The 52854-nt window shown below is 61.0% G+C and carries 46 protein-coding genes; 28 read left to right on the top strand and 18 right to left on the bottom strand.

Features of this window, described 5'->3' with window-relative positions; translation table 11 throughout:
* Window positions 1-239: 239 nt before the first annotated feature.
* The gene (locus tag ACODSV_RS23965; RefSeq protein ID WP_024073921.1) at window positions 240-872 is read right to left on the bottom strand and encodes a TetR family transcriptional regulator; all 633 of its coding nucleotides are present in this window, start codon (window positions 870-872) and stop codon (window positions 240-242) included.
* Between the two features lie 287 nt (window positions 873-1159).
* Between ACODSV_RS23965 and ACODSV_RS23960 the strand changes: the two genes are divergently transcribed.
* The 7 genes from ACODSV_RS23960 (at window position 1160) to ACODSV_RS23930 (ending at window position 12860) form a co-directional block, all read left to right on the top strand.
* Window positions 1160-2305 (top strand): efflux RND transporter periplasmic adaptor subunit, encoded by a 1146-nt coding sequence (locus ACODSV_RS23960; protein ID WP_024073920.1) that lies wholly within the window; start codon window positions 1160-1162, stop codon window positions 2303-2305.
* Window positions 2306-2308: 3 nt separating this feature from the next.
* Entirely contained in the window at window positions 2309-5470 is a 3162-nt protein-coding gene (locus ACODSV_RS23955) for an efflux RND transporter permease subunit (RefSeq protein ID WP_024073919.1), read from the top strand.
* Window positions 5467-6924 carry an AdeC/AdeK/OprM family multidrug efflux complex outer membrane factor gene (adeC, locus tag ACODSV_RS23950; RefSeq protein WP_024073918.1) on the top strand — a complete coding sequence of 486 codons (1458 nt, stop codon included), beginning with the start codon at window positions 5467-5469 and terminating at the stop codon, window positions 6922-6924. Before ACODSV_RS23955 ends, adeC begins: the two co-directional genes overlap by 4 nt.
* Before the next feature lie 236 nt (window positions 6925-7160).
* Window positions 7161-8858: a molecular chaperone HscC gene (locus ACODSV_RS23945; protein ID WP_024073917.1), complete on the top strand. Its 1698-nt coding sequence runs from the start codon at window positions 7161-7163 to the stop codon at window positions 8856-8858.
* Between the two features lie 10 nt (window positions 8859-8868).
* The gene (locus tag ACODSV_RS23940) at window positions 8869-10482 is read left to right on the top strand and encodes a J domain-containing protein (RefSeq protein WP_150095274.1); all 1614 of its coding nucleotides are present in this window, start codon (window positions 8869-8871) and stop codon (window positions 10480-10482) included.
* A 143-nt stretch (window positions 10483-10625) separates the two neighbouring features.
* On the top strand, window positions 10626-11876 hold the full coding sequence (locus ACODSV_RS23935) for an OprD family porin (RefSeq protein WP_454843881.1): 1251 nt from the start codon (window positions 10626-10628) through the stop codon (window positions 11874-11876).
* Between the two features lie 84 nt (window positions 11877-11960).
* Entirely contained in the window at window positions 11961-12860 is a 900-nt protein-coding gene (locus ACODSV_RS23930; RefSeq protein WP_024073914.1) for a polysaccharide deacetylase family protein, read from the top strand.
* Here the strand turns inward: ACODSV_RS23930 and pcaC are convergent, their stop codons facing one another.
* The 11 genes from pcaC to pcaR form a co-directional block, all read right to left on the bottom strand.
* Window positions 12861-13253 (bottom strand): 4-carboxymuconolactone decarboxylase, encoded by a 393-nt coding sequence (pcaC, locus tag ACODSV_RS23925; RefSeq protein WP_024073913.1) that lies wholly within the window; start codon window positions 13251-13253, stop codon window positions 12861-12863. It abuts the gene before it with no gap.
* A gap of 216 nt (window positions 13254-13469) precedes the next feature.
* Window positions 13470-14261 (bottom strand): 3-oxoadipate enol-lactonase, encoded by a 792-nt coding sequence (gene pcaD, locus ACODSV_RS23920; RefSeq protein ID WP_024073912.1) that lies wholly within the window; start codon window positions 14259-14261, stop codon window positions 13470-13472.
* A 10-nt stretch (window positions 14262-14271) separates the two neighbouring features.
* Complete coding sequence (locus ACODSV_RS23915) at window positions 14272-15636, bottom strand: 3-carboxy-cis,cis-muconate cycloisomerase (RefSeq protein WP_150056407.1); 1365 nt, start codon at window positions 15634-15636, stop codon at window positions 14272-14274.
* Between the two features lie 10 nt (window positions 15637-15646).
* Window positions 15647-16942 carry an MFS family transporter gene (locus ACODSV_RS23910; protein ID WP_069075419.1) on the bottom strand — a complete coding sequence of 432 codons (1296 nt, stop codon included), beginning with the start codon at window positions 16940-16942 and terminating at the stop codon, window positions 15647-15649.
* A gap of 188 nt (window positions 16943-17130) precedes the next feature.
* Window positions 17131-17697 carry a protocatechuate 3,4-dioxygenase subunit alpha gene (pcaG, locus tag ACODSV_RS23905; RefSeq protein WP_024073909.1) on the bottom strand — a complete coding sequence of 189 codons (567 nt, stop codon included), beginning with the start codon at window positions 17695-17697 and terminating at the stop codon, window positions 17131-17133.
* A 1-nt stretch (window position 17698) separates the two neighbouring features.
* Complete coding sequence (gene pcaH / locus ACODSV_RS23900) at window positions 17699-18403, bottom strand: protocatechuate 3,4-dioxygenase subunit beta (RefSeq protein ID WP_069075418.1); 705 nt, start codon at window positions 18401-18403, stop codon at window positions 17699-17701.
* Between the two features lie 17 nt (window positions 18404-18420).
* Window positions 18421-19626 (bottom strand): 3-oxoadipyl-CoA thiolase, encoded by a 1206-nt coding sequence (pcaF, locus tag ACODSV_RS23895; RefSeq protein WP_172831375.1) that lies wholly within the window; start codon window positions 19624-19626, stop codon window positions 18421-18423.
* Window positions 19623-20402 carry a CoA-transferase subunit beta gene (locus ACODSV_RS23890; RefSeq protein WP_024073906.1) on the bottom strand — a complete coding sequence of 260 codons (780 nt, stop codon included), beginning with the start codon at window positions 20400-20402 and terminating at the stop codon, window positions 19623-19625. The genes pcaF and ACODSV_RS23890 overlap by 4 nt, the downstream gene beginning before the upstream one ends.
* Window positions 20402-21259 carry a CoA transferase subunit A gene (locus ACODSV_RS23885; RefSeq protein WP_024073905.1) on the bottom strand — a complete coding sequence of 286 codons (858 nt, stop codon included), beginning with the start codon at window positions 21257-21259 and terminating at the stop codon, window positions 20402-20404. Before ACODSV_RS23885 ends, ACODSV_RS23890 begins: the two co-directional genes overlap by 1 nt.
* A gap of 266 nt (window positions 21260-21525) precedes the next feature.
* Window positions 21526-22866 (bottom strand): 4-hydroxybenzoate transporter PcaK, encoded by a 1341-nt coding sequence (gene pcaK / locus ACODSV_RS23880; protein WP_489046572.1) that lies wholly within the window; start codon window positions 22864-22866, stop codon window positions 21526-21528.
* Between the two features lie 141 nt (window positions 22867-23007).
* Window positions 23008-23850 carry a pca regulon transcriptional regulator PcaR gene (gene pcaR, locus ACODSV_RS23875; RefSeq protein ID WP_024073903.1) on the bottom strand — a complete coding sequence of 281 codons (843 nt, stop codon included), beginning with the start codon at window positions 23848-23850 and terminating at the stop codon, window positions 23008-23010.
* A gap of 525 nt (window positions 23851-24375) precedes the next feature.
* Between pcaR and ACODSV_RS23870 the strand changes: the two genes are divergently transcribed.
* Window positions 24376-24576: a hypothetical protein gene (locus tag ACODSV_RS23870; protein WP_003172389.1), complete on the top strand. Its 201-nt coding sequence runs from the start codon at window positions 24376-24378 to the stop codon at window positions 24574-24576.
* Between the two features lie 332 nt (window positions 24577-24908).
* The gene (locus tag ACODSV_RS23865) at window positions 24909-26384 is read left to right on the top strand and encodes an inorganic phosphate transporter (protein ID WP_024073901.1); all 1476 of its coding nucleotides are present in this window, start codon (window positions 24909-24911) and stop codon (window positions 26382-26384) included.
* Window positions 26385-26571: 187 nt separating this feature from the next.
* Here the strand turns inward: ACODSV_RS23865 and ccoM are convergent, their stop codons facing one another.
* Together ccoM and ACODSV_RS23855 are read right to left on the bottom strand one after the other, a co-directional pair.
* Window positions 26572-26688, bottom strand: a complete 117-nt coding sequence (gene ccoM / locus ACODSV_RS23860) for a cytochrome c oxidase subunit CcoM (RefSeq protein ID WP_024073900.1) — start codon at window positions 26686-26688, stop codon at window positions 26572-26574.
* A gap of 143 nt (window positions 26689-26831) precedes the next feature.
* On the bottom strand, window positions 26832-26993 hold the full coding sequence (locus tag ACODSV_RS23855; protein ID WP_017844811.1) for a hypothetical protein: 162 nt from the start codon (window positions 26991-26993) through the stop codon (window positions 26832-26834).
* Window positions 26994-27124: 131 nt separating this feature from the next.
* Between ACODSV_RS23855 and ACODSV_RS23850 the strand changes: the two genes are divergently transcribed.
* From ACODSV_RS23850 to ACODSV_RS23840, 3 genes are all read left to right on the top strand, one after another.
* Window positions 27125-27997, top strand: a complete 873-nt coding sequence (locus tag ACODSV_RS23850) for a LysR substrate-binding domain-containing protein (RefSeq protein WP_150055335.1) — start codon at window positions 27125-27127, stop codon at window positions 27995-27997.
* A gap of 90 nt (window positions 27998-28087) precedes the next feature.
* A complete protein-coding gene (locus ACODSV_RS23845) occupies window positions 28088-28558 on the top strand; it encodes a RidA family protein (protein WP_150055336.1) in 471 nt (156 codons plus the stop codon).
* The gene (locus ACODSV_RS23840; protein ID WP_024073897.1) at window positions 28555-29736 is read left to right on the top strand and encodes an aminotransferase class V-fold PLP-dependent enzyme; all 1182 of its coding nucleotides are present in this window, start codon (window positions 28555-28557) and stop codon (window positions 29734-29736) included. Before ACODSV_RS23845 ends, ACODSV_RS23840 begins: the two co-directional genes overlap by 4 nt.
* Here ACODSV_RS23840 and ACODSV_RS23835 read toward each other — a convergent pair.
* Complete coding sequence (locus ACODSV_RS23835) at window positions 29733-30074, bottom strand: hypothetical protein (protein WP_024073896.1); 342 nt, start codon at window positions 30072-30074, stop codon at window positions 29733-29735. The two genes, ACODSV_RS23840 and ACODSV_RS23835, sit on opposite strands and share 4 nt — an antisense overlap.
* 218 nt (window positions 30075-30292) lie before the next feature.
* Here ACODSV_RS23835 and rapA point away from each other — a divergent pair, with 218 nt between their 5' ends.
* Entirely contained in the window at window positions 30293-33139 is a 2847-nt protein-coding gene (rapA, locus tag ACODSV_RS23830; RefSeq protein ID WP_150055337.1) for an RNA polymerase-associated protein RapA, read from the top strand.
* 171 nt (window positions 33140-33310) lie between these two features.
* Here rapA and ACODSV_RS23825 read toward each other — a convergent pair whose 3' ends face one another.
* The gene (locus ACODSV_RS23825) at window positions 33311-34657 is read right to left on the bottom strand and encodes a spinster family MFS transporter (protein ID WP_069075410.1); all 1347 of its coding nucleotides are present in this window, start codon (window positions 34655-34657) and stop codon (window positions 33311-33313) included.
* Between the two features lie 253 nt (window positions 34658-34910).
* Here ACODSV_RS23825 and ACODSV_RS23820 point away from each other — a divergent pair, with 253 nt between their 5' ends.
* The 3 genes from ACODSV_RS23820 to ACODSV_RS23810 all read left to right on the top strand — a co-directional run bounded on the left by ACODSV_RS23820 (window position 34911) and on the right by ACODSV_RS23810 (window position 40064).
* The gene (locus ACODSV_RS23820; RefSeq protein ID WP_024073893.1) at window positions 34911-35279 is read left to right on the top strand and encodes a YkgJ family cysteine cluster protein; all 369 of its coding nucleotides are present in this window, start codon (window positions 34911-34913) and stop codon (window positions 35277-35279) included.
* 138 nt (window positions 35280-35417) lie between these two features.
* On the top strand, window positions 35418-37682 hold the full coding sequence (locus tag ACODSV_RS23815) for a putative bifunctional diguanylate cyclase/phosphodiesterase (protein ID WP_150054617.1): 2265 nt from the start codon (window positions 35418-35420) through the stop codon (window positions 37680-37682).
* A gap of 204 nt (window positions 37683-37886) precedes the next feature.
* Window positions 37887-40064: a hypothetical protein gene (locus tag ACODSV_RS23810; protein WP_150054618.1), complete on the top strand. Its 2178-nt coding sequence runs from the start codon at window positions 37887-37889 to the stop codon at window positions 40062-40064.
* Between the two features lie 221 nt (window positions 40065-40285).
* Here ACODSV_RS23810 and ACODSV_RS23805 read toward each other — a convergent pair whose 3' ends face one another.
* A complete protein-coding gene (locus ACODSV_RS23805; RefSeq protein WP_024073889.1) occupies window positions 40286-40588 on the bottom strand; it encodes a DUF2288 domain-containing protein in 303 nt (100 codons plus the stop codon).
* Between the two features lie 340 nt (window positions 40589-40928).
* Between ACODSV_RS23805 and ACODSV_RS23800 the strand changes: the two genes are divergently transcribed.
* From ACODSV_RS23800 to ACODSV_RS23760, 9 genes are all read left to right on the top strand, one after another.
* The gene (locus tag ACODSV_RS23800; protein ID WP_024073888.1) at window positions 40929-42056 is read left to right on the top strand and encodes a branched-chain amino acid ABC transporter substrate-binding protein; all 1128 of its coding nucleotides are present in this window, start codon (window positions 40929-40931) and stop codon (window positions 42054-42056) included.
* 228 nt (window positions 42057-42284) lie between these two features.
* Window positions 42285-43208 carry a high-affinity branched-chain amino acid ABC transporter permease LivH gene (livH, locus tag ACODSV_RS23795; protein ID WP_003172375.1) on the top strand — a complete coding sequence of 308 codons (924 nt, stop codon included), beginning with the start codon at window positions 42285-42287 and terminating at the stop codon, window positions 43206-43208.
* The gene (locus tag ACODSV_RS23790) at window positions 43205-44458 is read left to right on the top strand and encodes a high-affinity branched-chain amino acid ABC transporter permease LivM (RefSeq protein ID WP_024073887.1); all 1254 of its coding nucleotides are present in this window, start codon (window positions 43205-43207) and stop codon (window positions 44456-44458) included. Before livH ends, ACODSV_RS23790 begins: the two co-directional genes overlap by 4 nt.
* On the top strand, window positions 44455-45222 hold the full coding sequence (livG, locus tag ACODSV_RS23785) for a high-affinity branched-chain amino acid ABC transporter ATP-binding protein LivG (protein WP_016975067.1): 768 nt from the start codon (window positions 44455-44457) through the stop codon (window positions 45220-45222). Before ACODSV_RS23790 ends, livG begins: the two co-directional genes overlap by 4 nt.
* Window position 45223: 1 nt before the next feature.
* The gene (locus ACODSV_RS23780; RefSeq protein ID WP_017844798.1) at window positions 45224-45925 is read left to right on the top strand and encodes an ABC transporter ATP-binding protein; all 702 of its coding nucleotides are present in this window, start codon (window positions 45224-45226) and stop codon (window positions 45923-45925) included.
* 234 nt (window positions 45926-46159) lie between these two features.
* Window positions 46160-46456: a BufA1 family periplasmic bufferin-type metallophore gene (locus tag ACODSV_RS23775; protein WP_024073886.1), complete on the top strand. Its 297-nt coding sequence runs from the start codon at window positions 46160-46162 to the stop codon at window positions 46454-46456.
* A 22-nt stretch (window positions 46457-46478) separates the two neighbouring features.
* On the top strand, window positions 46479-47357 hold the full coding sequence (gene bufB, locus ACODSV_RS23770; RefSeq protein ID WP_150055221.1) for an MNIO family bufferin maturase: 879 nt from the start codon (window positions 46479-46481) through the stop codon (window positions 47355-47357).
* The gene (locus ACODSV_RS23765; protein WP_150095531.1) at window positions 47354-48130 is read left to right on the top strand and encodes an HvfC/BufC N-terminal domain-containing protein; all 777 of its coding nucleotides are present in this window, start codon (window positions 47354-47356) and stop codon (window positions 48128-48130) included. Before bufB ends, ACODSV_RS23765 begins: the two co-directional genes overlap by 4 nt.
* Window positions 48127-48612, top strand: coding sequence for a DoxX family protein (locus ACODSV_RS23760; protein WP_069075405.1), 486 nt, complete (start codon window positions 48127-48129; stop codon window positions 48610-48612). Before ACODSV_RS23765 ends, ACODSV_RS23760 begins: the two co-directional genes overlap by 4 nt.
* Here ACODSV_RS23760 and ACODSV_RS23755 read toward each other — a convergent pair.
* The gene (locus ACODSV_RS23755) at window positions 48609-49517 is read right to left on the bottom strand and encodes a LysR family transcriptional regulator (protein ID WP_150095530.1); all 909 of its coding nucleotides are present in this window, start codon (window positions 49515-49517) and stop codon (window positions 48609-48611) included. The two genes, ACODSV_RS23760 and ACODSV_RS23755, sit on opposite strands and share 4 nt — an antisense overlap.
* A 104-nt stretch (window positions 49518-49621) precedes the next feature.
* Between ACODSV_RS23755 and ACODSV_RS23750 the strand changes: the two genes are divergently transcribed.
* The 3 genes from ACODSV_RS23750 (at window position 49622) to ACODSV_RS23740 (ending at window position 52709) form a co-directional block, all read left to right on the top strand.
* The gene (locus ACODSV_RS23750; RefSeq protein ID WP_150055219.1) at window positions 49622-50221 is read left to right on the top strand and encodes a short chain dehydrogenase; all 600 of its coding nucleotides are present in this window, start codon (window positions 49622-49624) and stop codon (window positions 50219-50221) included.
* 96 nt (window positions 50222-50317) lie between these two features.
* Window positions 50318-50989 carry a COG3650 family protein gene (locus ACODSV_RS23745; RefSeq protein WP_024073880.1) on the top strand — a complete coding sequence of 224 codons (672 nt, stop codon included), beginning with the start codon at window positions 50318-50320 and terminating at the stop codon, window positions 50987-50989.
* A 106-nt stretch (window positions 50990-51095) separates the two neighbouring features.
* Window positions 51096-52709 (top strand): NAD(P)/FAD-dependent oxidoreductase, encoded by a 1614-nt coding sequence (locus ACODSV_RS23740; protein WP_024073879.1) that lies wholly within the window; start codon window positions 51096-51098, stop codon window positions 52707-52709.
* Window positions 52710-52854: the final 145 nt, after the last annotated feature.

Here is a 52854-nt window from a genome sequence, read left to right as displayed (position 1 = left end):
TGTGTTGACTGAACCACTGCCATCGGGGGCAAGCCCCCTCCCTCATTGTTGGCTGCGTGCAGGTTCTGGCTACATTGCTTCACAGAACCGAAACAAAATCGCTACAAAATACTTAGGCGGCTACCTATCAACCGCCCGCCAGCCCGTATATAAAGTCACTCCATCAATCAGGCAGAAGGACGATTGACTGTCCTTAGGCTTTACTGTTGACACAATCTGACGCAATTACACATTTTGTCTTAATTGCGCAGGTTAGGGCTCAGGCGCAGCATATCCAACCCTATGTCGGCCCAACGCTCTGCCTCCTGATGCAACGCGTAGCTGTCAGGCACCAGCAGCCATTGCCAGAGCAGCCCGTCGATGTAGGCATGCAGGCACACTGCCCCTCGGACAGTGTCGAGGTTTTCCGGAAGTTGCCCGCGGTTCACCGCGTTACGCAGTGTCAGGCCGATGCGCAGGTTGCATTCGAGGGTGTGGGTCTGGCGTTGGCGGCGCATGTCACACATTTCATCGGTGAATTCGCACTTATGAAACAAAATCTCATTGATGCGTCGGGTTTTCGGGTCCAGAACCACTTGATGAAACAGATGAATCAGCAACTTGCGCATGCACCCCAACGGGTCAACCTCATCCTCGCTTTCACTGGCGCGCGCCAATTCATCCAGGGGCTCGTGCAGGGTTTCCAGCATCGCCTGCAACAAATCGGCCTTATTGCTGAAATGCCAATAGATGGCGCCCCGCGTCACCCCGGCCAACGCCGCGATATCCGCCAGCGTGGTCCGCGCAACACCGCGCTCGTAAAAGGCATGCTCGGCGGCTTGGAGAATCTGGTTGCGCGTTTCCTGAGCTTCCTCTTTGGTGCGACGAACCATGGCAGTAAAACCTCAATCGGGATACTTGAGACTATCGGTAACGCGGCTTTAATAGGCGGTAACGATCATCTGAATAAATTGTGGGACGACACCGTCATGGGCGCCGAACGTACTAGAATCGAGGCTTTGGGCGTTGCTTTGTCAACATTGCGCGAAACCTGTCAAGAGTTTACAAACAACCATGAACGTAAGTATATTGCGTAGCAAGCTACTTATCTACTCACAACCTGTTTTTTACCCTTCCACACTTCTTGTGCGCACCCTGCGCGCCTGACCCGAGGATCTTCATGCAACTTAAGCCAGCTGTTACCGCTCTGGTCACTGCCGTCGCCCTGGCATCGCTGCTCAGCGGATGTAAAAAGGAAGAGGCGGCTCCGCCCGCTCAAATTCCTCAGGTCGGCGTGGTCACCCTTCAACCGCAAGCCTTCACCCTGACGTCCGAGCTGCCAGGCCGCACCACCGCCTACCGCATCGCGGAAGTTCGCCCTCAGGTCAGTGGCATCATCCTCAAGCGCCTGTTCAAGGAAGGCGGGGATGTGAAAGAAGGCCAGCAGCTTTATCAGATCGATCCGTCGGTCTATGAGGCCACCCTTAAAAGCGCACAAGCCAGCCTGACGCAGACCAAGTCGATCTCGGATCGCTACAAGCAATTGGTCGACGAACAAGCCGTCAGCCGTCAGGAATACGACACCGCTGTCGCCAACCGCATGACCGCAGAAGCAAACGTTCAAACCGCCCAGATCAACGTGCGCTACACCAAGGTGTTCGCGCCGATTTCCGGGCGTATTGGCCGTTCCTCGGTGACCGAGGGCGCGCTGGTCAGCAATGGCCAGGCCGATGCCATGGCCGTGATCCAGCAACTGGACCCGATCTATGTCGACGTCACACAGTCCTCGGCTGAAATGCTGAAACTGCGCCGCGACCTGGAAAGCGGCCAGTTGGAGAAAGCCGGCGCCAACGCCGCCAAGGTCAAACTGACCCTGGAAGACGGCAGCAGCTACGGCCTGGACGGTAAATTGGAGTTCTCCGAAGTGTCGGTCGACCAGACCACCGGCTCGGTGACCCTGCGCGCGGTGTTCCCCAACCCTGACCACACCCTGCTGCCGGGCATGTTCGTACATGCCCAGTTGCAAGCCGGCGTGAACAGCAAGGCCATCCTGGCGCCGCAGCAAGGCGTGACCCGCGACCTCAAGGGCACCCCGACAGCGCTGATCGTCAATGCCGACAACAAGGTCGAGCAACGTGAACTGGTGGCCAACCGTACGACGGGTGCCTACTGGCTGGTGGAAAAAGGCTTGAACGCCGGTGACCGTGTGATCACCGAAGGCCTGCAATTCATCAAGCCGGGCATCGAAGTCAAGGTCAAGGACGCCGGCAACGCCCAGCCCGCTGGCACCGCTGCTCCTGCTGCCGCTGCTGGCAAAGGGGAGTAATCCATGTCGAAATTTTTTATCGACCGTCCCATTTTCGCCTGGGTAATTGCCCTGGTGATCATGCTGGTCGGGGCACTTTCGATCCTGAAGCTGCCCATCAACCAGTACCCGGCCATTGCGCCAACCGCCATCGACATCCAGGTGACCTACCCAGGCGCGTCTGCACAAACCGTGCAGGACACCGTGGTGCAGGTCATCGAACAACAGCTCAACGGTATCGACAACCTGCGTTATGTCGCCTCGGACAGTAACTCCGACGGCAGCATGACCATCACTGCGACGTTCAACCAGGGTACCAACCCGGACATCGCCCAGGTCCAGGTGCAGAACAAGCTGAACCTGGCGACCCCACTGCTGCCGCAAGAAGTGCAGCAGCAGGGTATCCGCGTAACCAAGTCAGTGAAGAACTTCCTGATGGTGATCGGCCTGGTGTCGGAAGACGGCAGCATGACCAAGGACGACCTGTCCAACTACATCGTGTCCAACATCCAGGACCCGATTTCCCGGACTGCGGGTGTAGGTGACTTCCAGGTCTTCGGTTCGCAGTACGCCATGCGTATCTGGCTCGACCCGGCCAAGCTGAACAACTACCAGCTCACGCCGGTGGATGTCAGCAACGCCATCCAGGCCCAGAACGTCCAGGTTGCCACTGGCCAATTGGGTGGCCTGCCCGCCCTGCCCGGCACCCAGCTGAACGCCACCATCATTGGCAAGACACGCCTGCAAAGTGCAGATGAGTTCGCCAAGATCCTGATGAAGGTGAACGCCGACGGCTCTCAGGTTCGCCTGGGCGACGTTGCCCGTATCGAACTGGGCGGCCAGAACTACAGCATCAGTGCGCAGTTCAACGGCAAACCGGCATCCGGCATGGCAATCAAGCTGGCGGCGGGTGCTAACGCCCTGGACACTGGCAAGGCCATCCGCGCCACCGTGGCATCGCTGGAACCGTTCTTCCCGCCTGGCATGAAGGCCGTGGTGCCTTATGACACCACGCCGGTCGTAACCGAATCGATCTCCGGTGTGGTTGACACCTTGGTCGAAGCGATCGTGCTGGTGTTCCTGGTGATGTTCCTGTTCCTGCAGAACTTCCGCGCCACCATCATCACCACCATGACCGTACCGGTGGTATTGCTGGGTACCTTCGGGATCCTCGCGGCATTCGGTTTCACCATCAACACCCTGACCATGTTCGGCATGATCCTGGCCATCGGCCTGCTGGTGGACGATGCCATCGTCGTGGTCGAAAACGTCGAGCGGGTCATGGCCGAGGAGCACCTGTCGCCGAAGGAGGCGACGGTCAAATCCATGGGCCAGATCCAGGGCGCCCTGGTGGGTATTGCCCTGGTACTGTCGGCGGTCCTGTTGCCGATGGCGTTCTTCGGCGGCTCCACCGGTGTGATCTACAAACAGTTCTCCATCACCATCGTTTCGGCCATGGCGTTGTCGGTACTGGTTGCCCTGATCTTCACCCCGGCCTTGTGCGCCACCATGCTCAAGCCGATCGATCCGGAAAAGCACGGCCAACCCAAGCGCGGCTTTTTTGGCTGGTTCAACCGCACCTTCGATAGCGGCGTACAGAAGTACGAGCGCGGCGTCGGTTCCATGATCAAGCACAAGGTTCCAGCGTTCCTGGTGTATGCGCTGATCCTGCTGGGCATGATCTGGATGTTCACCCGTATCCCAAGTGCGTTCCTGCCCGATGAAGACCAGGGTGTGATCTTCGCCCAGGTGCAGACCCCCGTCGGCTCTTCGGCTGAACGCACACAAAAAGTCATCGACGATATGCGTGCCTTCCTGCTGAACGACAAGGAAGGCGAGCCAGGCGAAGGCAAGGCCGTGAAGTCGGTATTTACCGTAAACGGCTTCAACTTCGCCGGCCGTGGCCAGAGTTCGGGCCTCGCCTTCGTGATGCTCAAGCCGTGGGACGAGCGTGACGCGACCCAGTCGGTGTTTGAAGTGGCCAAACGTGCCCAGGGCTATTTCTTCGGTGCCTTCAAGGACGCCATGGTATTTGCCATCGTGCCGCCTTCGGTTCTGGAATTGGGTAACGCCACCGGTTTCGACGTGTTCCTGCAAGACCAGGGTGGCGTCGGCCACGACAAGCTGATGGCAGCGCGTAACCAGTTCCTCGGTGCGGCCGCCCAAAGCAAGATCCTCGCAGGCGTGCGTCCCAACGGCGTGAACGATGAGCCGCAGTACGAGCTGAGCGTCGATGACGAGAAAGCCAGTGCCCAGGGCATCAGCCTGGCAGACATCCAGCAGACCTTGGCAATTGCCTTGGGTGGCAGCTACATCAACGACTTCATCGACCGTGGTCGTGTGAAGAAGGTGTATGTACAAGGCGATGCCGCCAGCCGTATGTCCCCGGAAGACCTGGACAAATGGTACGTGCGCAGCACCTCCGGGAAGATGGTGCCGCTGTCGTCCATCTCGTCGGGCAAGTGGATCTTCGGTTCGCCGAAGCTCTCGCGATACAACGGTGTAGCGGCGATGGAAATCCTCGGTACTCCGGCACCTGGCTACAGTACCGGTGACGCGATGGCGGAAGTCGAGCGTATCGCCAAGGACCTGCCAGCGGGTGTTGGTTATTCGTGGACCGGTTTGTCGTATGAAGAACGTTTGTCCGGCTCCCAGGCACCTGCGTTGTACGCGCTGTCGCTGCTGGTGGTATTCCTGTGCCTCGCGGCACTGTACGAAAGCTGGTCGATCCCGATCGCGGTGATTCTGGTGGTACCGCTGGGTGTCATCGGTGCTCTGATCGCCACCAGCCTGCGCGGCCTGTCCAACGACGTGTTCTTCCAGGTGGGCTTGCTGGTAACGGTGGGCCTGGCGGCGAAAAACGCCATCCTGATCGTGGAGTTCGCCAAGGAGCTTCATGAGCAGGGCAAAGGTATCGTCGAGGCTGCCATCGAAGCGTCCCGCATGCGTCTGCGCCCGATTATCATGACGTCCATGGCGTTCATGCTCGGCGTACTGCCGCTGGCCGTGTCCACGGGCGCGGGTTCGGGCAGCCAGCATGCAATCGGTACCGGCGTAATTGGCGGTATGATCACCGCAACTGTGCTCGCGATCTTCTGGGTGCCACTGTTCTTCGCAACCGTGTCCGCTGCTGGCGAGCGTAAAAAGACTGTTACTACTGAAACCCCTAAAGAGGCTGGCCAATGAGCAAGTCGCTACTTTCCCTGGCGGTCACGGCATTCGTGCTCAGTGGCTGCTCGCTGATCCCTGACTACCAGCGCCCCGAAGCGCCGGTGGCAGCTCAGTTCCCACAAGGGCCGGCGTATTCGTCGGCCCAGGCGCCGGGCCAGGCCGCTGCCGAGCAGGGCTGGAAGCAGTTTTTCCATGACCCTGCCCTGCAACAGCTGATCCAGACCGCGCTGGTGAACAACCGTGACCTGCGTGTCGCGGCCCTGAACATCGACGCCTATGCCGCGCAGTACCAGATCCAGCGTGCTGATCTGTTCCCCGCTGTGTCGGCTACAGGCAGCGGCAGCCGTTCGCGCACCCCGGCCAAGCTGTCGCAGAGCGGCGAAGCGACTATCGCCAGCCAGTACTCGGCCGGCCTCGGGATCAGTTCCTATGAGCTGGACCTGTTCGGTCGCGTACGCAGCCTGAGCGAAGAAGCCCTGCAAAAGTACTTCGCCACCGAAGAGGCCCGGCGCAGTACCCAGATCAGCCTGGTGGCCAGCGTGGCCAACGCCTACCTGACCTGGCAGGCCGACAAGGAACTGCTCAAGCTCACCCAGGACACCCTGGGCGCATACGAGCAGAGCTTCAAGCTCACCTCGCGCAGCAACGAAGTTGGCGTGGCCTCGGCTCTCGACCTGAGCCAGGCGCGGACCTCGGTGGAAAACGCCCGGGTGGCACTGGCACGCTACACCCGCCAGGTGGCCCAGGACGAAAACAGCCTGACCCTGCTGCTGGGCACCGGGCTGCCAGCGAATCTCGCCAGCAAGCCGCTGTCGGATGACCTGCTCAGCGAAGTGCCGGCTGGTTTGCCTTCGGACCTGTTGCAACGTCGTCCCGACATTGTGCAGGCCGAGTACAACCTCAAGGCGGCTAACGCCAATATCGGCGCGGCCCGTGCAGCGTTCTTCCCAAGCATCAGCCTGACCGCCAGCGCCGGTACCGCAAGCCCGACCCTGGGCGGCCTGTTCAAGGGCGGTTCGGGTACCTGGTCGTTTGCTCCGCAGATCAACATCCCGATCTTCAACGCCGGTAGCCTGCGCGCAAGCCTGGACTACTCGAAGATCCAGAAAGAGATCAACGTGGCCAACTACGAGAAGGCGATCCAGACCGGCTTCCAGGAAGTCTCCGACGGCCTCGCCGCACGTGAGACCTACAAGCAGCAACTGGATGCCCAACGTGGCTTCGTCGCGGCCAACCAGGATTACTACCGCCTGGCCGAGCGTCGCTACCGCATCGGTGTCGACAGCAACCTGACGTTCCTCGACGCTCAGCGCCAACTGTTCAGCGCCGAACAATCGCTGATCACCGATCGCCTTGCGCAACTGACCAGCGAGGTCAACCTGTACAAGGCCCTCGGCGGTGGTTGGAACGAGCAGACGGCGAAGAACGAGCCGTTGAAAGAAGAAGCGCCGAAGCTGAAGTTGTTCTGATAGCAGCGCTGTAAAACAAAACCGCTTCCCTCGCAGGAAGCGGTTTTTTTATGCCTGGTCATCGGTGCTTGCGTGCTATGACCGGACTGTTTTTGTGGCGAGCGGGCTCGCCACAACAAGCCCGCCCAGCACAATAATCGCGTTCGTCCCCACGCTCTCCCGCCTTGCTTTCCGCTCAACCTTTCAGGGTAAAATCTGTCACAGATTCTTACAGACCACAGAGGGAGCTTGTCGTAATGATCGTAGGAATCGACCTGGGGACCACTAACAGTCTCGCTGCAGTCTGGCGCGGTGATGCCGCCGAAATGGTGCCCAATGCCCTGGGCCAGTTGCTGACCCCAAGCGTGGTCGGGCTGGATGACCAAGGCCGTGTCCTGGTAGGCCAGGCCGCCAAAGAGCGCCTGCACACCCACCCGCACCTGACGACCTCGTTGTTCAAGCGCTACATGGGCAGCGCCACCGAAGTGCGCCTGGGCGACCGCTCGTTCCGCCCCGAAGAACTCTCGGCGCTGGTGCTCAAAAGCCTCAAGGAAGACATCGAGCGCACCTACGGCCAAACCGTCACCGACGCGGTGATCAGCGTGCCCGCCTACTTCAGCGACGGCCAACGCAAGGCCACGCGCATCGCCGGTGAACTGGCGGGGCTCAACGTTGAAAAACTGATCAACGAACCGACCGCCGCGGCCTTGGCCTACGGCCTGCATCAACGTGATAAAGAAACCTCGTTCCTGGTCTTCGACCTGGGCGGAGGCACTTTCGACGTGTCGATCATCGAGCTGTTCGACGGGGTGATGGAAGTACGCGCCAGCGCCGGCGACAACTTCCTCGGTGGCGAAGACTTCGACACCCTGTTGCTCGAACACTTTGTCGACAGCCAACGTAACGCCACGGGTTTCCCGCCCACCAGCACTGTGCTGCAAGCCCTGCGCCGCGAAGCCGAGCGCGTGCGCAAAGCCCTGGGCCAGGATGACAGCGCCGAATTCGCCCTGCGCGTCGACGGCCAGCAATGGGTGAAGACCATCACCCAGCAGGAACTGGCCAAGCTCTACACGCCACTGCTGGAACGCCTGCGCGCACCGATCGAACGCGCCCTGCGCGACGCGCGGATCCGGGTCGGCGACCTGGATGAAATCCTGCTGGTGGGCGGTACCACGCGCATGCCCCTGGTACGTAAGCTCGCCGCTGGCCTGTTCGGGCGCTTCCCTTCCATCAGCCTCGATCCCGACCAGGTGGTGGCCCACGGCGCGGCGATCCAGGCCGCGCTCAAGGCGCGCTCCGCCGCCCTCGAAGAAGTGGTGCTGACCGACGTGTGCCCCTACACCCTGGGCATCGAAATCTCGAACCAGTACGGCGGCTATATCGAAAGCGGCCATTACCTGCCATTGATCGAACGCAACAGCAGCGTGCCGGTCAGCCGGGTCAAAAACGTGGTCACCCTGCGCGATGACCAGACCCACGTGCTGCTGAAGATCTACCAGGGCGAAAGCCGCCTGGTCAAAGACAACATCGAGCTGGGCCAACTGGATATTCCTGTGCCCAAGCGCAAGGCCGGCGAGGTCTCCCTGGACGTGCGCTTCACCTACGACAACAACGGCCTGCTGGAAGCCCAGGTGAATATCCCGCTGACCGGCGAGCAGCATTCGCTGGTGATCGAGAACAACCCCGGCGTGCTCAGCCCGCAGGAGATCCAGCAACGCCTGCAAGCCCTGGCGCAATTGAAGGTTCACCCACGCGACCAGCAAGTCAACACCGTGCTCGTCGCCCGCCTCGAACGGCTCTACCAGGAAAACCTCGGCGAACTGCGCGAACAGCTCGGGCATTGGGCGGCGCAGTTCCAGCAGGTACTCGACACCCAGGACGAACGCCGCATCCGCGATGCCCGCAGCGAACTGACCCGTCAACTTGAGCAACTCGACAACGGGTTCTGGCGCTGAGGGAATACCGATGGATTGCTGGAACGTACTGCAACTGCCGGATGACGCCGACGAGCGCAGCATCAAGCGCAGTTATGCGCGGCTGCTCAAAAGCTGCCGCCCGGACGACGATGCCCAAGGCTTCCAGCGCCTGCGCGAAGCCTATGAACACGCGCTGAGTGAAGCACGCTGGCGGGCGGATAACGAAGGGGAAGAACGCGTCCAGGCGCCCGTGGCCGAAGCGGTCTACGGAAACCTGAACGACCTGGCCGAACTGATGGACGTCAGCCCCGTCAACCCCGCGCCCCTCGAAGCCCCCACACCGGACGCGGCGCAGGCATTGCTTGGCGGCCTTAACGCGCACAACCTCGATGAACGCTGGGCGCAGGCTCGGCAACAGGGCTGCACCGATGCATTCCAGGCCGGGCTGTTGCGCCATTGTTTCGAAGCACCGGGCGAACGCAGTGCCATCGTCGGTTGGGCCGTGCAACACCTGGAATGGCTGACCCCCTGGCAGCAGGTGGCCATGACCCCGTGGCAATACGAAGCGCTGACCGGCGAGCTGCTGCAAGACTACCGCCGCACCCTGCAGGAACTGCTGGAGCAAAAGGCCGAGCGCGAGTTCATCACCCAGCTCACTCAATACACCAACCAGCCCTGGCTACGGGTGTTCGACCTGCAACAGCAGTGGCAGCGCATCGTCCTGCACCTGCTGCATGACACCCAATGGAGCGTGCCGCTGTTCGAGCGCGTGTGCCAGGCATTCGGTTGGGACGACGAGAAAGGCGTGTACCCGGAACCGGCGTGGATGTGGCGCGAATTGGTGTCGCGTTGCGAGCAGGAAAGTTTCTTTGCCAACCTGCAGGACAAGGCTCAGGATCTGCGGCGCACATCCCCGGATGCGTTGGCGGCGCGTCTACTGCTGACGCCCATGTCGGCCACGCAACACAAACGCATGATCGACGGCTTTGGCGAAAACGAATGGAACGCCTGCCAGCACCTGGCGCAAGTATTGACCTGGCGTTACCCGCAGTTGGCTGAACGACTGCCCCACAGCGATCTGTTCTTCTGGCGTAAATTCGTGCCCCGGCCGATCTACACCCAGGTGTTTATCCGGCTGTGGGCCATCTTCGCCCTGGGGCTTGGCCTGAGCATCGCCCACGCTAAGCCAGACAGAATGGACGGGATGTCGCTGGTCATTTTCATGCTGATGGCGTTCGTGCCGGCGGCCGTTGGCTTTCGCGTCACCCAAATGTGGGCCGGGATGAGTTCAACCTATCGGGTTCTGGATGTGTGGCTGAGCCAGTACCTGATCCCCAAGCGAATCAACCCCAATGGCTACTGGCTGGTCATTCGCCACGGGGTACCGCAGGCGATCATGCTGGTGGCCTGCGGCTTGATGCTCGGCGTGCTGGGCATGTTCACCTACGCGGGCATGGTCCTGATCAACCTGTTGCACAAGACGCGTATCGGTCAGATGAGCCAGAAATTCAGCGAAGGCTACCCGTGGCTGAACGGTTTGCACTGGGCCTTCTGGAGCCCCCTGCAAGTGGTGTTCCTGGTGGTGATGGTGGCGCTGATCGTCGCGGCGCAACACTACCTGCCGGCGGTGCCCTGGACCCACTTCGACCTGCCCAAACGATAACCCGCAAATGCCGGGCCCCAGCGCCCGGCAACTTGCGTTCGATCATCGCCCAAAACCCGCCCAGCCCCACTTTCATCGCCCCCACAACGCCCCGCACCATGGCCGCCACCTGCATAACCCCCAATAACAACAGGTCCAACGCCATGAGCACTTTTCACCCTCGCCAGCTGTTGCTGGCTACCGCTGTCGCCAGCCTTGCCCTTCCCGTCGCCGCCGAAGAACACGGTTTCCTGGAAGACGCCAGTGCCAACCTCAACCTGCGCAACTTCTTCTTCAACCGCAATTACACCAACCCTACAAAGGCCCAGGGCGGTGCACAGGAGTGGACGCAGAGTTTCATTCTCGACGCCAAATCCGGGTTCACCCAGGGCACCGTAGGGTTTGGCGTGGATGTGCTGGGCTTGTACTCGCTCAAGCTCGATGGCGGACGCGGTACGGGTGGCACCCAGCTGTTGCCGCTGGACCACGATGGCCGCCCTGCGGATGAATTCGGGCGTCTGGGCGTGGCGTTCAAGGCGCGTATGTCCAAGACCGAACTGAAGGTCGGCGAGTGGATGCCGGTGCTGCCGATCCTGCGCGCCGACGACGGCCGCTCGCTGCCGCAAACCCTGCGTGGCGGGCAGATCACCTCCAAAGAGATCGACGGCCTGACCCTCTACGGCGGCCAGTTCCGCGCCAACAGCCCGCGTGACGACAGCAGCATGAGCGACATGTCGATGTTCGGCAAAGCCGCGTTCACCTCGGACCGCTTCAACTTCCAGGGCGGCGAATACCTGTTCAATGACAAACGCACCCAGATCGGCCTGTGGAACGCCCAGCTCAAGGACATCTACCGCCAGCAGTTCGTCAACCTGATCCACAGCCAGCCCATTGGCGACTGGACCCTCGGCGCCAACCTCGGGTTCTTCTATGGCAAGGACGACGGCAGCGCTCGCGCAGGCGACCTGGACAACAAAACCTGGTCCGGTCTGTTCTCCGCCAAGTACGGCGGCAACACCTTCTACGTCGGCCTACAAAAACTCACCGGCAACAGCGCGTGGATGCGCGTCAACGGCACCAGCGGCGGCACCCTGGCCAACGACAGCTACAACTCCAGCTACGACAACGCCCAAGAGAAGTCCTGGCAAGTACGTCACGACTACAACTTCGCCGCCCTCGGCGTGCCCGGCCTGACCCTGATGAACCGCTATATCAGCGGCAGCAACGTACACACCGGCACGATCACCGACGGCAAGGAATGGGGCCGCGAGACCGAACTGGGCTATACCGTGCAGAGCGGCGCGTTGAAAAACCTCAATATGCGCTTGCGCAATTCCAGCATGCGCCGCGACTACAGCAACAACGAATTCGATGAAAACCGGTTGATCGTCAGCTACCCGATAAGTCTGCTGTAAACCGGCGCCGTACTTACGGTATGGTGCGCGCCTGCCGCCACTGAGTTCACTCAATGGCGGCCTCCAGACGAGCCAGCCCACACCATGAAATCCTTCGTCCTCGCTTCCCTCCTACTGAGCCTGGCCTTGAGCCTCGGCGGCTGCATCAGTGCGCCCATCGCCCTGACACCGCAGACCGAACAGCGCCTGCAAGCCCAGGCGCCGATCCGCTTCCTGCTGACCTTCGATGACGGGCCCAGCGCCTCGGGCTACAACAACCCGAGCCGCTCAGTGTTGGCTGACCTGGCAAACAACCCGGTGTTACCGGGCATCAAGGCGGTGTTCTTCCTACAGACCGAAGCGGCCCGCTCCGGTGGCAGTGCGCGGGGCCGCAAGACCATGGAGCGTGAATACGCGGGTGGCCATGTCCTGGCGTTCCACACGGCCACGGCTTTTCACACCAACCATCGCTGGCTGAGCGATGCAGAGCTGGAACGCACCCTCAGCCAGGGCGCAGCCGACATCGCCGCGATCACCGGCACGCCGCCGACCCTGGTCCGCCCACCATTCTGGAACTACGACCGACGCACCTATGCCGCCTACCAGCGCCATGGCATGCAGGTGCTGTTGACCGACTTGAGCGCCAACGACGGCAAGATCTGGGGCTTCAACGCCAGCCCACGGCGCCGCGCCAACCTGTACCGGCAACTGTCAGTGGTGCGCGAACGTATTGCCCTGGGCGAACTGCCAACGGTGGACGGCGTGATACCGGTGGTCGTGACCTTCCACGACATCAACCGCTACACCGCGCGGCATCTGCAGGAGTACCTGCAGATCCTGATGGACAGCGCGCGGATCAACGGTATCAAGACCGCCGCCGAACCGTTCTACACCGACCATGCCGTGCTGGAACGCGCGGCGCTGGCGCGTACGGTCAAGGATGTGAACGAACCGGTGCATCTGCCGGGCGTATGGAATTGGGTATGGGATGCCGACGCCCACTGATCACTCCCGCGACTCGACACCCAGCTCATCCCATACAGACTCCGCCAGGTGAAACGTGGCATTCGCTGCCGGAATCCCGCAGTAGATCGCGCTCTGCATCAGCACTTCCTTGATCTCGGCACGGGTTACCCCGTTGCTGGCGGCGGCGCGCAGGTGCAGCTTGAGTTCTTCACTGCGGTTCATGCCGATCAGCATGGCAATGGTGATCAGGCTGCGGGTATGCCGTGGCAGGCCGGGGCGGGTCCAGATATCACCCCAGGCGTGGCGGGTGATCATTTCCTGGAACTCGCTGTTGAACTCAGTCAGGGCGTTGAGGCTGCGGTCGACATGCGCATCGCCCAACACTTCGCGGCGCACTTGCAGGCCATCGGCATAACGTTGTTTCTCGTCCACAAAAAACTCCTGGTTCAATTAGATTTCAACTCGATCACCTGTGGCGAGCGGGCTTGCCCCGCGTTGGGGCGCGAAGCGGCCCCAAATCAGGTGCCACGGTCTGTCTGAAATAATTCGGCGTCCGTATTGGGGCTGCTTCGCAGCCCAACGCGGGGCAAGCCCGCTCGCCACAGGAAGCCCGCTCGCCACAACAAGCCGCTCGCCACAACAGCGGCCTCAGCGGGCCAGCAGGAATTTGATCACCCGGTCACTGAATGCAGCGCCGGCCTGCACATTGGACAGGTGCGCGGCGTAGAACTCGGCGTACTCGGCGCCCTGCACATGGTGCTGGATAAAGTGACCACCGGCCGGTGGGGTGACGGCATCTTCGGTACCGGCAATCACCAGGGTGGGCGCCTTGATCTTCGACAACTGCTCACGGAAATCCGCATCACGCACGGCGGCACAGTTGGCCGCGTAACCTTGGGGCGAAGTCGCGGCAAGCATATCGGTGATCTGCTTGGCCTGGTGCGGGTTGGCCGTCGCAAAATCGGCGGTGAACCAGCGTGCAATCGATGCATCGCGCAAGGCCACCATGGCGGCCGCGCCGTCGCGCAGGACCATCTCGATCCGTGGGTTCCAGATCTCCGGCGTGCCGATGCTGGCAGCGGTGTTGCACACCACCAGGCGCTGCAAACGCTCGCCTGCGTTAATCCCCAGCCATTGGCCGATCAGGCCCCCCATGGATAGCCCGCAAAAATGAGCGCGCTGAATATCCAGCGCATCCAGCAGCGCGATCACATCGTGGCCAAGCTGCTCGATGCTGTAGGGCCCCTCGGTGACCAGCGATTTGCCATGCCCGCGGGTGTCAAAACGCAGTACGCGAAAATGCTGGGTAAAGGCCGGGATCTGGATGTCCCACATGTGCAGGTCGGTGCCCAGTGAGTTGGACAGCACCAGTACCGGTGCGTCGATAGGCCCGTCCAGTTGGTAATGCAGTTCGCCTTCGGCGAGTTGTACAAATGCCACAGTGGCCTCCTCAGGCAGTCAATGCAAAGTGTTCGGTGACAGCGCGGCTGACCCAGGTATGGGCCTGGCCCAGGTAATGCGCCGGGTCGAGCAGGCGGTCCAGTTCAGCCGCCGAGAGTTCGGCAGTGACCTGCGCTTCGTCCGCCAGTACCGCACGCAGGTGGCGACCTTCTGCAACGGCGCGCTTGCAGCATTGCTCCAACAGATGGTGCGCGGTATCGCGGCCCAGGCGTTGGGCCAATACGATGCTGACGGCTTCGGCCAGCACCAGGCCCTGGGTCAGGTCGAGGTTGTGCGTCATGCGCTCGGGGTCGACTTCCAAGCCTTCGCTCACCAGTAACGCCTGTTGCAAGGCGCCGGAGACCAGTCGGCATATTTCCGGCAGGGTTTCCCATTCGGCGTGCCACAAGCCCAGGCTGCGTTCGTGCTCCTGGGGCATGGCACTGAACATCGTCGCCACCAGGCCGGGCACGCGGGTAGCGGCGCTGATCAGCACAGCGGCGCCCACCGGGTTGCGTTTGTGGGGCATGGTTGACGAGCCACCTTTGCCCGGTGCCGATGGCTCGAACACTTCCGCCGCTTCGGTCTGCATCAGCAGGCTGAGATCCCGTCCCAACTTGCCGAGGCTGCCGGCGATCAAACCGAGCACGCTGGCCAGTTCCACCAGGCGATCACGCTGGGTGTGCCAGGGTTGCTCCGGCAAGCTCAGTTGCAATTCGGCGGCCAGGGCCTCGGCTACCGGCATGGCCTGGACGCCGAGCGCGGCCAAGGTGCCCGAGGCGCCGCCGAACTGCAGCACCAGCAGGCGTGGCTTGAGTTGCGTGAGGCGCTGGCGACTGCGCGTCACCGCGCCCAGCCAACCGGCGATCTTCATGCCCAGGGTGACCGGCGTCGCGTGCTGCAGCCAGGTGCGCCCGGCCAGCGGTGTGGCGGCATAACGCTGCGCCTGGGCGGCGAGAACGTCGCCCAAGCGCGCCAAGTCCGCTTCGATCAGTGCCACCGCGCGCCGCAACTGCAAAACCAGGCCGGTGTCCATCACGTCCTGGCTGGTCGCCCCCAGGTGCACATAACGCTCGGCACTCGGGTCTTCAGCGGCAATCAACTTGCCCAGTGCCTTCACCAAGGGAATCGCCGAATTACCCGCGGTGGCAATCGCAACCCCAAGGGCATCCACGTCATACAGCGATGCCAGGCACGCCTGGGCAATCGACGCCACGGCGGCCTGCGGGATCAACCCAACCCGGGCCTCGGCCCGCGCCAACCCGGCTTCGAAATCCAGCATGCCCTGCAAGCGCCCCTGGTCGCAGAACACCTCGGCCATGCTGTCAGCGGTGAAGTAAGCGTCGAACAATTGGTTGCTCGTGCGCAGTGTCATAACTCATCCCTTACAGATCGTGGTGCAGGTACGCCGCCTGTTTTGGCAAGCGCAGGCTGAACAGGAACGCCACCGCCATCATGCCGGTGACGTACCAATAGAAAGTGTTTTCCATGCCCATGGACTTGAGGCCCAAGGCTACGTATTCCGCCGAGCCACCGAAGATCGCGTTGGCCACCGCATAGGCCAGGCCCACGCCGAGGGCGCGCACTTGTGGCGGGAACATTTCGGCTTTCACCAGGCCGCTGATGGAGGTGTAGAAACTGACGATGGCCAAGGCCAGGGTGATCAATACAAACGCCAGGAACGGGCTGCTGATGGTTTTCAGGCTGAGCAGGATCGGCACCGTGCACAGGGTCCCCAGGGCGCCGAACCACAGCATCGAGTTACGCCGGCCGATCTTGTCAGCCAGCATGCCGAACAGCGGCTGCATGCACATGTACAGGAACAGCGCGCCGGTCATGATGTAGCTGGCGGTCTTGGCGTGCATCCCGGCAGTGTTCACCAAGTACTTCTGCATGTAGGTGGTAAAGGTGTAGAAAATCAGCGAACCGCCGGCGGTGTAGCCGAGCACGGTGATAAACGCGGCCTTGTGGTCACGGAACAGCGCGGCGATGCTGCCGGCGTCCTTGTCTTCACGCATTTCTTTGCTGGTGGTTTCTTTCAGGCTGCGACGCAGCAGCAGGGAGATCACCGCCGCGATGGCGCCAATCACGAACGGAATGCGCCAGCCCCAGGCGCGCAGTTCCTCTTCGCTGAGGATCTGTTGCAGGATCACCACCACCGACACCGCCAGCAGTTGCCCACCGATCAGGGTCACGTACTGGAAGGAGGCGAAGAACCCACGCTGGCCCTTGAGCGCGACTTCACTCATGTAGGTTGCGGTGGTGCCGTATTCACCCCCCACCGACAAGCCTTGGAACAGCCGCGCCACCAGCAGCAAGGCCGGCGCCCAGGCGCCGATATCCTTGTAGGTGGGCAGGAAGGCGATGACCAGGGAGCCGGCGCACATCATCAGCACCGAGATCATCATCGAATTCTTGCGCCCGTGCTTATCGGCAACCCGGCCAAACAGCCAGCCGCCGATGGGTCGCATCAGGAACCCGGCGGCGAATACGCCAGCGGTGTTGAGCAGTTGGACCGTAGGGTCGTCCGAGGGGAAAAACGCAGGGGCAAAGTAAATGGCACAGAAGGCGTAGACGTAGAAGTCGAACCATTCGACGAGGTTGCCGGAGGAAGCGCCGACGATGGCAAAGATCCGTTTGCTGCGTTCTTCTCCGGTGTAGTGACTTGTCGTTGTTGTCATGTTTTTTCACTCAGTGGGAACGGTTATAGCCTAGACATACTTTGCAACAACCATGTTCCGCAAGCAGACATTTGAGTACTCAGTGCCTGAACCGGCCCTATCGGGGGCAAGCCCCCTCCCACATTTGATAGGCAGCGCGATCAAAATGTGGGAGGAGGCTTGCCCCCAATGGGGCCCTGACAAGCGACTCAATAATCGAAAAACACCGTTTCCTTATCTGTCCCTTGCAAAATCACATTCCACTGATACACGCCGTCCGCATCGGTCTTGGCAATCAAGGTACCCCGCCGCTCGGCAGGCACACACGCCAGCAACGGGTCATCCCCGTTCAACGCCTCGCCGTCAAAATAGATCCGCGTCAGCAAATGCTTCACCAGACCGCGGGCAAACACCAGTACCACCAGGTGCGGCGCCTGGGTGGTGCCTTTCAGCCCCGGCACACTGCCCGGCTTGATGGTGGTAAAGCGGAACCGCCCTTCGGCGTCCACCGGTACGCGGCCAAAACCTTCGAAGTTGGGATCGACAGCCTTGTCCTGCTCATCTTCCGGGTGGTCGTATTTGCCGGCGGCATTGGCCTGCCAGACTTCGAGCATGGCGTCGTTGACGACATCACCGTTGCCGTCCACCACCTGCCCGCTGATCGCCACGCGTTCGCCGAGGGTGTCGGCGTTGGCCAGGGCTTCGCGATTCAGCCAGGTCAGGCCAATGTGGTAATACGGCCCGACGGTGTGGGACGTGGTCGCATTGAGTGTCATCTCATTTCTCCATCGGCGTGGCGTCACGGCCACGCAGGACGATGTCCCAGCGGTAGCCGAGGGCATAGGAAGGAATGGTTTTTTCCAGATCGAAACGCGCGATCAGGCGCTCTTTGGCGCTGGTGTCCGGCACGCAGTTGTAGATCGGGTCGTATTCCAGCAGCGGGTCGCCGGGGAAATACATCTGCGTGACGAGGCGCGTCAGCACGCTCGGCCCGAACAGCGAAAAGTGGATATGCGCAGGGCGCCACGCATTGTGGTGGTTACCCCATGGGTAGGCGCCGGGCTTGATGGTCTGGAACTGGTACCAGCCGTCGGCGTCGGTAACCGTGCGCCCGGTGCCGGTGAAGTTCGGGTCCAGCGGCGCGTCGTGCAGGTCGCGCTTGTGGTTGTAGCGACCGGCAGCGTTGGCTTGCCAGATCTCCACGAGGATGCCCGGCACCGGCAGGCCGTTTTCATCCAGCACGCGACCGTGAATGATGATGCGTTCACCCAGGGGCTCGCCGTCGTGTTGGGCGGTGAGGTCGTTATCCTTCTCGCTGACTCGCTCGGCGCCGATGGTCGGGCCGGTGATTTCCGACAGCGAATGGGGCAGGAACACCAACGGCTTGGACGGCGAACGCAGGTTCGTCGACTGGTAGGGCGGGTGCAGGTACTCAGGTTGGGTGCCCGCTTGCGGGCGCCGGTAACCGGGCTTATCAGTCATGGAGCTGTCCTCTCTTATTAGATGCGTTCAATCGCCAGGGCCAAGCCTTGGCCGACGCCCACACACATGGTCGCCAGGCCTTTGTGGCCACCGGTTTTTTCCAACTGGTGCAAAGCCGTCAACACCAACCGTGCACCGCTCATGCCCAGGGGATGGCCGAGGGCGATAGCGCCGCCGTTCGGGTTGACCTGGGGCGCGTCGTCAGCGATGCCCAATTCACGCAGCACCGCCAGGCCTTGGCTGGCGAAGGCTTCGTTGAGTTCGATCACGTCAAAGTCGGTAACCGCCAGGCCCAGGCGTTCCACCAGTTTACGTACCGCCGGCACCGGACCGATGCCCATGACCCGTGGCGCGACACCGGCACTGGCCATGCCCAATACACGAGCGCGGGCAGTGAGGCCATGTTTTTTCACCGCATCGGCGGACGCCAGGATCAGCGCGGCGGCACCGTCGTTGACGCCAGAAGCATTACCGGCGGTGACGGTCTTGTCCGGGCCGTTCACCGGTTTGAGCCGCGCCAGGGTTTCCAGGGTGGTGTCTGCGCGTGGGTGCTCATCCTGATCGACCACGGTTTCGCCTTTTTTATGGGCGACCCGCACCGGCACGATTTCTTCAGCGAAGTACCCGGCCGCCTGGGCGGCAGCGGTACGTTGCTGGCTGCGCAGGGCAAAGGCGTCCTGGTCGGCGCGGGACACGTGGTAATCATCAGCGACGTTATCGGCGGTCTGCGGCATCGCGTCGACACCGTACTGGGCCTTCATCAATGGGTTGATAAAGCGCCAGCCAATGGTGGTGTCTTCCAGCTTCATGCTGCGCGAGAACGCTGCATCGGCCTTGCCCATCACGAAGGGCGCACGGGACATCGACTCGACGCCGCCGGCAATCGCCAACTCCATTTCACCGCTGGCAATCGCACGAAACGCGGTGCCGATCGCATCCATGCCCGAGGCGCACAGCCGGTTGAGGGTCACACCGGGAATGCTTGAAGGCAGGCCCGCCAGCAATAGCGCCATACGTGCGACGTTGCGATTATCCTCACCCGCCTGGTTGGCGCAGCCGAGGAATACTTCGTCGACCGCGCTCCAGTCCACCGAAGGGTTGCGTTCGATCAGTGCCTTGATCGGCAGCGCCGCCAGGTCATCGGCACGCACCGTGGCCAAGCCCCCGCCAAACCGGCCGATAGGGGTACGAATCGCATCACAGATAAAGACGTCACGCATCAGGCTTCTCCCGGTGCTTGGCCGTGGGCGGCGGCGGTGCGAGTTTCCAGATCACGCAGCGCGGTCAGTTCGACCTCGGTGGGTTCCTCGGTGGTATCCACCCGGTCGGCAAAGCGGATGGGCCAACCGGTGGCCGCCACCACTTGCTCGCGGGTAACGCCAGGGTGCAGTGCAGTGACCACGAACTCATGGGTGCCCTCTTCCGGCTCCATGATGCACAGGTCGGTGATAATTCCGACGGGGCCGGCACCCGGCAGGCCCAGGCGTTTGCGCGAATCGCCGCCTTCGCCGTGGCCGACGGAGGTGATGAAGTCCAACTTGTCGACAAACGAACGCGACGACTGCTTGAGGATGATCAGCACGCTCTTGGCCGAGCCGGCGATTTCCGGCGCGCCACCGGCACCCGGCAGGCGTACCTTGGGCTGGTGGTAGTCACCGACCACGGTGGTGTTGATATTGCCGAAGCGGTCGACCTGGGCTGCACCGAGAAAGCCCACGTCAATGCGCCCACCTTGCAGCCAGTAGCGGAAAATTTCACCGGTGGGCACGACCGTGTCAGCGGTTTCCGCCAGCTCGCCATCACCGATAGACAGGGGCAGTACGCTGGGCTTGGCGCCAATCGGACCGGACTCGTAGATCAGCACCACGTCCGGCGACGAGGTCAGGCGCGCCAGGTTGGCCGCCTTGGATGGCAGGCCGATGCCCACAAAGCATACCGAGCCGTTCTTGAGGCGGCGGGCGGCGGCGACGGTCATCATTTCGTTGGTCGAGTAAGCCATTACTTGGCCTCCTGCGCGGTAGCCAGCTTGGTCTGGAATTCACTGAAGTCGGCAGTGCCATGGATGTATTCATCGATCCAGGCGGTAAAGGTCCCACGGTCGCGGGCGATTGGATCCCACGCTTGGTAGAAACGGTTGTCACGCTCGTTGTAGCCGTGGGCGTAGGACGGATGCGCGCCACCGGGCACATGGCACACCGCGGTCAGGGCCCAGGTCGGCAACACGCAGCTGTTCATCGGCGCGTTCAAGTCGTCGACGATCTCTTCCACGGTGACGATGCAGCGCTTGGCGGCCAGGGCCGCTTCCTTCTGCACGCCGAGAATGCCCCAGAGCAATACGTTGCCCTTGCGGTCAGCCTTTTGCGCGTGGATCACGGTGATGTCCGGACGCACCGATGGCACCGCCGCCAGCACTTCGCCAGTAAAGGGGCAGGTGACGGTCTTGATCAGCGGGTTGACCTTGGGCAGGTCGGAACCAGCGTAGGCGCGCAGTACCGCGAACGGCAGGCCAGAGGCACCGGCGACGTAGGCATTGGCCAGGTCGGCGTGGCTGTGTTCTTCGATTTCCAGCGGCTGCGGCCATTGCTTCTCGACCGCGTCACGCAGGCGGTGCAAGGACCCCACGCCGGGGTTGCCACCCCAGGAGAAAATCAACTTGCGTGCGCAGCCGGCACCGATCAACTGGTCATAGATCAGGTCAGGCGTCATGCGTACCAGCGTCAGGTCTTTCTTGCCCTGACGAATGATTTCATGACCTGCCGCCGTAGGGATCAGATGGGTAAAGCCTTCGAGGGCGACGGTATCGCCGTCATTCACGAAGCGCTTGACCGCATCACGCAAGGTGAGAATTTCAGCCATGGGGTTGGGCTCCCGGTGTTGATCGTAAAAGGCGCTGAGGTGGCGCCGAAGTGCTTGAAGATTAAGCCGGGGAAATGGGCCAAACAATCCGATAATCGACTCAGCGTTCGATTATCGAACAGATTGTTACCTCGCTAATCATTCAGCCAAACGCGGTCAATGTGGGAAGAGGCTTGCCCCAGAGAGCGGTGTATCAGCCACCCGATGTATTGGCCGCCCCACTGCTGCCTGGGCAAGCCCACTCCCACATTTGAGCGTGCCAGGCCTCAGGTTGCGTCGGCGTGGCTGACCATGCCCTTGATCACCACCGCAGCCGTGGCCAATGCCGCCGGGATCACCAGCGCCGTGAGTACCTGCTCGAAATTCCAGCCCAGGCCCAGCAAGGTGGCGCCCATCCAGGCACCGAGGATCGCACCAAAGCGGCCGATGCCGAGCATCCAGGACACACCGGTGGCGCGGCCCTGGGTCGGGTAGAAGCGCGCAGCCAGGGACGGCATTGCCGACTGCGCGCCGTTGACGCACATCCCGGCGATCAGCACCTGGGTCGCGAGCAACGTGATATTGCCCAGGCTCTGCCCTACCGCGTAGGCAAACACTCCGGCCAGCAAGTAGAAAGTGCCAATGACCTTGTGGGGATTGAAGCGGTCCATCGCCCAGCCCACGCCCACCGCGCTCAATACACCACCAAACTGGAACAACGCACCGATAAACGCTGCCCGTTCCATGCTGGCACCGCTGTCGCGCATCAGGGTCGGCAGCCAACTGGTCAGCAGGTACACGATCACCAGGCCCATGAAATAGGTGAGCCACAGCAACAAGGTGCCAGCGCTGTAGGTGCCGGAGAAGATCACCGCAAACACGTTGCGCGCCTTGACGGTTTTTTGCTCGGGGACACTGAAGGCCATGGCCTGGGCGACAAGGCTGGGTTCAATGGGTGACAGGGTCTTGCGCACCTTGTCGGTGCCGCGATTGCGCACCACCAGGTAACGCGCCGATTCCGGCAGCCACACCAGCAGCACCAGCGCCAGGATCAACGGCAAGATACCGCCGATCATCAACAGGCTATGCCAGCCGAATGCCGGAATCAGCTTGGCGGAGATAAACCCGCCGCCGGCCATGCCCAGGTTGAAGCCGCAGAACATGCTGGTGACCAGCAGCGATTTATGGCGCTCCGGGGTGTATTCCGAGAGCAGGGTCGTGGCGTTCGGCATACCGGCGCCAAGGCCCAGCCCGGTCAGGAAGCGCAGCACCAGCAATTGATCGACATCGGTGCTGTAGGCCGAGGCCAGGCTGAAGGCACCAAACACCAGCACTGCCCCCACCAGCACCACTTTGCGCCCGAAGCGGTCAGCCAGTGGCCCGGAGCCCAAGGCGCCGAACACCATGCCGATCAATGCGGCACTCATCACCGGACCGAGACTGGCGCGGTCGATGCCCCAGTCCTGGGACAATGCAGGCGCGATAAACCCCATGGCAGCCGTGTCGAGGCCATCGAGGAAGACAATCAGGAAACACAGGATCACCACGCGCCACTGATAACGTGACAAGGGTTGGGCATTGATAAAGGCCTGGACGTCCAGTGTGGTGCCGACAGAAGGTTGATTCATTGTTTTTATTCCACACCGATGGCGGGCTGACGACCTGGGGTCGTCGTTATTATTGTGGCGCTAGAGCGCTGCCGCACAGTAATAAGCCAGGGGAAACACCGTCAATTCATCAAACCGGGATCTGTGCGGTCACCGAACAGCTTAAGCAAACAATTGCGCACTCAACTCGCGGCTGGCGCTGAGCATGCTCGGCAGGAAGCGCTGCTCCAACTCGCTGCGGCTGACCCGCCCGGCGTGGGTACTGACGTTCAACGCGGCCAATACCTGGCCCGAGGCGTCGTACACCGGTACGGCGATGGAGCGCAGGCCCTGCTCCAGCTCCTGGTCGACGATACACCAGCCCTGCTGCCGTACTTGTTGCAGGCATTCGAGCAAGGCTTCGGGGGTGGTCAGGGTGCGGCTGGTCTTGGTTTGCAGGTCGGCGTGGTCGAGGTAGTCCTGCAGCGAGGCGTCATCCAACGCGGCAAGCAGGATGCGGCCCATGGACGTGCAATATGCCGGCAAGCGCCCGCCCACCGACAGGTCCACGGAAATCAGGCGCTGGGTCGTGGCGGAACGGGCTATATAGAGGATGTCGTCGCCCTCAAGGGTCGCCATGTTGCAGGCTTCGTGAAGCTGCTCGCTCATACGGTCCAGGTAAGGTTGCGCGGAGACCGCCAGGGGCGTGGAGGACAAATAGGCATGACCCAGGGTCAGGACTTTGGGCAGCAGCGAATAAGTACGCCCATCGGTGGTGGCGTAGCCGAGCTTGATCAGGGTGTGCAGGCAACGTCGCACGGCGGCGCGGGGGATTTCGGTGCGGTGACTGATCTGGGCGATGGTGAGGTGCCGCTTGCGCTCCTGAAACGCTTGCACCACGGCCAGGCCACGGGCCAGGGAGGTCATGAAGTCTGGATCACCGGTAAACGCCTGGATGCGCTTGGCGGGCGAAGCCACGATCGGCGGCGCCGCTGACGCGAAGGAGTTGCGCAATTGATCGTTCATTTCCGGATCCTTTCTCTTATTTTCAACCGCTGGAAGGGTTGATCACTATTGAAAGCCGTGCCAGGCGCGAGGCACAAGCTTGGGCCAACAACATTGGGCGATTATCGGACGATCATTCGATTATCGCAATCAACCTGGACGTAGAGAAATATCGGACAGGCCGCGACAACTTTTACAAGAGCGCAAAAATGATGGCGCCGGTTTTCCAGCGAAATACTGACGCGTACATGTAACAAAACTCTCACAGCAAGTTGACGTTTTTTAACTTTATGGTGATAGAGTTATTCAAATGCGCCGCTATAATGCAACCTGTGCAGAGGTCAGCCCGGTATCACTATCGGGATCGGAGCTCGCAGGCGGTGCATGCGGAACGCGTCGCCGGTTATCACTACCGGTTTAACGAAGTCACCTTTGGTCAATTATTCAAACTTGAACAGTTTGACTGTTCAACATTGAAATACGCCGAGGGCAATTTTCAGCTCCACCGCTGCACGGTAATTAAACTCAACTCAATTAGGTAGCACTGTGACGAAAGATGAACTGCGCGCGGAACTTGAGCGCCAGGAGCAACGTTACAAGGACGTTTACGGCGGGGAAGTCACCACCTACGCCGCCCAGCCTGAGCCAGAACGCAAGCCATGGCGCAAACGAGCCAGTCTGCTCGATCAGGCCTTTGCCCAGGAAATCCAAAAGATTGAACAGGAACTCAAGGCCGAAGAGCCATAAGCACTTCGGTTCGAGTCCTCAGGGTCTTGCTGTCTCTGCCGGCTTATTGCCGGCGGAGGGCACCTTGCATGAGCCTCCACGGCTCAGCACCCTGCCGCCCCAGGGAAATTTCGTACAAATGTTTCAGACATGACGATTAGGTGACAAAACCGCACCTTTTCAGCTGTGCGCTTTATAAATCAAAGACTTGCCAAAGCCCCGAAAAGCCTGGGATGAGCACCTTTTGCCCGTGTTTTTTCAATGAAGATTGTTACCAATGAGCAGCTAGTGCATCGATTACCGAGGTTTTCTGGCATAATCGCGCCCCCTTACGACCGGGTCAGAAAACCTTCATGATCGATTTATTCAGCGGACTGGATGCTTGGGTTCTCGTGAGCCTGTTGCTCGCCCTGGCCTTTGTCCTCGCCTTCGAGTTCATCAATGGCTTTCATGACACCGCTAATGCGGTGGCCACAGTCATCTATACCAAAGCCATGCCGCCGCACCTGGCCGTGTTCTTCTCCGGGGTGTTCAACTTCCTCGGCGTGTTGCTCGGTGGTGTCGGTGTCGCCTACGCCATCGTGCACTTGCTGCCGGTGGAGTTGCTGATCAATGTGAACACCGGCCATGGTTTGGCGATGGTCTTCTCTTTATTGGCGGCGGCGATCACCTGGAACCTGGGCACCTGGTACTTCGGTATCCCCGCCTCCAGCTCCCACACCCTGATCGGTTCGATCCTTGGTGTCGGCCTGGCCAACGCCCTGATCAATGACATTCCCCTGGCTGACGGGGTGAACTGGCAGAAAGCGATCGATATCGGCGCGTCCCTGGTGTTCTCGCCGATGGCCGGCTTCCTGGTTGCCGCCCTGGTGCTGCTCGGCCTGAAGTGGTGGCGCCCGCTGTCGAAGATGCACAAGACCCCGGACCAGCGCCGCAAGCTCGACGACAAGAAACACCCGCCGTTCTGGAACCGTCTGGTCCTGGTGATTTCCGCCATGGCCGTGAGTTTCGTGCACGGCTCCAACGATGGGCAGAAAGGTATCGGCTTGATCATGCTGGTGCTGATCGGCATCGTACCGGCACAGTTCGTCCTCGACCTGGGCAGCACCACCTACCAGATCGAGCGCACCCGCGACGCCACCGTGCACTTGAATCAGTTCTACCAGCGCAACCACGAAACCCTGGGCGAGTTCCTGGCCTTGGGGAAAAGCGTGAAGGATGACTTGCCGGGCAAGTTCCGCTGCAACCCGCAGCAGACCGAGCCGACCATCAACGCGCTCGTGGACACCTTGAAAGGCGTTTCCGATTACCACTCGCTGAATGCCGACCAGCGCATTGAGGTACGTCGCTACCTGCTATGCCTGGATGACACCGCGAAGAAAGTCGGCAAGCTGCCGGGCCTGGATGCGCGTGAGAAGTCTGACCTCGACAAGCTGCGCAAAGACCTGACCGCCACGACCGAGTACGCGCCGTTCTGGGTAATCCTCGCGGTCGCCCTGGCATTGGGCCTCGGCACCATGGTGGGTTGGAAGCGTGTGGTACTGACCATCGGTGAGAAGATCGGCAAGCAGGGCATGACCTACGCCCAGGGCATGTCGGCGCAGATCACCACCGCCAGCATGATCGGCCTGGCCAACATCTTCAGCCTGCCGGTTTCGACCACGCACGTACTGTCTTCCGGTGTCGCCGGCACCATGGTTGCCAACAAGAGCGGCCTGCAAGGCGGTACTGTCAAGACCATCCTGATGGCCTGGGTGTTGACCCTGCCAGCCACCGTAGGCCTGTCGGCCGGGTTGTTCTGGTTGGCGTCCAAGGCACTGGGTAGCTGATAGCCAGCCCGCAAAAAATAAAGGTGCGACCTGCGAGGGTCGCACCTTTTTTTATGCGTGTGTCCCGTCCTTAAACTGCTGCGCCACCGGACTCAGTTCAAATGGGGTGTTGATTAAATCGCAGGCAAAAAAAAGGGCGACCGAAGTCGCCCAAAATGCCTTGCGTGCTCATGTAATCCGGAAAAACTTATGGTTTTTTACGCTTATGTGCGTCTTTCCAGATAAAAAATCCAAACCCTACAAAAAACATCACCATGAGGCTTACAGTCAGCACCCCGGCGAACACCACATTATCGAAAAACATGACCGGCCTCCTGCACTTGCCCTGTTGCGATAGGGCTAAGTTAATGGAGAAGGCACTCTGGAAAATTGACGAGGATCAATGTCGCCCTCAACGGGGCGTAAAGAAGGGTAATAACTGACCTGCATCAATAAATGCAGGCCCTTTCAACGCTTTTTCGGTTTGTTCTTCGGCTTTTTCTTAACTTTCCCCAAGGGCATCGCCTGTTCAAATGCCTGGCGCACTTCATTCAGGCGTTTGTCATTGAGGTCATGCACACGTTTGGCACGTTCGGCATTCAGGTCGATCAGCTTGTCGTCATCACTCATGGCTTGGCTACGTTATGGCGGGAGTGCCTCAATAATGCGGCCTCCCCCGTCCGGCGGCAAATCAGCGAGCGACAAAAGGCGGGGCATCGCCCAAAATCGGCACTTTCAGCCCGCACCAGGAGGCCCCCCAGGTGGCACTGTTCAAGGACCTTCCCCCATTGCTCGCCCTGCGCGCCTTTGAAGCGGTGGCACGGCACTTGAGTTTTATCAAGGCGGCCAATGAGTTGTCAGTCACCCAGAGCGCCTTGAGCCACCAGGTGCAAAAACTCGAACAGCACCTGGGCAAGCCGCTGTTTATCCGACGTACCCGCGCGATCGACCTGACAGCCGACGGCCAGCGTTATTACGACGAAATCCGCCCCGCCCTCGAGGCCATCGCCGTCGCCACCCGCACCCAACGGGTCGCCCCTGGCGCCACAGTGTTGCGCATCGGCCTGCTCGCATCCTTTGCGACCTTATGGCTGGCACCGCGCCTGGCCGGGTTTCTCAACCGTTACCCGCATATCCAGGTGGAACTGTTGCCGGCGATTCAATTGGCGAACGTCGACGGAACAACAATCGACCTGGCCATCCGTTACGGCAAGGGCGATTGGCCCGACGTGCAGGCCATACGGCTGATGCCCGAAATACTCTCACCGGTATGCAGCCCGGCATTCAAAGCCAGCCAACTGCATCACGGTCCCTTGCTGATGGCCACCTCGCACCGGCCATTCGAATGGACGGATTGGTCCGCGCATTATCGAGTCGACCTCGATCAACACCCCCGCGTGATGCTGCACGACTACAACATCGTGGTCGAAGCCGCCGTGTCCGGCCAGGGCATCGCCATGGGGCGTCACCGTTTGATCGAGCGCAGGCTCCAGGACGGCAGCCTGGTGGAGGCGTTCGACTGGCCGCCCTATCACAGCGCGATCGGTTACTGGCTGATTACCCCCCAGGGCCCTGCCAATGAGGCCGCCCGCTGTTTCAGCGAGTGGTTGCAGCAAGCCTGCACCGACGCGTGAGTTATTTCGATACGTCCCATGAGATCTATCCGTTTGTCGCCGAACACCACGGCCACCATGCTGAATCCTCCCGACCCAAGAGGATTCAACATGAGCACTTCCATCCGCCAATGTGTGCACGCCCTTGGCTTGACGCTGCCTTCCCCCAGCCAACCGGCGGCCAACTACATCAATCATGTCATCAGCCACAACCAGCTGTTCATCTCCGGACAGATTCCTCTGGTGGAGGGCAAACCTGCCTATGTGGGCCGGCTGGGCGAATCCCTCAGCGATGAAGAAGGCGCCCAGGCCGCACAGCTGGCGGCGCTGGGCCTGCTGGGGCAATTGAGCGCGGCGCTGGAAGACGACCTGTCGCGCCTGGTGCGCACAGTGCGCCTGGGTGTGTTTATCGCCAGCAGCGCCGACTTCAAGCAGCAGAGTGGCGTCGCCAACGGCGCATCCAACCTGCTGGTCAATGCCCTTGGCGAAAAAGGCCGGCATGTACGCACCGCCGTCGGCGTTTCCAGCCTGCCCGCCGGCGTGGCGGTGGAAGTGGACGCCATTTTCGAGTTGCAACCGTGAGCCCGCTTGAAGTCCAGCAACTGCGGGACAACACCCCTGGCTGCCTATCCGGCATCGTGCATTTCAATCACGCCGGCGCGTCCTTACCCAGCCAGGCAACCCTCGATGCCATCATCGAACAATTACAGCGTGAAGCTCGCGACGGCCCCATGGAAGCCGGCGAACACGGTGCGGCCCTGATAGAGCAAGCCCGCCGCGCCGCCGGGCAATTGCTCAATGCGCCCGCCTCGTCGATTGCCTTTGCCAGCAGCGGCTCGACGGCCTGGAGCATGGCGTTCCAGGCACTCGGCCCTTGGCAGCCGGGCGAGCGCATTTTGGTGGGCCGCCACGAATGGGGCGGTAACCTGGCGAGCATGGAACTGGCGGTGCACGCCGGCGCACGGGTCGAGGTCATCCCCTGCGATGAAACCGGCGCGGTCTGCCCGGTGGCCCTGGAAGCGATGATCGATACAAACGTGAAGCTGATCGACCTGACCTGGCTCCCGGCCAATGGTGGCCTGATCAATCCCGCCCAAGCCATCGGCGCCGTCGCCAGGCGCCATGGCATTCCCTACTTTGTCGACGCGGGTCAAGCTGTCGGCCAGGTACCGGTGGATGTGCAGGCGCTGCACTGCGATGTGCTCAAATCGGCCGGCCGCAAGCACCTGCGCGGGCCGCGCGGCACGGCGCTGCTGTATGTGCGGCCGGCGTTTCTCCAGCACCTGAACCCCGCCCAGCGCGATGTGTTCTCGGCCCCCTGGAACGCCAACGGCTACGACTTGCGTAACGACGCCCGGCGCTTTGAAACCAGCGAAGTGTCCGCCGCCTTGTTGGCGGGGCTGGGTAACGCACTGCAGGAGATCAATCGACTGGGGATCGAGCGGGCCTGGGAACGCGTCAGGCAGACCAGCGCGCGGATCCGTGAAGCACTGCGCCAGATACCGGGCATTTCCTTGCATGACTTGGGCGCTACGCACTCAGGCTTGATCGCCTTCAACCTCGCCGGCTGGGACGCCTTCGAACTCAAGCGGCGGCTGGGATTGAAGCGAATCAACATCGGCGCCAACGGTGTGGCCTACACCCCGCTGGATATGCAGGCGCGCGGCCTGAGCAGCATCGCGCGCATCTCCGTCAGCCCCTTCAACAACGACCACGATATCGAGGTGCTGCTGACAGCCTTGCGCGAGTTGCGCGATTAAACCTCGACGTCCACCCACAACCCCTGGCGCGGCGCGTCTTCAATCAGCGGCACCACCGGTACGGTGTTGTCGGCGTTGAGCACATCACCAGGAATGGCCAGGTGCTGCTCCGCGTCCGCGTCGGCTTCACGCCGGCGCTTTTGCTGCTCTTGCTGGCGGCGCTGTTCTTCGCGCAGCAAAAAGGTCGACTGCTCGGCATCGCCCTTTTTCAGGTCGATGGTGCTTTCGTTCGAGCCCGCCTGCACGGGCACCACGGGCGGGATGTCCGGCTTCTGGCGCACCGGGTCGAGTTGTGACGTGACCGGCACAACACTGACGGGCAGCATGGGTGGCAGCATAGTGATTATTCTCCTGATCAACAGGCTGTCGGCGGGTTGCAGGGCGACTTGAGCTCAAGCACGCCAACCTGTGACCCAGTCGACACTCGCAAGTGCCCGCCACCCGTCGATTCAGCAGCGGACCACCGTGCAAACGCAGTAGTTTTTGTCAGAGTCCTTTGGATGAGGGCCTTGTTCCGTTAAGATAGTCGGCTTTTTCACGGCGGGAGTCAGGCAGCATGGCGCAGCAGTATCAACCGGGGCAACGCTGGATTAGTGACAGCGAAGCAGAGCTGGGGTTAGGCACCGTTCTGGCACAGGACGGCCGCTTGTTGACCGTGCTCTATCCGGCCACTGGCGATACGCGCCAGTATGCGCTACGGAATGCGCCCCTCACCCGCGTGAGGTTCTCGCCGGGCGACAGCATCACCCATTTCGAAGGCTGGAAAATGACCGTGCAAGAAGTCGACGACGTCGACGGCCTGCTGGTCTACCACGGCCTCAATGGGCAGAACGAACAGGTCACCCTGCCGGAGACCCAGCTGTCGAACTTCATCCAGTTCCGTCTGGCCAGCGATCGCCTGTTCGCCGGGCAGATCGACCCACTGGCCTGGTTCTCGCTGCGCTACCACACCCTGGAACACACCAGCCGCCAGCTGCAATCCTCCCTGTGGGGCTTGGGTGGCGTACGTGCACAGCCGATTGCCCACCAATTGCACATCGCCCGCGAAGTCGCCGACCGTATCGCGCCGCGGGTACTGCTGGCCGACGAAGTGGGCCTGGGCAAGACCATCGAAGCCGGCCTGGTGATCCATCGCCAACTGCTGTCCGGCCGCGCCAACCGTGTGCTGATCCTGGTCCCGGAAAACCTGCAGCACCAGTGGCTGGTGGAAATGCGCCGCCGCTTCAACCTGCAGGTTGCGCTGTTCGACGAAGAACGCTTTATCGAAAGCGATGCCGCCAACCCGTTCGAGGACACCCAACTGGCCCTGGTCGCCCTTGAGTGGCTGGTGGACGACGAGAAAGCCCAGGACGCGCTGTTCGCCGCCGGCTGGGACCTGCTGGTAGTCGACGAAGCCCACCACCTGGTGTGGCATGAAGACAAGGCCAGCCCGGAATACAGCCTGGTCGAGCAACTGGCCGAAGTGATTCCCGGTGTGCTGCTGCTCACCGCCACCCCGGAACAACTGGGCCAGGACAGCCACTTCGCGCGCCTGCGCCTGCTCGACCCGAACCGTTTCCACGACCTGCAGGCCTTCCGCGCCGAGAGCGAGAACTATCGCCCGGTGGCCGAAGCCGTGCAGGAGCTGCTCGACAAGGGCCGCCTCTCCCCGGCCGCGCACACGACTATCCAGGGTTTCCTCGGCAATGAAGGCGAAGCGCTGCTGACCGCCGTCAACGATGGCGACACCGAAGCCAGCGCGCGCCTGGTGCGCGAGTTGCTCGACCGCCACGGCACCGGTCGCGTGTTGTTCCGCAACACCCGTGCCGCCGTACAAGGTTTCCCGGAGCGCAAGCTGCACGCCTACCCGCTGCCGAACCCGGACGAATACCTCGAATTGCCACTGGGCGAACACGCCGAGCTGTACCCGGAAGTCAGCTTCCAGTCGCAGCCGGACGTCGAGGAAGAAAACCGCTGGTGGCGTTTCGACCCACGGGTCGAGTGGCTGATCGACCAACTGAAAATGCTCAAGCGCACCAAGGTCCTGGTGATCTGCGCCCACGCCGAAACCGCCATGGACCTGGAAGACGCCCTGCGTGTGCGCTCCGGCATCCCGGCCACGGTGTTCCACGAGGGCATGAACATCCTCGAGCGTGACCGCGCCGCCGCCTACTTCGCCGATGAAGAGTTTGGCGCCCAGGTGCTGATCTGCTCGGAGATCGGCAGTGAAGGCCGCAACTTCCAGTTCTCCCACCACCTGGTGCTGTTCGACCTGCCGTCCCACCCCGACCTGCTCGAACAGCGCATCGGCCGCCTGGACCGGATCGGCCAGAAGCATGTGATCGAGTTGCACGTGCCCTACCTGGAAACCAGCCCGCAAGAGCGCCTGTTCCAGTGGTACCACGAAGCACTGAACGCCTTCCTCAACACCTGCCCGACCGGCAACGCCTTGCAGCATCAGTTCGGCCCGCGCCTGCTGCCGCTGCTGGAAAACGCCGACGATGGCGAATGGCAATCCCTGGTCGACGAGGCCCGTGCCGAACGCGAGCGCCTGGAGCAGGAACTGCATACCGGCCGCGACCGCTTGCTGGAGCTCAACTCCGGCGGTGCGGGTGAAGGCGATGCGTTGGTGGAGGCCATTCTTGAGCAAGACGACCAGTTCGCCCTGCCGATCTACATGGAAACCCTGTTCGACGCGTTCGGCATCGACAGCGAAGACCATTCGGAAAACGCGCTGATCCTCAAGCCCAGCGAAAAAATGCTCGACGCCAGCTTCCCCCTGGGCGACGACGAAGGCGTGACCATCACCTACGATCGCAACCAGGCGCTGTCACGCGAAGACATGCAATTCATCACCTGGGAACATCCGATGGTGCAGGGCGGCATGGACCTGGTGCTGTCCGGCTCCATGGGCAACACCGCCGTGGCGCTGATCAAGAACAAGGCGCTCAAGCCGGGCACCGTACTGCTGGAGCTGCTCTACGTCAGCGAAGTGGTTGCCCCGCGCTCACTGCAACTGGGCCGCTACCTGCCACCGGCCGCGCTGCGCTGCCTGCTGGACGCCAACGGCAATGACCTGTCCGGTCGCGTCTCGTTCGAAACCCTGAACGACCAGCTCGAAAGCGTGCCACGAGCCAGCGCCAACAAGTTCGTCCAGGCCCAGCGCGACCAACTCACACCACGCATCAATGCCGGTGAAGAGAAAATCACCCCGCGCCACGCCGAGCGTGTGGCCGAGGCCAAGCGCCGCCTGGCAGCGGACACCGACGAAGAGCTGGCGCGCCTGACCGCGTTGCAAGCGGTCAACCCGACCGTGCGTGACAGCGAACTGGTTGCCCTGCGCCAGCAACGCGAACAAGGCCTGGCCATGCTCGACAAGGCGGCGCTGCGACTGGAAGCGATTCGGGTGTTGGTGGCAGGTTGATTGCTGCCCTGCCCTGCTAAATAGAAGGCCCGCGCAATGCGGGCCTTTTTTATTCACTTGAGAACAGCTTTGGCTTTGCGGGCCTCATCGGGGGCAAGCCCCCTCCCACAGTTGACCGAGTTGACTGATCAATGTGGGAGGGGGCTTGCCCTCGATAGAGTCACCACGGTTTCACGCCGTCGCAGCAGCAGCCGGCACCTCCACCGCCGCCAACCCCTCCTTCATCCGCTTGGCATCGCGCACAAAACTGCGCGAGGCCTGGAACAGAAACAGCATGGTCAGGAACAGCGCCACCGGGATCAGATACATGGCGTCATGCAACCCCACCGCTTTGTAAGCCTCAGTCATCTGCTCGGCCCCCGCCGCATACATCGCCGAATGCGCAAAGTGATCGGACAAGCCCCCCACCACAATCGGCCCCATGCCGCCGCCCAGCAGGTACAACCCAGCGAAAAACAGCGCCATCGCCGTGGCCCGCAGGCGCGGTTCGACCACGTCCTGGATCGCCGTGTACACGCAGGTATAGAAGTTGTAGGCAAACAGCCAGCCCACGCTGAACAGTGCGACGAACACACCGATTTCAATACGCCCGGCATGCAAGGCCCAGGCGGTGGTGACGGTGGAGATGATCAAACTGAACGCGGCAAACAGCAGGCGACCATTGGCAATGCGCTGATGGATCTTGTCGGCAATCCAGCCGCCCAAGGTCAGTCCCACCAAGCCGGTGACGCCGACAATCACCCCTGTGGCAACGGCCGCTTCCTGCAATGGCATGAGGAAATAGCGCTGCAGCATCGGCACCAGGAATGAATTACAGGCATAGGTGGCGAAGTTGAAGCACAGCCCGGCCAGCACCAGCCAGAGGAAGGTCGGCACCGCCAACACGCGGCGGATCGGGCGGTCGACGCGTTCCTGGGAGACCTGCACGGTTTCTGCCGCGCCGCGCTTGGGTTCCTTGATATAGAACATGAACACCGCCAGGATCAGCCCCGGCACCGCCGCGATAAAGAACGGCGCACGCCAACTGTCGAACGCCTTGACCATCGCGCCAATGGTAAAGAACGCCAGCAGCAGGCCCAAGGGCAGGCCCAGCATGAAGATCCCCATGGCCCGTGCGCGGCGGTGGGCCGGGAACAGGTCACCAATCAGCGAGTTGGCCGCCGGCGCATAACTGGCTTCGCCGATACCGATGCCCATGCGCACCAGCAGGAAGGTCCAAAAACTGCCGACCATGCCATTGATCGCCGTCAGCCCGCTCCAGGCGAACAGGCCCCAGCCCATGAGTTTGCTGCGTGAACCGGTGTCGGCCAGGCGCCCGAGCGGCAGGCCGGCAATGGCGTAGACGATGGTGAAGGCGGTGCCGATGATGCCGAGCTGAAAGTCGCTCAGGTGCCATTCCATGCGGATCGGCTCGATGATGATCGCAGGAATGGTGCGGTCGAAGAAATTGAACAGGTTGGCGAGGAACAGCAGGAACAGAATGCGCCAGGCATTCTCCGCTTGGGTCGAGTTCTGCATGGGTCCGTCTCTTTTATTGTTATGAGAGCTGCGATGCCCGATGCATCCTGCTCAGGTCCCTGCAACATAGTCAGACACGTCGCGGTTGTCTGTAATGATTCGTAAAGCTGATAGGGCATGATTTCACCCGGAACTACGGGACTTTCCCTACGGAAAATATAAGCGCGCTCCCCTCTTCCCAATGGCCACGGCACGATTAGAATGGCGAGCCTTCCTGTCACAACCCCACTTCCCTTTCTAATCGATGACGCCCATGTCCGAAGCCAGTCCGTGTCTGAATTGCGGTGCCTGTTGTTCACACTTTCGTGTGTCTTTCTTCTGGGGGGAGTGCGCCTCGTCAGGAGGTACCGTGCCCGATGACCTGGTGGTCCAGATCAACCCCACGCGCGTGGCGATGATCGGTACCGACCAGAAACCCGCACGCTGCTGCAGCCTTGAGGGCGAAGTGGGCCAGGCCACCCGTTGCACGATCTACGAGCAGCGCTCCAGCGTGTGCCGTGAGTTCGATTCGTCGTGGAACCAAGGCGTGCAAAACCTCGATTGCGACGCCGCCCGCGCCGCGTTTGGTCTGGCACCGCTGGAGGCACCGCCCTTCGAGCTGGAGTTGCCCATCAGCGCTTAGCATCAAACGCTATGGACGGCATGCCAAAATCATTCAAAGCAAAGTGCCATTATTGATGGCAAATTCCGCGAGGCTTCTATACTCGACCTCATAGGTCATCGCCGTAGGCAGTGACGAGACGCTATGACAGGACACGCTATGGAATGGCTGGGTCTGCACTTTTTTATCGATCTTCCAGGGAACGGGCACCTACTACTCAATTGCAGCCATAACCCCTTTCTGGTGCTGTTGGCCTACCTGGTCGCCTGTGCGGCCGGTTTCGGCACCTTGGACATGGCAGAACGTGTCAGCCATGTCGAAGACCCCACCGCCCGCCGCCACTGGCGCTGGCTGGGCGCGGGTTGCCTGGCGGGCGGTATCTGGTCTACCCATTACATCAGCATGCTGGCGTTCCAGGCGCCCATTGCCATTCATTACGAACTGATCATGACGTTCGCCTCGTTGGTGATCGCCCTGATCGCCTCGCTGTTCGCCATGCAAACCCTCAGTCACGCGCAACTGCGCCTTCACCAGTACCTGCTGGCATCGGTCTGGATGGGCCTGGGCATCGCGCTGATGCACTACGTGGGCATGTCGGCCATGCATTCCGAGGCCAAGTTGTACTTCAAACCGGGACTGTTCATGGCTTCGGTAGGGATCGCCATTGCCGCGAGCCTCGCGGCGTTGCTGCTGTCGATCTGCCTGCGCAATGGCATGGGCACCTTCCATCAACTGCTCAAATACGCCGCCAGCCTGATGCTGGGCACCGGTATCCTGAGCATGCATTTCACCGGCATGGCTGCCATGCAAATGCTGGTACCCGCCGGGGCCGACCTTTCGTTGCCGCTGGACAATAACCCCATCCAATTGGGCTTGTCAGTGGCGGTGATCACGCTGCTGGTGATTGGTAGCAGCATCAGCGCGGCCCTGGCGGACAAGAAGTTGCAACACAAGGAACGTGACCTGCGCCGGGTCAACGCCCTGCTCGACGAACTGGACCAGGCCCGCGCCTCGCTGCAACAGGTGGCCCATTACGATGCGCTGACCAGCCTGCTCAATCGCCGCGGCTTCAATCAGATTTTCGCGGAGAAACTCGCGGAAAAAACCGCTCACGACGGCATGTTGGCGGTAATTTTCCTCGATATCGACCATTTCAAGCGCATCAATGACAGCCTCGGGCATGACGCGGGCGACCAGTTGCTCAGCGTACTGGCCGGCCATATCAAGAGCTCGGTGCGCAGCCACGCCGATGTGGTCGCGCGGTTTGGCGGCGATGAGTTCTGCATCCTCATCAACATCCACCACCGCGACGAAGCGCAGCATTTGGCCCAGCGCATCATGCAAAAAATGAAAGAGCCCGTCGAACTCGCCGGCAGGCGCATGGTGATGACCACCAGCATCGGTATCAGCCTGTTTCCCGACGACGGACTGACCTGCGAAGAACTGCTGAAAACCGCCGACCTGGCGCTGTACCAATCCAAGGATTCAGGCCGTAACAGCCTGAACTTCTTCAGCTCCAACCTGAAGACCCGCGCCTTCCTCGAACTGCAACTGGAAGAGCAGTTGCGCGCCGCCCTGCGTGCCCGCAACGAACTGGTGCTGTTCTACCAACCGATTTTCGACATGAAGCGGGGCAAGGTCACCCGCCTGGAAGCCTTGGTACGTTGGCAGCACCCACAACACGGTTTGCTGACACCCGAGCGTTTTATCGGCATTGCCGAGAGCAACGGGCTGATTGCCGAACTGGACCACTGGGTGCTGCGCCAGGCCTGCCACGACTTGAGCCTGCTGTCAGACAAGGGTTACACCGAGCTGACCATGGCCGTGAACTGCTCAGCCTTGAACCTGACACGTGATGAGCTGGCCGATGAAATCGAAGATGCCCTGCGGTTCAGCGGGATCGCCGCCAACCGCCTGGAACTGGAAGTCACCGAAAATGCATTGATGGGCAATATCAGCAGCACCCTGGCACTGTTGCGACAGATCCGCGCCCTGGGTGTGTCCCTGGCCATCGATGACTTCGGCACCGGCTATTCTTCCCTCGCCTATCTCAAGCGCCTGCCGCTCAACACCTTGAAGATTGACCGCTCGTTCATCCAGGACATCCCCAAGTCCAACGCCGATATTGAAATCGTCCAGGCCATTATCGGCATGGCCCACACCCTGCACCTGCAGGTCGTGACCGAAGGGGTGGAAACCCAGGCACAATTCGAACTGCTGCTCAAGCATGGCTGTGACTTCATCCAAGGCTACCTGCTGAGTCCGGCGGTGCCTGCCCGCGATATCATCGGGGTCATCCAAGGTATCCACAGGCGCACTCCACTCTCCCCCTTCAGTGTTGCCGGCGCCAAGGACACGCCATCGCCGAAGGACCCCGCCACCGCTCGTACCGGCTCCACCTCGGTCATCAGGCCAATCCGATGACGCCGAATCTTTGGCATTTCGCCATCATTTACCTAAAGAACGCCGACAAACGGCCGATTAATCAGAGTCCGGCCAGGATTTCCCTTAAAACCCTAGGGTTAAACCCGACTACACCGGATAAGGACGCACTGCAAAGTCGCGAACTCTCATTCAGTGATGGCTATTTGATATTTTTCAGCCGTCCGTCCAGGTACATGGCGCCCAATGACTTCTAAAAATAACCCTGCCACCGTGGTCTCCGACGTGTTGCCGACAGCCCCTGCGGAAAAAAACCCAGGTTCAAAGTCATTGAGCAGCGCCCGCCCGCTGGCCGCCCAGCAATACTTGTACTTCACCGAAACCAATACCGACCGCATCCTCGATAACCTCGATGGCCTGCGCGACATGGTGTTCCCGCGGCCACCCCACCTGGAAGGCGACGGCGAGCCACACAGCGACCAGGAATTCCCGTCGGTGTGCCTGATCGGCCTGGGCCGCTGCGGTTCGAACATCGCATTGGACGTGGCGGAACTGGTGTACAACGCGCGCAAGTTCTACCTGAACGAATTCAGTACCGAAGATAAAACCCTCGACAAGGGCTACAGCCCGGCCCAATGGATCCGCAACAACCTGCGCCTGGGCGGCGGCAAGGCCAGCAAACCCGTGTTCCTGGTGGAGCCGCTGGTGATGCTGGGTGACTTGGACAAGGACATCGCCGGGCGCATCCGTTTCTCACGCAAGGGCGAGAAAAGCGGCTTTCTGCGCGACTACAGCAAGATGAAAATCATGGACCTCTCGGAAGTCCATGCCGGTGGCGCCGGTAACGCGCCGATCCTTGGCCAATACCTGGCCAAGATCATCCTTAATAAAGACACCCAGCGCTTTTCCAGCCCCGATTGGAAGATGATCCACTCGTACCTCATCGACTCCTGTGGCATCAAGGCCAACCAATCGCGCCTGTACTTCTCGATCTTCAGTGCCGGCGGTGGTACCGGTTCAGGCATGGCGTCCGAATTCGGCCTGGCCCAGCAACACTCGTACATGAACAAGACGTTCGACACCAAGCCTGCCGACGAACACGACAGCAAGAGCGGCCACGCCTTTGTCTTCGAGCCGATCTTCACCAGCGGCATCTGTGTGCTGCCGAATATTTCCGACCACCGCAGCGAAATGTCCGAGGCGCTGCATATCAACGCTGGGCGACTGCTGTGCAAATACTTGTCGGAAGAATGGGACTTCTCATACAACTTCGACAATGAAGACAGCAGCGAAGCCAGTGTGAAGGGGCGTATTCGCCCTTGGAACGCGATGATGCTGATCTCCAACGACATCATGCGTTACGCCGAAGAGAGCGACGACGGCAATATCCAGAACATTGACGTCAATGCCATGGAAAAACACGCCAACCAGTACATCTCCCAGCAGATCTTCAACATCCTGACCGCCCAGGCGGTGACCACCGACTACGACCAGAACTACTTCCGTCGTGCCGGCATCGACATTGGCGAGACTATCCGCCTCGACGCCAACGACCTGTTCATGAGCCTGGCCGGGCCGGTGGCGATTGCCTACGCCGAATCGGTGGTCCCGGAAACGCCGGCGCCGTCGAATGACAAGTTCAAGGTCTTCGAAAAAGAGCCGCAGCGCCTGAACATCGACGACCTGTTCTTCCGCTCGATCGACCTGCCACACTTCAACAAGGTCACCCAAGCCATCGAAGGCATCAGCCTGCTGCCGATCGAGTCCAAGCGCTACAAGGCCTCTTTGGAGCAGTACAAGAACTCCGGCTACGACGCGGCGGCGCTGCATGACCTGCACTTCTTCAAGAACTGCTCGTCGGTGGTGTCCATCGTCTCGCTGCCCAAGGACTACAAGCTGTCCTACATGGACCTGAACCGGCTCAAGACCCACCTCAACAGCCTGTTCCCCAACACCACCCTGAAACGCTACGCACTGGTAATCGGCGCCTCGGCGAACCTGTCGCTGACCACCCTGATCGCCAAGAGCCCGTGCCTGTCGGATGACTTCCTGACGCTGATCGTGGCGTTTATCAAACGCTGCTTTGCGCGTAACCCGTACCGTTTCGATGACACGCTGGACAACTCGATCCTGGACTTCATCATCCACGAGGATTTCGACGAAGACCGGATCGATCAACTGCTCAACGAGTTTGAAAACCCGGCGAAGATCCTCGATACCAACTGGTACGCGATCAAGCCGATGTACGAGAAGAAGTACCGGGAGCTGATCAATGACAAAGACAAGTTTGTCTCGATCAATGACATTCGCCTGTCACGGGATTGCGTGAAGAAGGCGATCAAGTATTTGCGTGAGATCTACCGTCACCGGATCGGCAAGACCAAGGTGATCTCGCTGAATAACCATACCGGCAAGACTGGCTAGGCTGGTGTGGCGAGGGAGCCTGCTCCCTCGCCACCCTGATCGACTCACACCCGGAAACAATTCCTACGGCGTTTCAGCCCCCGCAAAACTGTTCCCATGACGCGCACGTCACCCTCACCTGTGACCTTTCTCTACGGCAAGATGCCATCACCGGCCCGGCGGTTACTCCGCTACACACTTAGGCGGGCACAAAAGACGCACCTTTTCGGTGCAACCTTTTCTTACGCCGCCCTTTCCTGGATCAGAATCCACGGCGATACCACCACGGCCCACAGGCTCGGATCACGCTCCACCAGGTCCAGTGCCCGCGTCGCAGACACCTCGCCCAGGCTCCCCGAGGCCAGCCAGGCAGCGACTTTGTCACGATTATCCTCGGCCATGCCTTCGGCCGCCTCGATCAAATCCACGCTGGCGTCGACCCACAATAGGGCACCCTTGGCAAAGAACGGTTCAAGCTCCTTCCAGGAAATTTCGGCGGTTTCACCGAGCAGCTTGGCATAGAGGGTGCTAGGTTCTTGCGTCATGGGAGTTCACCTGAGTAAAAATCGGCGCAATCATAACGTCGCGGCTCTTGTAGAAAAACCCAGTTGCAAATGAGTCAACGATTGAAACTGTCAGGAAAGCCAAGGATTGCCCGAGACTCTGGCATCACCCCGCCGCAATTCTGTCTTTTTCTTTCATTTAAGCGACACGTCCGGGTTTTGCCCCCAGCAGCCAGCTTTTCAAGCGATCAACCGGCGCTCTACACTGTACCGGTACAGTTGCCAGGGCACTGCCGGGGGGATATCCGAGATATCTGATCCGGTTCAGCAGCTCACAAGGCCGCTAGAACTATAAAAAATACAACAGTAAGAGTGGAGCACTATGAATAAGGCTACTAAGCAGATTTCCAAACTGTTTGCCGCTATGGTCCTGGCTGGGGTTGCCGGCCATTCGTTCGCAGCTGACACCATCAAGATCGGTATTGCCGGCCCTAAAACCGGCCCTGTGACCCAGTACGGCGACATGCAGTTCATGGGCGCCAAACAAGCCATCGAAGACATCAACGCCAAAGGCGGTGTAGACGGCAAATTGCTGGAAGCCAAGGAATACGACGACGCCTGCGACCCTAAACAAGCCGTTGCCGTAGCCAACAAAGTGGTCAACGACGGCGTCAAGTTCGTGGTCGGCCACCTTTGCTCCAGCTCCACTCAACCAGCGTCCGACATCTATGAAGATGAAGGCGTGATCATGATTACCCCGGCTGCCACCAGCCCGGAAATCACCGCCCGTGGCTACAAGCTGATCTTCCGTACCATCGGCCTGGACAGCGCCCAAGGCCCAGCGGCTGGCAACTACATCGCCGACCACGTGAAGCCGAAAATCGTTGCCGTGCTGCACGACAAGCAGCAATACGGTGAAGGCATCGCCACCGCCGTCAAACAGACCCTTGAGAAGAAAGGCGTAAAAGTTGCCGTCTTCGAAGGCCTGAACGCCGGCGACAAAGACTTCTCCTCGATCATCCAGAAGCTCAAGCAAGCCAACGTCGACTTCGTCTACTACGGCGGCTACCACCCAGAGCTGGGCCTGATCCTGCGCCAGTCCAAGGAAAAAGGCCTGAACGCCAAGTTCATGGGCCCAGAAGGCGTCGGCAACGACTCCATCTCGCAAATCGCCCAAGGCGCCTCCGAAGGCCTGCTGGTCACCCTGCCGAAATCCTTCGACGCCGACCCGGCCAACAAAGCCATCGTCGAGAAGTTCACCGAGAAGAAGCAGGACCCGAGTGGCCCATTCGTGTTCCCGGCCTACTCCGCTGTTGAAGTCATCGCTGGCGGTATCGCTGCCGCGAAGAGCGAAGACACCGCCAAAGTGGCAGCCGCCATCCACGCGGGCACCTTCAAGACCCCTACCGGCGACCTGAGCTTCGACGCCAAGGGCGACCTGAAGGACTTCAAGTTCGTGGTCTACGAATGGCACTTCGGTAAACCAAAAACCGAAGTTTCCCCTCAGTAAGCCAGGCGTTACTGGTCAACAAGCCCACTGTGAGAGCAGTGGGCTTTGTTTTACGAGGTTTATGGGCCTGTCACCCGCGATCCGGGCGCTGGCTCACCTGAAAATCTTAAAACCGTCACCAGCGGTTCGCTGGCAAACGCTTTGTGCAAATGTGCTCACAGAACACAGCACAGGGCCGGAACATGACTCCACCAGTGAAATGCGTATCGGGTTTTTAGGAGCGTTGTAATGCCTGAGATCTATCATTTTTTCCAACAGCTGGTTAATGGCCTGACCATTGGCAGCACCTATGCCTTGATAGCCATTGGCTACACAATGGTTTACGGCATCATTGGAATGATCAACTTCGCCCATGGCGAGGTATACATGATTGGCTCCTACGTGGCCTTCATCGCCCTTGCCGGGCTGGCCATGATGGGTATCCACTCACTGCCGCTGTTGATGACCGCTGCATTCCTTGCGTCGATCGTCGTAACCAGTGCCTATGGCTACAGTATCGAGCGGGTCGCCTACCGTCCCTTGCGGGGCAGCAACCGTTTGATCCCGTTGATTTCCGCCATCGGCATGTCGATTTTCCTGCAAAACACCGTATTGCTGTCCCAGGACTCCAAGGATAAATCCATCCCCAACCTGATCCCGGGGAGCTTCTCCTTCGGCCCGGGTGGCGCGGAAGAAGTCCTGATTTCCTACATGCAGATCCTGGTCTTCGTGGTCACCCTGGTGGCCATGCTGGGCCTGACCCTGTTCATCTCTCGCTCCCGTCTGGGGCGCGCCTGCCGGGCCTGTGCCGAAGACATCAAGATGGCCAACCTGCTGGGCATCAACACCAACAACATCATTGCCCTGACCTTCGTGATCGGTGCCGCGCTGGCAGCTGTCGCGGCCGTGTTGCTGAGCATGCAGTACGGCGTGATCAACCCCAACGCCGGTTTCCTGGTGGGCCTCAAGGCCTTCACCGCGGCGGTCCTGGGCGGCATCGGCAGTATCCCGGGCGCGATGCTCGGTGGCCTGGTGCTGGGTGTGGCCGAAGCGTTTGGCGCCGATATCTTCGGCGACCAGTACAAGGACGTCGTGGCGTTCGGCCTGTTGGTTCTGGTGCTGTTGTTCCGTCCGACCGGCATCCTAGGCCGTCCGGAGGTTGAGAAAGTATGAGCAGATATCTTAAATCGGCGTTTTTCAGCGCCTTGTTGGTATGGGCGGTTGCCTTTCCGGTACTCGGCCTCAAGCTGAGCATTGTCGGCATCAACCTGGAAGTGCATGGCACTGGCCCCGTGACCCTGACCATCATCGCCCTGTGCTCGGTGCTGATGTTCCTGCGCGTGCTGTTTACCCAGCAGGTCGGTGCCCTGTTCAAAGGCAACCGTGGCCCATTGGTTTCACCCAAGGTCAGCCAGTTCCTCACCCTGCCGCGCACCCAGCGCTACATCATCATCGGCCTGATCGTGGCCGCGTTGATCTGGCCGTTCTTCGGTTCACGCGGTGCGGTCGACATCGCCACGCTGATCCTGATCTACGTGTTGCTGGGCCTGGGCCTGAATATCGTGGTGGGGCTCGCCGGCCTGCTCGACCTGGGTTATGTGGGCTTCTATGCCGTGGGTGCCTACACCTACGCGCTGCTGTCGCACTACCTGGGCTGGAGCTTCTGGATCTGCCTGCCCCTGGCCGGCATGGCGGCCGCGACGTTCGGCTTCCTGCTGGGTTTCCCGGTGTTGCGCCTGCGCGGTGACTACCTGGCGATCGTGACCCTGGGCTTCGGGGAAATCATCCGTCTGTTCCTGCGTAACCTCACCGACATCACCGGTGGCCCCAACGGTATCAGCAGCATCCCCAAGCCAACGTTCTTCGGGTTGTCGTTCGACCGTACCGCCGCCGAAGGCATGCAGACCTTCCATGAGTACTTCGGGATCGACTACAACCCGGTGAGCAAGGTGGTATTCCTGTACCTGGTTGCCCTGTTGCTGGCCCTGGCTGCGCTGTTCGTGATCAACCGCCTGCTGCGCATGCCGATCGGCCGCGCCTGGGAAGCCCTGCGCGAAGATGAAATCGCCTGTCGTGCCCTGGGCCTGAACCCAACCATCATCAAGCTCTCCGCGTTCACCCTGGGTGCTGCATTCGCCGGTTTCGCCGGCAGTTTCTTCGCCGCTCGCCAAGGCCTGGTGACCCCGGAGTCATTCACCTTTATCGAGTCGGCGATCATCCTCGCCATCGTGGTATTGGGTGGCATGGGCTCGCAGTTGGGCGTGATCCTGGCCGCGATCGTGATGATCCTGCTGCCGGAAATGATGCGTGAGTTCAGCGAATACCGCATGTTGATGTTCGGCGCCTTGATGGTGCTGATGATGATCTGGCGCCCTCAGGGTCTGCTGCCCATGCAACGTCCACACATGGAGCTGCGCAAATGAGCCGCGAGATCCTGAAAGTCGAAAACTTGAGCATGCGCTTCGGCGGCTTGCTGGCGGTCAATGGCGTCGCCCTGACCGTGAAAGAGAAACAGGTCGTGGCGTTGATCGGCCCCAACGGTGCCGGCAAGACCACGGTGTTCAACTGCCTCACCGGCTTCTACAAGCCCAGTGGTGGCAGCATCCTGCTGGACGGCCAGCCGATCCAGGGCCTGGCCGGTCACGAAATTGCCCGCAAGGGTGTGGTGCGCACATTCCAGAACGTGCGGTTGTTCAAGGACATGACGGCGGTCGAGAACCTGTTGATCGCCCAGCACCGTCACCTGAACACCAACTTCTTCGCAGGCCTGTTCAAGACCCCGGCGTTCCGCAAGAGCGAGCGCGAGGCCATGGAGTACGCCGAGTACTGGCTGGACAAGGTCAACCTCACCGAGTTCGCCAACCGGCCTGCCGGCACCCTGGCCTATGGTCAGCAACGTCGCCTGGAAATCGCCCGCTGCATGATGACCCGCCCGCGGATCCTCATGCTCGACGAACCGGCCGCCGGCCTGAACCCCAAGGAAACCGAAGACCTCAAGGCGCTGATCAGCGTGTTGCGTGAGGAAAACAACGCCACGGTGCTGTTGATCGAACACGACATGAAACTGGTCATGAGCATTTCCGACCATATCGTGGTGATCAACCAGGGCACGCCCCTGGCCGACGGGACGCCGGAGCAGATCCGCGACAATCCTGAAGTGATCAAAGCCTATCTGGGGGAAGCGTAAAATGCTGCAATTCGAAAACGTTTCCACTTTCTACGGCAAGATCCAGGCCCTGCACAGCGTCAACGTGGAAGTGCGACAGGGTGAGATCGTGACGCTGATCGGCGCCAACGGTGCTGGCAAGTCGACCTTGCTGATGACCCTGTGCGGTTCGCCCCAGGCCCATAGCGGCAGCATCCGCTACATGGGTGAGGAACTGGTGGGCCAGCAGTCGTCACACATCATGCGCAAGAGCATTGCCGTGGTGCCGGAAGGCCGACGAGTGTTTTCGCGCCTGACCGTGGAGGAAAACCTGGCCATGGGCGGGTTCTTTACCGACAAGGGCGACTACCAGGAGCAGATGGACAAGGTGCTGCACCTGTTCCCCCGGCTCAAGGAGCGTTTCAGCCAGCGTGGCGGCACCATGTCCGGCGGCGAGCAGCAAATGCTTGCCATCGGCCGGGCGCTGATGAGCAAACCCAAGCTGTTGCTGCTCGACGAGCCCTCCCTCGGCCTGGCCCCGATCATCATCCAGCAGATCTTCGACATCATCGAACAGCTGCGCAAGGACGGAGTGACGGTGTTCCTGGTAGAACAGAACGCCAACCAGGCGCTGAAAATCGCTGACCGCGCCTATGTGCTGGAAAACGGTCGGGTGGTGATGCAAGGCACGGGTGAACAGTTGCTGACCGATCCGAAGGTTCGCGAGGCGTACCTGGGCGGTTAACACCCGGTTGCAATGTGGGAGGGGCTTGCTCCCGATAGCAGTGTGTCAGGCACAGAGAATGTGACTGATGTGCCGCCATCGGGAGCAAGTCGAATCGTCGCACCGCCCCTCCCACATTTTTTTGCAGTGTTTGAAATTATTTCGTCTGGCCTTGTAACGAACATCGTCCTCCCGCCTCTAGTGGTGCAAGCAGGCATTCAAGCCCGCTCCTCAACCTACTGCTGGAGATCCACCATGACGACCAAACTGTCCGCCGCTACCCTCGTCCTCGCCCTGGGCTCGGCCTTGAGCCTGTCTGCCCTGACCACCACCGCCCACGCTGCCGACGACATGCAGAAATGCTTCGGCGTCGCCGAAGCCGGCAAGAACGATTGCGCCGCCGGCGCCGGTACTTCCTGCGCCGGCACTTCAAAAACCAAGGACCAGGCCAACGCCTGGAAACTGGTCCCCGCCGGTACCTGCACCCAAACCCCCAGCTCCACCTCGCCGACCGGTTTCGGCCAGGAAGCCGCCTTCACCGCCAAGTCCTGATCCCCGCCCAGCCTGAGTACTGATGATGACGCTTTCATCCTTGCAAACGGTCTCACTGGCTCAGGTGCCCGGCCTTCCGCCGCGGGTCGGGCTGGGGCTGAAAAACGAGCATTTCATCGAAGTGCTCGAGACCTCTCCCGATATCGGTTTTTTTGAAGTACACGCCGAAAACTACATGGTGGCCGGCGGTCCTTTTCATCACTACCTGGGCCTGATCCGCGAGCGTTACCCGTTGTCGCTGCATGGCGTGGGTCTGTCCATTGGCGGCGAAAGCCCACTCAACCGTGAACACCTGGCGCGGTTGGCCAAACTGATCGAACGCTATCAACCCCATTCGTTCTCCGAACACCTGGCCTGGTCCAGCCACGGCCCGGTGTTTCTCAATGACCTGCTGCCCCTGGCCTACGACGTCGCGACCTTGAACCGGGTGTGCGAACACGTGGACCACGTGCAAAGTGCGCTCAAGCGCCCGATGTTGCTGGAGAATCCGTCGACCTACCTGCAGTTCCAGCGCTCAACCCTGGACGAGACGGACTTCATCAGCGAAATCATCCGCCGCACCGGTTGCGGCCTGCTGCTCGACGTCAACAACGCCTACGTGTCGTGCATCAACCATCAACGTGACCCGCAAGCCTATATCGACGCCCTGCCCTTGCAGGCGGTTGGCGAGATTCACCTGGCCGGTTTTGCCGAAGACACCGACAGCCTGGGTGACCGACTGCTGATCGATGATCACGGCGCTCCCATCGATAACGCCGTTTGGCAGTTGTACGAACAGGTACTGGCACGCACCGGCCCGGTCGCCACGTTGATCGAGCGGGACCACCAGGTACCGGCCCTCAACAGGCTGATGGCTGAAGCTCAACAGGCCCAATGGCATCTGTCGCAGGTGACCCCATGAGCCTCCACGATGCATTCACCACCGCCCTGCTGGCACCTGAGCCTGCCTGCCCTGACGGACTGTTCAGCAGCAACGGCGCCGACCCGGGCAGCCGTTTTGCGGTGTATCGCAACAACGTCCACAGCTCATTGATCCAGGCATTGGCCACCGCGTATCCGGTGACGTGGCAACTGGTGGGCGACGCTTTTTTCCGTGCCATGGCTGGCCTCTACGTCCAGGCATGCCCTCCCGACAGTCCGCTGATCAGCGAATATGGCGGCACACTGGCCAGTTTTATCGAGGGTTTCGAACCTGCGGCGAGCGTGCCTTACCTGGCGGATATCGCGCGACTGGAACGCCTGCGGGTTCGCGCTTATCACGCGGCAGACACCGAACCGTTGGACTCACAGGCAGTTATCGGGCAACTGCAGGGACGAACAGACCTGGGGCAGTTACGCCTGCAACTGCACCCGTCCGTCTCCACGTTGACCTCCCCCTACGCCGTCGTGGCGGTATGGGCGGCGCACCAGGCCGAGGGCGCCATCGCCTCCTTGAACCCCTGGCATGCCCAAAGCGCCCTGGTCCTGCGCCAAGGGCTGGAGGTCAAGGTCTTCGCCATCGACAGCGGCTCGGTGGCATTTATCAACAGCCTGCAGCACGGCACAGGGCTGCAAAGGGCCGTGGCAGAGGCCCTCGATGCCTCGGCCGAATTCGACCTGCACCAATGCCTGTCGCTGCTGATCAGCCACCAGGCCATCACTCACCTGCACATAGAACACAAGGTATCGCCATGAACACCAGCGCTGCGCGCCTGATCAAACAGGCCGTCCATCTGTTCGAACAAATCCCCTACAGCCTGATCGCCTTTATCGCGCGTTTCTCCATAGCAGCGGTGTTCTGGAAGTCGGGGCAAACCAAGGTCGAAGGCTTTGCCATTGATCTGGTCAGCGGCACTTTTCAATTCGGTGCACCGAAACTGGCAGCCTCGACATTGCCGCTGTTTCGCACTGAATACGCACTGCCCCTGTTGTCGCCGGAAGTGGCGGCGCATCTGGCGGCATTTGCCGAGCACTTCTTCCCGGTGCTGATCCTGGTCGGGTTCGCCACACGCTTCTCGGCCCTGGCCCTGATCGGCATGACCCTGACCATCCAACTGTTCGTCTACCCCGACGCCTACCCCACCCACGGCACCTGGCTCGCGCTGCTGCTACTGTTGGTCGCCAAAGGGCCAGGCAGACTGTCCATCGATCACCTGGTCGCCCGTCGCTATCGCTAGAGGCGATCCAGGGCCTCGCCACTGCGCTTGAACCAGTCCACCAGGTAGTCGGCCAAGACCTGGGTTCGGCGTGGCAGGCCACCTTGGTAGGGGTGGACCAGGTACATCGGCAGGCTGCGTGTCTGATAATCGCGCAGGAGCCAGCGCAATCGGCCGTCAGCCAGTTCCGCGGGTAATACATAGGACGGCAGGCGGGCGATACCGGCCCCCACCAGTGCGGCCTTTTTCAACAGGTTGTAATGATTGGAGGCGAAGGTGCCGCTCACGCGGACCCGCAGCAATTCGTGCTGCTGGTGGTACAACCACTCTTCACGGCCACTGTAGTGACTGTTGAGCAAACAGCTGTGCGCGGCCAGGTCCGCCGGGGTCAGGGGTTCGCCCTGCTGCTCCAGGTAGGCCGGGCTCGCGCAGGTCATCTCATGCCAGGCCAGCAGCGGCTTGGCCACCAGGCGCTCATGTTCGATCGCCCCCGAGCGCACGCCCAGGTCAAAACCGTCCCGCGCCAAATCCCGGTAGCTATTGTTGAGTTCCAGCTCAATCTGCACCTGTGGGTACTGCTTGGAAAACTCCAATAACAGGCCATCGAAGAACGTTTCGCCCAACGACACCGGCACCGTCATACGCACAGGCCCCGACAGATCGTCCTTGAGCCGGGCCAGCGCCTGGCGGGCGCGATCCACCTGTACCACCAATGCCTGGGCCTGGGGCAACAACGCTGCGCCGGCGGCAGTGAGGCTCAGCTTGCGCGTGGTGCGGTGCAGCAATATCACCGCAAACTGCGCTTCCAACTGGCTGATGCGCTTGGACAGTTGCCCCTTGCTGCAACCCAACTGCTCCGCCGCCACGGTGAAACTGCCGGCCTCGATCAACACCGCAAAGGCGGCCAGGTCATCCATCTCGCTCATGGATTGTTTCCATTTGAAAACCAAAGGTTGCCTATTAGCACGTTTATCCACCTCAAAAGCCAGCCTAGACTGAACCTTCACTTACCCCCTGGAGGAACCGCACGATGAAAATCCTATTGATTGGTGCCAGCGGCACGGTCGGCTCAGCAATCAAGGCAGAGCTGGCGCAGCGACACGAGGTGATCAGCATCGGTCGCAACAGCGGTGACTTCCGGGTGGACATCAGCGACAGCACCTCGATCCGCGCGCTGTTCGAACAGACCGGCAAGTTCGACGCCCTGGTATGTGCCGCAGGCAGCGTCACCTTTGCAGCGCTGGGCGAGATGAGCGAAACCGATTTTGAACTGGGCCTGCGCGACAAGCTGATGGGGCAGGTCAACCTGCTGCTGATCGGCCGCGAGTACGCCAACGATGGCGCCTCATTCACCTTTACCAGCGGCATTCTCAGCCGCGATCCGATCCGCACGGGCGCCTCCGCGGCGCTGGTCAACGGTGCCATCGACGCCTTTGTCAAAGCGGCAGCCATCGAGTTGCCGCGGGGCCTGCGCATCAATTCCGTCAGCCCGACCGTACTGCTGGAAGCCATGGGCAGCTACGCGCCGTATTTCCGTGGCTATAAACCGGCGCCGGGCGCGGATGTGGCGTTGGCCTACGCGAAAAGCGTTGAAGGCTTACAGACCGGCCAAACCTTTATCGTGGGCTGAATCGGCACGTTGTAAGAATTGCCTGAACCTGGGCCGCGGGCTTGTGATGCATCGCCAGCCTGCGTAACGTGGCGGCACTTGTCAGGAGACCCGATAATGCGTGCCGCCCGTACCTTTGCTTTATTTGCCTTGCTCCCCCTGTTTGCCGCCTGCCAGATGTTCGAAAGCGAGCCCGCCAAGCCCTCTACCGCCGGGCTGACCCGTATGCAGGGCGAATTGACCGCCGTCGGCGGCAAACTGCTGTTCAAGCCTTGCAACGACCAACGCGATTACGTCGTCAACGACACCGGCGGCACCAGTGTCCTGCAGGAAGCCGCTTCCCTGGCCGGCCAGCAAGGCGCACTGTTTGCCGATTTGCGCGGCAAGTTCTCCGGCGTCGCCAGCGGCACCCAGGGCTCGGTGGACCTGCAACAGTTGTATCGCGTCGAGCGCTCGACATCGGCCTGCAACGACCCGGACTTCAAGCGCATGATCCTGCGGGCAAACGGCCACAAGCCGGCCTGGGCAATGAACGTCACGGCCAAGGGCATGGTGCTGGAGCGCGAAGGCCAGCCGCCTCTCGCGGTGCCTTATGTCGAAGAGCAATTGGGGGACGGCCGTTTCAACCTGATGACCGAAGCCAATAACCAACACATCGAACTGTGGGTCGCCCCGCAACGCTGTATCGACAGCGTCAGCGGCAGCCTGCAACACATGACCGCCGAATTGCGGATCAACGGTCAAGTGCAGCGCGGCTGCGCGGCTTTCGGCGGTTCGCGCGACGATTGATTGGCGCCTGCGCTGTTTTAACATGACGGGAAACCTCGGTTGGGGCTTATAATCGCCGGTTTGCAAAACCGCCGGCCCCACCAAACGCCGCACACCGGATCCTGTCATGTTACGAATCACCGAACTCAAGCTGCCCATCGACCATCCCGAAGAAGACCTGCGGCCCGCCATCGTGCAGCGCCTGGGCATCGCCAGTGATGACCTGCTCGATTTCACCCTGTTCAAGCGCAGCTACGACGCCCGCAAGAAATCGTCGGAGCTGTGCTTCATCTACACCATCGACCTGAACGTAAAGGGCGAAGCAGCCCTGCTGCTCAAGTTCGCCGATGACCGCAACGTCAACCCGGCGCCGGACGTCAGCTACAAGGTGGTGGGCCGTGCGCCGGAAGGCTTGAGCGAGCGTCCTATCGTCGTCGGCTTCGGCCCGTGCGGTATCTTCGCCGGGCTGTTGCTGGCGCAGATGGGCTTCAAGCCGATCATCCTCGAACGCGGCAAGGAAGTGCGCCAACGCACCAAGGACACCTGGGGTCTGTGGCGTAAAAGCGTGCTCAACCCTGAGTCCAACGTGCAGTTCGGCGAAGGCGGCGCCGGGACCTTTTCCGATGGCAAGCTCTACAGCCAGATCAAGGACCCGAAATTCCACGGTCGCAAGGTACTGCACGAGTTCGTCAAGGCTGGTGCCCCGGAAGAAATCCTCTATGTCAGCAAGCCGCATATCGGCACCTTCCGCCTGACCGGCGTCGTGGAAAACATGCGTGAGCAGATCATTGCCCTTGGCGGTGAGGTGCGCTTCGAACAGCGGGTCACCGACGTGCTGATCGAAGACGGCCAGCTGAACGGGGTGGTCATCGATGGCGGCGAACAGATCCTGTCCAAGCATGTGATTCTCGCCCTTGGCCACAGCGCCCGTGACACCTTCCGCATGCTGCATGACCGGGGCGTGTATATGGAGGCCAAGCCGTTCTCGGTCGGCTTCCGTATCGAACACCCGCAATCGTTGATCGACGCCGCACGCCTGGGCAAATACGCCGGGCATCCGAAACTCGGCGCCGCCGACTACAAGCTGGTGCACCACGCCAGGAACGGCCGCTCGGTCTACAGCTTCTGCATGTGCCCGGGGGGTACGGTGGTGGCCGCCACCTCCGAGCCGAATCGCGTGGTCACCAATGGCATGAGCCAGTACTCGCGTAACGAGCGCAATGCCAACTCCGGCATCGTCGTCGGTATCACGCCGGAGGTGGACTACCCCGGTGGCCCGCTGGCCGGTATCGAGTTGCAGGAGCGCCTGGAGTCCCACGCCTACATCCTGGGCGGCAGCAACTACGAGGCACCGGCACAACTGGTGGGTGATTTCATCGCTGGCAAGCCGTCCACCACGCTTGGCAGTGTGGAACCCTCCTACAAGCCAGGCGTGCGCCTGGGCGACCTGGCCCTGGCCTTGCCGGACTTCGCCATCGAAGCGATCCGCGAAGCGTTGCCAGCCTTTGAAAAGCAGATCAAGGGCTATTCGCTGCACGATGCAGTCCTGACCGGCATCGAGACCCGCACCTCATCGCCGCTGCGGATTACCCGTAACGAATCGATGCAGAGCTTGAACGTCAAAGGCCTGTTCCCGGCCGGTGAAGGCGCTGGCTATGCGGGCGGGATTCTGTCGGCAGGGGTTGATGGGATTCGGATTGCCGAGGCGTTGGCGCGGGATATGCTCGGCATCGAAGCCTGAGAACACCGCACCCACGACCTCTAGCAAACTGGCCCCCTGTGGCAAGGGGGCTTGTTGTGGCAAGGGGCTTGTTGTGGCGGGCTGGCTTGGTGTGGCGAGCGGGCTTGTTGTGGCGAGCGGGCTTGCCCCGCGTTGGGGCGCGAAG

The organism is Pseudomonas sp. FG86 (assembly GCF_057808775.1).
The sequence above is the reverse complement of the archived record's forward strand: the minus strand, read 5'-3'. Positions and strand labels throughout refer to the sequence as shown.

Coding starts and splice junctions, on each gene's coding strand:
- ACODSV_RS23965 (WP_024073921.1), bottom strand. CDS start 872: ATGGTTCGTCGCACCAAAGAGGAAGCTCAGGAAACGCGCAACCAGATT.
- ACODSV_RS23960 (WP_024073920.1), top strand. CDS start 1,160: ATGCAACTTAAGCCAGCTGTTACCGCTCTGGTCACTGCCGTCGCCCTG.
- ACODSV_RS23955 (WP_024073919.1), top strand. CDS start 2,309: ATGTCGAAATTTTTTATCGACCGTCCCATTTTCGCCTGGGTAATTGCC.
- adeC (WP_024073918.1), top strand. CDS start 5,467: ATGAGCAAGTCGCTACTTTCCCTGGCGGTCACGGCATTCGTGCTCAGT.
- ACODSV_RS23945 (WP_024073917.1), top strand. CDS start 7,161: ATGATCGTAGGAATCGACCTGGGGACCACTAACAGTCTCGCTGCAGTC.
- ACODSV_RS23940 (WP_150095274.1), top strand. CDS start 8,869: ATGGATTGCTGGAACGTACTGCAACTGCCGGATGACGCCGACGAGCGC.
- ACODSV_RS23935 (WP_454843881.1), top strand. CDS start 10,626: ATGAGCACTTTTCACCCTCGCCAGCTGTTGCTGGCTACCGCTGTCGCC.
- ACODSV_RS23930 (WP_024073914.1), top strand. CDS start 11,961: ATGAAATCCTTCGTCCTCGCTTCCCTCCTACTGAGCCTGGCCTTGAGC.
- ACODSV_RS23915 (WP_150056407.1), bottom strand. CDS start 15,636: ATGACACTGCGCACGAGCAACCAATTGTTCGACGCTTACTTCACCGCT.
- ACODSV_RS23910 (WP_069075419.1), bottom strand. CDS start 16,942: ATGACAACAACGACAAGTCACTACACCGGAGAAGAACGCAGCAAACGG.
- pcaG (WP_024073909.1), bottom strand. CDS start 17,697: ATGACACTCAATGCGACCACGTCCCACACCGTCGGGCCGTATTACCAC.
- pcaH (WP_069075418.1), bottom strand. CDS start 18,403: ATGACTGATAAGCCCGGTTACCGGCGCCCGCAAGCGGGCACCCAACCT.
- ACODSV_RS23890 (WP_024073906.1), bottom strand. CDS start 20,402: ATGGCTTACTCGACCAACGAAATGATGACCGTCGCCGCCGCCCGCCGC.
- ACODSV_RS23885 (WP_024073905.1), bottom strand. CDS start 21,259: ATGGCTGAAATTCTCACCTTGCGTGATGCGGTCAAGCGCTTCGTGAAT.
- pcaK (WP_489046572.1), bottom strand. CDS start 22,866: ATGAATCAACCTTCTGTCGGCACCACACTGGACGTCCAGGCCTTTATC.
- pcaR (WP_024073903.1), bottom strand. CDS start 23,850: ATGAACGATCAATTGCGCAACTCCTTCGCGTCAGCGGCGCCGCCGATC.
- ACODSV_RS23865 (WP_024073901.1), top strand. CDS start 24,909: ATGATCGATTTATTCAGCGGACTGGATGCTTGGGTTCTCGTGAGCCTG.
- ccoM (WP_024073900.1), bottom strand. CDS start 26,688: ATGTTTTTCGATAATGTGGTGTTCGCCGGGGTGCTGACTGTAAGCCTC.
- ACODSV_RS23855 (WP_017844811.1), bottom strand. CDS start 26,993: ATGAGTGATGACGACAAGCTGATCGACCTGAATGCCGAACGTGCCAAA.
- ACODSV_RS23845 (WP_150055336.1), top strand. CDS start 28,088: ATGAGCACTTCCATCCGCCAATGTGTGCACGCCCTTGGCTTGACGCTG.
- ACODSV_RS23835 (WP_024073896.1), bottom strand. CDS start 30,074: ATGCTGCCACCCATGCTGCCCGTCAGTGTTGTGCCGGTCACGTCACAA.
- rapA (WP_150055337.1), top strand. CDS start 30,293: ATGGCGCAGCAGTATCAACCGGGGCAACGCTGGATTAGTGACAGCGAA.
- ACODSV_RS23825 (WP_069075410.1), bottom strand. CDS start 34,657: ATGCAGAACTCGACCCAAGCGGAGAATGCCTGGCGCATTCTGTTCCTG.
- ACODSV_RS23820 (WP_024073893.1), top strand. CDS start 34,911: ATGTCCGAAGCCAGTCCGTGTCTGAATTGCGGTGCCTGTTGTTCACAC.
- ACODSV_RS23815 (WP_150054617.1), top strand. CDS start 35,418: ATGGAATGGCTGGGTCTGCACTTTTTTATCGATCTTCCAGGGAACGGG.
- ACODSV_RS23810 (WP_150054618.1), top strand. CDS start 37,887: ATGACTTCTAAAAATAACCCTGCCACCGTGGTCTCCGACGTGTTGCCG.
- ACODSV_RS23805 (WP_024073889.1), bottom strand. CDS start 40,588: ATGACGCAAGAACCTAGCACCCTCTATGCCAAGCTGCTCGGTGAAACC.
- ACODSV_RS23800 (WP_024073888.1), top strand. CDS start 40,929: ATGAATAAGGCTACTAAGCAGATTTCCAAACTGTTTGCCGCTATGGTC.
- livH (WP_003172375.1), top strand. CDS start 42,285: ATGCCTGAGATCTATCATTTTTTCCAACAGCTGGTTAATGGCCTGACC.
- ACODSV_RS23790 (WP_024073887.1), top strand. CDS start 43,205: ATGAGCAGATATCTTAAATCGGCGTTTTTCAGCGCCTTGTTGGTATGG.
- livG (WP_016975067.1), top strand. CDS start 44,455: ATGAGCCGCGAGATCCTGAAAGTCGAAAACTTGAGCATGCGCTTCGGC.
- ACODSV_RS23780 (WP_017844798.1), top strand. CDS start 45,224: ATGCTGCAATTCGAAAACGTTTCCACTTTCTACGGCAAGATCCAGGCC.
- ACODSV_RS23775 (WP_024073886.1), top strand. CDS start 46,160: ATGACGACCAAACTGTCCGCCGCTACCCTCGTCCTCGCCCTGGGCTCG.
- bufB (WP_150055221.1), top strand. CDS start 46,479: ATGATGACGCTTTCATCCTTGCAAACGGTCTCACTGGCTCAGGTGCCC.
- ACODSV_RS23765 (WP_150095531.1), top strand. CDS start 47,354: ATGAGCCTCCACGATGCATTCACCACCGCCCTGCTGGCACCTGAGCCT.
- ACODSV_RS23760 (WP_069075405.1), top strand. CDS start 48,127: ATGAACACCAGCGCTGCGCGCCTGATCAAACAGGCCGTCCATCTGTTC.
- ACODSV_RS23755 (WP_150095530.1), bottom strand. CDS start 49,517: ATGAGCGAGATGGATGACCTGGCCGCCTTTGCGGTGTTGATCGAGGCC.
- ACODSV_RS23750 (WP_150055219.1), top strand. CDS start 49,622: ATGAAAATCCTATTGATTGGTGCCAGCGGCACGGTCGGCTCAGCAATC.
- ACODSV_RS23745 (WP_024073880.1), top strand. CDS start 50,318: ATGCGTGCCGCCCGTACCTTTGCTTTATTTGCCTTGCTCCCCCTGTTT.
- ACODSV_RS23740 (WP_024073879.1), top strand. CDS start 51,096: ATGTTACGAATCACCGAACTCAAGCTGCCCATCGACCATCCCGAAGAA.